This is a genomic window from Solibacillus sp. FSL K6-4121, assembly GCF_038002585.1.
Taxonomy (GTDB): domain Bacteria; phylum Bacillota; class Bacilli; order Bacillales_A; family Planococcaceae; genus Solibacillus; species Solibacillus faecavium.
Genome location: NZ_JBBOCS010000001.1, coordinates 343,932 through 401,602, shown reverse-complemented (window position 1 = coordinate 401,602; position 57,671 = coordinate 343,932). Strand labels below are relative to the sequence as shown.

Below are 57,671 nucleotides of genomic sequence, written 5' to 3'. Positions count from 1 at the left end.
AAGCAGATCAGGCACTTCAGGAAATATTAAGTAGCTTCACGTCATGGGAGGAAGCCATTCAAAAGGTAACATGGATTGTACTGGGTGATAGTGGTCAATCTTTCGTGGGTAAAGATAAAGACAGTTCTTTAATTAATTTAAATCAATTGTTGAAGAATTATACGCTTTGGGAAGGGAAAAAGAATGATGGGCAACTTGCAATCGCAGTTAATGAACGGATGGCATACATTTATGTAAATGATCCACAGGTTCAAATATCAGAAGTTGTGAGGCATTTAAAAGGTGAAGAACGTATTGACTTTATTGCATGGAAAGATGAGCAAATAAACTATGTTGTAAAACCAGTAAGTGAAGAGGAATTAACATTTTCACCAAATGGCAAGTATGTTGATGACTATGGGCAATCGTGGCAAATTGCCGGGAATGCTTCCACCTTAAATTTGAGGCTGACTAATGAAGGGCAAATTCATTATCAAGATTACCCAGATGCTCTGGCAAGGCTTCATGGCGCGCTTCATTCACAAGAGGGACGTGTCATTATCGTCGATGCCAAGCCTACCTATGAGTTCATAGAAGAGCATAGTCACGATCATGCGGGTGGTGGTGCACATGGTTCTCTTCATAAAGTAGATTCAATCGTTCCAATGATTGTTGCAGGCACAAATGATTTTCCTCCATCCAATCGCCTTGTCGATGTGAAAAAGTGGATTCTTCAATTATTAGGTGATACTTAACAATGTTCTATTTCGATCCCTTTTAACTTTATTATTAATCCTACAAAAGAGATGAATAAAAAACGGCTTATCCATTAATAGAATAAGTCGTTTTTTATTGTATTCATCTTATGTGAATCAGTGCTTTATTGGCGGGGCTGTATTTAATTCATTTTTTAAAGAAACATGCAACTCAAGGTCACGATTTATAGAGGCGAAAAAAACAGAGCTTATATCGTTAACTCCTTGATCGGATAATTGTTGTATTAACCATGTTTCATTTACATTCACTTCTTCTAATATTTCGGAATAGATTGTTCCTTCTATAATAACTGGAAAGGCCATAGAGGATTTTGATGTTCTGATATTCATATCCTCTCTTGTCACGGAGTTTTTTTCCGGCTTTTTTAATAAACTTAAAGATCCATTCGCTTCAATAATGGCTGTTTCAACTTCATTAATATCAAATACATTTTTTTCTCTAAGCATTTGAAGGATATTATCAATAGAGTAGCGGATGTTTTTTAGATTATTATCAATAAATTTCCCGTTTTGAATAACTACGGTCGGTTCAAGCGTTAATAATCTACCTATTTTCCGATTGGAAATTTTCCATTTTGCAACAACCCTTTGAAATAGCCCGATAAATATAATTGCTACAAAAGTCGGGGCGTGTTCTATACTAGGGTCAGCAATATCAGCTCCTACTATTGCACCAAGTATAATAACGATTAAAAAATCAAATACCGGAATTTCCCCGATTGCTCGTTTTCCCATAAATAGGGTAGTAAACAACAGCAAAGGTAAAATAGTTAGTATTCTTACAAGAACAATGAGAATATCTTTCATAAATTCAAGCATCTTTACACCACTTTCCCCAAGCTCTTCATTTCAAAAAAGCTCTACTATACAATCAACTTTTCCATTTAAACTGATTAATATTACTTCTTTTTAAATTCTTTAATCCAGTTCAATACTTACGATGATTTTTGCAAAGTTGCAAGTTACCAAAGTTACTCATTTATCTCATATACTAACTGAGGATATTATTTTAAAACTTGCTTATATTAATGGAAAAGGGAGGTGCGATAATGACCCAGATACAAAATAAACTGGAACAAATGAAACTTGAAATAGCAGCGGAGTTTGGCATTGATAATTACGATTTAATCGATAAAGGTGAACTGCCTTCTAGAGTGAACGGAAAAATTGGCGGTGAAATGACTAAAAGACTTATTGAATTAGGAAAAATGCAATTAGTTCAAATGACGCAACGAGAATTAGTACCTATAGAAATAAAAAGGGAAGATGTTATGAAAAAGCAGCTTATGCTTCCTTGGCCAGAGGAGTACCACGGAGATTTACTGCCGATCCCTGGACATTATGATTCCCCAAAGAGTAACTTTTATAATTAATTGGCAAGAAAATTGGTATATGAAAAATGCTTAGATATGAACTAAGCATTTTTCGTTTTTTTACATGGATAAAAAAAGTGCATTTACAAATAATATTTTGAGACAGTACTCGAAATTTTATTATAAATTGGAGGAAAACATGGGGAAATTAGATGGTAAAGTAGCGATAATAACAGGAGCAGCACAAGGTATGGGTGCCATGCACGTTCGAAAATTTGTGGAGGAAGGTGCAAAAGTAGCAATTACTGACCTTAACTTTGGCGGCGCGAAAAAACTAGCGGATGAAGTAGGAGAAAATGTAATCGCTCTTAAATTAGATGTGGCTAGTGAAGAAAATTGGGTAGAGGTTGTAGCAAAAACTGAAGAAACATTCGGTCCTATAAACGTGTTAGTTAACAATGCAGGAATTGGGATTTTCAAAACATTGGAAGAACTAACTGTAAAAGATTTTGAATTAACATTTAAAGTAGATGAGCTTGGCGTATTTTTAGGAATGCAAAAAGTACTTCCTTCTATGAAAAAAGCTGGAGTAGGCTCTATTGTGAATATCTCATCTGTAGATGGATTGGTAAGTGCGCCTACCGCTATTGCCTATAGTGCTTCTAAGCATGCTGTAACCGGTATGACGAAAGGTGCTGCTGCAGAGCTTGGCCAATATAACATCCGTGTAAACTCTGTACACCCGGGAATTATTAAAACACCTATGGCCGATCAACCAGATGTGGAAGAATATCTTAAGCAACTTGAAAAAGATATTCCTTTAAGAAGAAGAGCAGAAGTAGTAGAAGTTTCTAATTTAGTTGTATACCTTGCATCTGATGATTCCAGCTATTCGACAGGAAGTCAATTTGTAGTAGATGGTGGTATGATTTCTGATTTATAAATAAAATTTATCCGCGCAATTTCTATTACAGAAATTGTGCTTCTTTTTATGCTTTTTAAGGGAAGGAACAATATTAAGATTTTTAATAGTTTTATCTTAAGATTTACAGGCTATGATAAATGAAGGAGTTTAGGAGGAATGAATATCTTATGAAAAAAATCATAAACATAGCATATTGGATTGTATTATTATTCTATGCTTATTTATTAATAGAGACGGTATTTTTTGCGCGGGATGCTAAAAGAAGCGTTAATTTAGTTCCTTTTGATATGATTACAGACAAAGGACTTACATTAAATGTCTGGGGGAATGTTCTTATGTTTATTCCTTTAGGTCTCTATGCTGCAAACTTTTTGAAACAATTCAACTTTTGGAAAGCACTATGGGTAGTTATTGGTGCAAGTTTTGGAATTGAAGTATTGCAATACATTTTTAAGCGCGGAGTTAGTGATATAGATGATTTGTTGTTAAATACAATGGGCGGATTAATTGGTATTGTTATTTATCTACTATTTAAAACGATGTTCAAATCGAAAGATCGGGTGCATAGTGCAATCTCAGCATTATCACTTGTGATTGGGATACCGGTATTTTTGTTAGTTGCAATTTTATTTTTGTATAACTGAAAAATGATGTATCTAAATTTACAAAGGGAGTGAACCGATGTCAAAAATTATTATTATAGAAGATACGGAAAAGATAAGAGAGGAACTTAAAACGTTCTTAGTCAGACATGGATATGAAGTAGTGGCTTTAACTAACTTCGAAAATATTCTTCAAGATACGTTAAAGGAAGAACCGAATCTAATCCTTTTAGATATAAACTTGCCTGTTACAGATGGATATTATATTTGCAGAGAAATAAGAAAGGAATCTGCTGTACCTATAATCGTAGTGACGAGTAGGGATAACGAGATGGATGAGCTAATGAGTATGAATTTAGGAGCGGATGATTTCATCACAAAACCATATAATACCCAAATCCTTCTTGCGAGAATTGAAAATATATTGAGAAGAGTTCATGGAGTTACTAATCAAGATACCATTACGTATAACGACCTGAAGTTAAACTTATTAAATGGCTCGGTTACGTATAACGACCAGACAGCAGAATTAACAAAAAATGAATTTAAAATCCTCTCCTGCTTAATTAAAAATAAAGGGAAAATTGTTTCAAGAGATGATTTAATGGATTTTATGTGGAATGCGGATATTTTTGTGGATGATAATAATCTATCCGTTAACGTTACGAGATTAAGAAAAAAACTTGAAGGATTAGGGATGAAGGAAAATATAGAAACTAGACGCGGATTAGGTTATATACTGCCATGAATTTAAAAAACTACTTAAAAGAAAGAATGCTGTTTTTACTTAATAATTTAATTCTATTTGTCATAATAGGCGGTATTATGTTACTCGTTAATAGCAACTGGAATCTAATATTACTGACTTTCTGCATTTGGTTTTTCCCTGTCCTTACTTATATGATAATCGAATTTATGAAACAGAAAGCTTTTTATAATGAGTTAACCAGCATAATGGATAATTTGGATAAAAAGTTTCTGCTTCCTGAAATTATGAATGAGCCTGAAAGCCTGGAAGGTAAGCTTTTATATGATATATTGCAACAGACAAATAAGGATATGCATGAGCATGTAAAGAGATATAGAGTCCGGGAAAATGAATATAGAGAATATATAGAAACATGGGTACATGAGATAAAGACCCCGATTGCATCGACCCGGTTAATAATAGAAAATAATCAAAATAGCATTACCCGCAATATTAAAGAAGAATTAAAAAAGGTGGAAGAATATATAGAACAAGTTCTTTTTTATTCCAGAAGTAATAATGTCAGCAAGGATTATATCATCAAAGAGGTGTCTTTAGCTGACCTTACCAGAAAGGTGATAAAGAGGAATTCGAGAGACTTTATTAGTAAAGGTATTGCCATTGATATGGAAGCGGTAGAAGGTACGGTGTACAGTGATGCAAAGTGGCTTGAATTTATATTGAATCAACTAATCGGAAATGCCACTAAGTATATTAAGGAACGTGATGGAAAAGTAACCATCAGTACATTTAAAAATGAAAATAATATTGTACTTACCATAGAAGATAATGGTATCGGTATTATAGATAAGGATTTAAATAAAGTGTTCGAAAAGGGGTTTACAGGAGAGAATGGCCGAAAGTATGGACAGTCTACTGGGATTGGTCTTTACTTATGTAAAAAACTTTCAGAGCAGCTTGGTTTAGGACTTACCTTAACTTCTAAAACAGGTGAAGGAACAAAGGTTAGCATTGTCTTTCCAATTGGAAGTGTAAATTTACTGCATTGAATCATTTTAAAAACGGATGTCCGACTTATTAGTCAGGCATCCGTTTTTTTATTTTCAATCTTGCAAAAATGTAACTTTATTAAAAGATAAACCGATATGTAGCGCTAAGTAACCTTGTTATGATAATGACAAGAAGTGAACAGGAGGAAATTAAAATGAATAAATTGGTTATTGCAGTAGTAGCGATCATTGCTGTTTTATTGGTAGGGGCTTATAACGGGTATAATTACTATAATGGTCCAAAAATTGTAGATGGTGTTATTTCAGGAAATGTCGATGGAAAAGGTAAACCAATAGATTTTACAAACGAATTTTCAGTTGGAGATACAGTATATTTCTCTGCAGAAGTGAACCGGTTTTGGATAAAAGAAGCAAAGGTCGTATGGTATAAAGATCAAGTTAAAACATCAAATAGATTACATGTTGAAGAAAATATAGTTTTAAATGATGCAGGATATTTCACTGCTAAGCTAACGATTCCCGACGATGCCAAAGAAGGCCGTTACATGGTAACGATATTTGTAAAGGGTAGCAAAATTAGTGAAACTACCGCTGAATTTTACGTGAAAAAATAGAGTGCTTTATGAATCAGGAGCTTGGAGGGAAAGTAATGAACAGTATATTAACCGTTGATAAAATAGAAAAATATTATGGGCATAAAGGGAATGTAACAAAAGCTATCGACAATATTAGCTTTCAAGTAGATAAGGGGGAGTTTGTAGGAATTATGGGTCCGTCAGGTAGTGGTAAGACGACCCTTTTAAATTGTATTTCTACTATTGATACGATCACAACAGGCCATATTAATATCAATAATAAGGATATTACAGTTCTTAAGCGAAAAGCTTTGGAAAATTTCAGACGTGATGAGTTAGGTTTCATCTTTCAGGATTTCAACTTGCTGGATACATTGACTGCCTACGAAAATATCGCATTAGCACTTACAATACAAAATAGAGGGACTAGAGAAATTGATCGATTGATTAAAAATGTTGCTAAGAAACTTGAAATTTCTGAGCTATTAAACAACTATCCATTTCAATTGTCGGGAGGGCAAAAGCAACGAGTAGCATCGGCAAGAGCATTAGTTACAGAGCCTTCACTCATTTTGGCTGATGAACCAACAGGGGCTCTGGATTCTAAATCTGCAAGACTGCTGTTGGATACATTTGAAAAGCTTAACAAAGAATTTCAGTCTACGATTCTTATGGTTACCCACGATGCCTTTACAGCTAGTTATGCTCACCGGATTCTATTTATAAAAGATGGCCGAATCTTTAATGAACTAGTACGAGGAGAGGATACGAGAAAGGAATTCTTCAATAAGATTATTGAAGTTGTAACTTTACTTGGAGGTGATGCGGGGAATGTTTTATAAAATTGCCTTAAACAATGTAAAAAGAAGCTTAAAGGATTATTCCATCTATTTTCTAACATTAACCATTGCCGTCTGTATATTTTACAGTTTCAATTCTTTTGAAGAGCAGACTGCTATGCTTGAAATGGGCAAAAGTACTTCGGAATACATGTTAACCTTTAATAAATTAATGGCTGGAACATCTATATTTGTTTCCTTTATTCTTGGTGGATTGATTACGTATGCCAACAATTTCTTAATTAAAAAGAGAAAAAAGGAATTGGGTATATATATGACCCTGGGAATGTCCAAAGGTAAGATTTCGAGAATCTTAATTTTTGAAACTTTATTAATCGGTCTCGTATCCCTTGCTGTCGGAATTGCCCTTGGAATTATTGTCTCACAAGGCTTGTCGGTAATTACTGCCCAACTGTTGGCCGTAGAGATGAGCAAATATAAATTTATTGTTTCAATTGGAGCAGTGATTAAATCTGTTGTTTATTTTGGTATAATTTATCTTCTTGTCATGATTTTCAACCAAGTGACCATATCCAAGTACAAATTGATTGATATGCTAAATGCAGCTAAGAAAAATGAAGTAGTAAAGCTAAAGAATGCATCCGTCTCGATATTTTTCTTTTTTGTATCTTTGATTGTCCTGGGTGTTGCATATGTATTAATTCTCAAAAATGGTGTGAATTCTGAAGGGTTTTTATTGATTGCATCCCTTTTGTTGGGTGTTATTGGAACAATGTTGTTCTTTTTCAGTCTCTCTAATTTCATGATCCATATTGTACAAAAGAACAAGAAACTGTATTTGAAAGATTTGAATATCTTTATTTTAAGACAGATCAATAACAAAATTAACACGAACTTTGTCTCGATGTCTGTAATATGTCTGATGCTTTTTTTAACGATTACGCTTTTATTTACTATGTTCAGCTTTAAAAGCACCACTGATAAAATGGCGGAAGGAAATACTTCTTTTGATGCCTCATCGGTGCTCATTGCAAATCTAGAAAATCAAGAAGAAAACGTGAATGACATAGAGACATTTTTAGAAAGAATTAACTTCTCGTTTGAAGCCGATGAAAAACATACTTTTTTTAGTGAGTATAAATTGACACTTACTTTAGAAAACTTGTTATCCAATTATTTAACCCAACAGGAAGAGCTAGATTTTCAGGAGAACTTAAAGATGGGTGCTTTATCCGCTGTTAAATTATCGGATTATAATTCAATTTTACAACTTAACGGACAGAAGCCTAAGGAATTAAAGGACAATGAAGTTTTAGTTGTATCAAATTATAGTCAGATGAATCAGGCGTTGAATAAATTTATGGATAATGAAAATATCATCAACATAGAGGGCAAAGACTATAACATTAAAAATGGTGCTCCAATTGAAGAAAATATTTTTACTACTTCATTTGATCTGTCCTTCTTTTATCTTATCGTTCCAGATGATTTTTCCGGAGAGTTAATTTTAAATAAAACAGGCTTCAATGTAATGTTTGGTAGTGATCCTAAAAAGTCAGAGGAAAAATATACAAACCTAATTAATAGTTTTTGGAATAATAGTACCGTAGATGGCACTAGTTATATAGTGCGTGGGGATACAAGAGACATGGTATATACAAGAACCCATGGTTTATCAGCTACAATTGTTTTTCTTGGTATTTATTTAGGGCTCATCTTTTTAATATCCAGTGCTGCAGTTATGGCATTGCAACAGTTATCTGATGCTAGCGACAGCTTGGAACGCTATCAATCTTTACGGAGAATTGGCGTTACAGAAAAATTAATTAACAAAGCGATTTTAATTCAAAACCTGATTTATTTTGCGATACCTTTAGGGTTAGCTATTATTCATTCCATTGTCGGAATTAGTGTGGTTAACGAAGTTTTCAAAACTTACAGCCAGAGCTTAATAGGGAGTTCTATGTTCGTCATTGTCTCTGTGCTTCTTGTAATATACGGCGGATACTTTTATGCAACGTATATTGGCTTTAAAAATATTGTGAAAAATAGAAATTAAGAATGTTGCTTGAATAAGTTATGAAGATTTGAATAAAGCGATGGTCCACCTTATCTGAAAAAGATGAGAGGGGCCTTTTTTGTAGATATGCTAAAGATAAAGACGACTAAATAATAAAAAAGCAGGGGATCTAGCCACCCTGCTCTAATTCAAAATTAAATTTCAGCTTCACTATAATAATCCGATAATTGACTGCTCAAGTGTTCCAATTGAATGATTTGTGAATGAGGAAATCCATCATATTTCGTCTTATCGGAACACATCCAGCATGAACAATGTATTTTCCCTTTTGCGAAATATCCAGTAAAGCGGGAGTGCCATCCAATTTGTTTTGCAATTTTTGTTTTACGTTGAATGACTCTGTTTCGATGATGCCGATAATAGGCTCGACTACGATTTTTTTGATGTGGTTTCATTGACCAACAACTCCTTGGGTTAAGGCTCAGCCTGTAAAAGTCCCCCAAAGACTAAAATGGACCATTACAGGCTGAGTATGTGGACAATGAAGGTATTGAAAAGATTCAAGTTAATCACCCCAGGAAAATGTATTACTTTATTATAATCAATTATAACAAATAAGATTTGCAATAGGATTCAAAGCTAAATTCCAAACTTACTCAAAATAAACGAATATCCTTCAGCAAGTTCACGTAGCTGGTTGAAACGACCAGATGCACCAAAGTGACCAGCACCCATGTTTGTTTTTAAAACAAGGGTATTGTCATCTGTTTTTAATTCACGGAGACGGGCTACCCATTTGGCTGGCTCCCAGTAACCGACGCGCGGGTCATTTAATCCTGTCGTGATATACATATGTGGGTAAGGCTTTGCTTCTACATTGTCGTATGGACTGTAAGATTTCATATAGTAATAATCATCTTCATTTTGCGGATTACCCCATTCATCCCACTCCAAAGTCGTTAATGGAATTGAATCGTCAAGCATGGTAGTGACAATATCGACAAACGGTACTTCCGGAACAATGACTTTAAAACGATCTCCTGCCATATTAGCTACAGCACCGACTAACAAACCACCAGCACTCCCGCCGCGAGCTGCAATAAGTTCAGTTGTTGTAACACCTTGATCGATTAAATAATTCGCTGCATCAATAAAGTCCGTAAAACTGTTGCGCTTCTTCTGCATTTTCCCGTCAAAATACCAAGTGCGTCCAAGTTCTGAGCCACCACGCACTTGCGCGGTTGCGATTATTACCCCTTTATCAAGTACAGGCAGACGATAAGCACTGAAAAATGGATCACTACTATATCCGTATGAGCCGTAAGCATTTAAAATAAGCGGTGCTGGACCGTTTTCGAGCGCATTCTTTTTATAATGAAGAAGTATGGGAACACTTATCCCGTCAGCTGCTGTTGCCCAAACCTGTTGCTGAACGTATTGATTTCGATCGTACTCGCCTGTAACGGGTGCCACTTGTAATACTTCCTTTTCCCCCGATTCAATATCAATACGAATTGTCGTTTTTGGCGTCAAAAATGATTCGTATTGAACTAAAACCTCAGAAGCTTCGTAGTCCTGGTCTGGAACTAACGAGACCGAATAGATGTCTTCTTCCCATTTTAACTGAACAAGAGAGTCACCTTCGATACGCCAAACTTGCTCTAAACCATTTTCACGACCTGTTACATAAACATGGTGTTTAAATGGATAAATATTTTCAATAAATCGCTCTTCATCGTACGGTACAACAGTTGTACGCTGACTGAAGTTATTCAACGAACAGCGGAGTAGGGTGAAGTTCAATGCATTTTCATTCGTTAATAGTAAAAGCTCATTTTCCCAATGCTCTACATCGTATTCAATTCCTTCGCGTCGTGCCTGAAATAATTGTGGAGGCAATAAGGGGCTATCTGCATCAATAATTTGTACTTCTGATGTCGTCGTTGATTGAGAAACAATGAAAATAAAGCGTGTACTTTTTGATTTGTTAATAAATAAATTAAATGTTACGTTGGATTCTTCAAATAAAAGTACGTCAGACGTATTTTTAGTACCTATTTCATGACGCCAAACTTGATATGGTCGTTGTAATTCGTTTAGTCTTACATAAAAAATGTATTGTCCACAGTTACTCCATTCAACACTACTGTAAATATAGACGTTAGGGATTGTATCTTCTAACAAACTACCTGTGTGCAAATCTTTCACATATAATGTATAGCTATCTGTGCCGTCACGATTTTCTAAATAAGCAACATAGCGATGATCTTTTGTGTAACGCTGAACAGTAATGCTTAAATAGTCATCTCCTTTAGCAAGGGTATTTTCATCGATTGTAATTTCTTCCTCGGAAAATGCTAATGCCTCCCGACTTTCAGCACGTTTACGAGCGAAAATCGGATATTGCTTTTCCTTTTCTGAACGGTAGTAATAAAAGTAAGGTCCTTTTTGAACGGGTATCTGACTTTCCGAAGACGGAATGCGTGCAATCATAGCTTCGTAAAGCTCGGTTGCTAAACCTTCCAACGGTTTCATGACCTCATCATAATACATGTTTTCCTGCTCTAAATAATCAATTACTTCTGGATTAGATTTATCCTTCATCCAATAATATTCATCATGCCGAACGTCTCCATGCAGCTCAAACGTATGAGGCATTTGCTTTGCAATTAATTTATTCATCTATAATTCTCCCCCTTGATATAACTCAATAACTTCGATAAATTTTTGGATAATCCTCTAAAAAGCTACAATTTTCTTGTTTGCAGGAAGACTATAAACAAATTAAAAAGAAATTTGGGAATTTAAATACTTAATAATAATTTACTATTTCATAATGTTACATAATAAACTAAAATTTAGTTAATATGTATTTTTCCTGTATATAACTTCCGCGTTTCGACTTCCATTAACTTCAAAGATTTTCACTTCTTAAGAATATTTTGCAAAGATTAAAATGCCAGAGAAGTAGTAATTAGAAAGGAGGCGATTATTCTCCGGGATGAATAATATTTGTTTTAAAAAAATTTAATATAAAGGAAGGATTAAAAGATGCAATTAAACCGAAGTTTATTTATTAGTTTTTTAAGTGTTGTAATATTATTTTCCTTAGCTGTACCCCGTTTTTCGGCACAAGCCTCTTTTCTATATGAATTGAGTGAGGTGAGGACCTTGTCAGGCAACGGAACAGCTGATCTTAAGAATGGAGATTTAAAAGATGCCAGATTCGATACTCCTTCGAAATTTATAAAATTGCGAAATGGCAGCATAGCAATTGCGGATACAAACAATCATGTTATTCGCCAGATAAACGATAAAAAAGTAACAACATTGGCTGGTTCTCCATTTTTGATTGATGGAGATATTGCGTTTCAAGGTAGCTTTCTTGATGGGAAAAAATTAGAAGCGGCATTTAACGAACCTGCTGGATTAGCTATTGCAAATGACGGGTCTATCTTAATTGCGGATTCAGCTAATCATTCAATTAGAAAAATAAGTAATGATGGCAAAGTAACAACAATGGCTGGTAATGGTGTATTTGGATTAGAAGACGGAAATGTAAAAAATGCACGTTTTAACACACCACTTGATATTGCTATAGATTCAAAAGGGAATATTTATGTAGCGGATGCTTTAAATCATGTGATACGTAAGATTTCAAAAGGCGGAATTGTTAGTACGGTTACTAAACCTTCTGATCGTATTGTAGAGTATACTCAAGGATTACCTGATTTTGGAGGGGATTTTGCTGACGGTACTATTCAGGACGCCATGTTTAATGAACCAAGTGCATTACTACTAGATCATAAGGACAATTTATATGTTGCAGATCGTGGTAATCAGCGGATACGTTATATTGATTTCAGGAAGAACACTGTAACAACTGTAGCAGGTTCAGGCGAGCTACTGACGAATGAGTATTATGTAGAGGGAGGAAATACTGATGGTCTCGCTACAAAAGCGCAATTCTCCTCACCTGAAGGAATGGCATTAATAGATAAATCAACATTACTAATTGCAGATCGAAAAAATCATACAATTAGGCAATTAAAAGATGGAGTTGTCTCAACTATTACCGGTACTGCTGAACAATTTGGAAACAAAGATGGGCTTTTACAATCGGCTTTATTTAACGAACCAGTGGATGTATTAGTGCAAGATGACGGCTCATTATTAATACTGGAGGCGGGGAATAACCAAATTCGGAAATTAGCTACTTATGATGTATTTTTATCACAAAAGTATTCAAAAAAAGCAGAAGTTTGGTTAAATGGGAAGTTGCTTGAGACAACTGTTGAATTTATTCAATCAGAACCCCTAATTCCTTTAAACACAATTGGAGAAGAATTAGATTTAGCTGTTAATTATGAAAAAAAATCCGGGAAAATTACTCTTTCAAATGAAAAGACAACATTTGTACTTTATGAAAATAAGAAGACTGCACAAAAAGAAGAATTAGGTAAGAAAGCAAGTTATCAATTAAATGTACCTGCAAAAGTAATTAATAATAAAGTTTATATTCCGGTTAGCTTTATATCAGAAAACCTAGAGCTACATGTTATTTGGGATGAATCATTAAAAAATCTCGTAATTAGAAGTTATACTTTTGATTAGAAGGAGTGATAATTTTGTATAAAGCAATAATAAGCTTTGTCGCAACTGTAATGTTTTTAACAGTCGCTTTCCTTCCAACTACAACATATGCTGCTGATACATCAAGAGGAGCGGAAATCAGCTCGTATATGGGGACAGTTGAAGTGAAAAAAGCAGGAGGAAAAAAATCAATCATCGCCTTTGAAAATATGAAATTGAATCAAGGTGATGAAATCATAACCGGTGCTGACTCCTCAGCTATTCTTCAATTCTCTAATAATGGTGAAAGCGATGATCAGTTAATATTAGAAGCCAATTCGACGATTGTGCTGTCCAAAGTATCAAATAAAGAGAGCACTGTAACGAAGGTGAAACTAAAGCGAGGCAAAGCGTGGGTAGATGTATCTTCAATTAATAATAATGAAGATGTGTTCCAACTAGAAACTCCTGAGGGAATCTTAAATGTACGGGGAACAAATTTCTTTGTGGCTGTCGATCCTAATACAGGTCAGTCAGTTATTGGATTGTTTTCGGGAATAGTTAATTATAATTCCACAGAAGATAGATCCCAAGGGACAAATAATATATACCCTGCTCAAATTTATTATTTAGATTCGCAAAATGAAGAGAATGTAGGGAATATGTCTAATCAGACTTTAGAAGAGATGCTGAAAAATGCACCATCCGAAATAGTTCAAGTAATTGTGGCAAATTTAAGTAAAATAAATGAAGAAAATAAAATGTTGATAGATAAAATAAATCAGCAATCAGTGACAGGTTTAAGTCCTGACGTTTTAACAAATATAAATAGAATAGCCTTTGCATTATTAAACGAATTGTATAAAACAGGTAAGATTTCAGAAGAAGCTTATAAACTTAAATTGGAGGAAATAAGTAAGAGCAGTTCTACAGGTGGAGATATACCATCCTCATCCCTTCAAATCTCAAGTGCAGATAAAATTTTGGAATTGAACCAAAATAAACGGGAAGAAAGATTAAATGAAAGTAATAATCAATTATCAAAATTAGAAGAACTGAAAAGACAACAAGAAGAGTTAAAGAAAAAGAATGAAGAATTGAAAAAAGAGCGAGAGGCGCAAACTTTACAAAAATATAAAGAAAGCTTATCTAAAGAAGAGCAGGAGAAATTGCTGAAACGGCAAGCTGATTTAGAGGCGGCAAGAAAAACACCGACACCAAGTCCAACACCAGATTCAACACCGACACCAAGTCCAACACCGACACCAAATCCAACACCAGATCCAGAGCCGACACCAAACCCAGATCCAACACCAGAGCCGACACCAGACCCAGAGCCGACACCAAACCCAGATCCAACACCAGAGCCAGATCCAGACCCAGATCCAGACCCAGATTCAACACCAGATCCAGAGCCGACACCAAATCCAGATCCAACACCAGACCCATCGCCTGACCCAAATGAGTGGTTTTATAATATTGAAAATCCACTCTATTTTAAGGTGACTGTTGATTCAGAACAATTTTATAAAGAGGATTTTATTAGTCAAGATAAAGATAATAAATTACTGTTTGAAACGACAATGGCAATTCCATTCGGTAATGGAGATCGAGTAACATTTTTTACTAATAGTGATTTATTAGAAATTAGAGGCATTATATTGGAAAGTGATTTCCCTTACGAAGCTGGGGAACCAGATTATACGATTCCAATCGAGAAAGTCGATTCAGATAATTTAACATTTATAATCACTCTAGCTGAAAAGGGGAATTCAGATCGAACTGTAGAATTGACGTTTAAAATCCTTGCTGAATTAAGAGAATATCAAAGTCCCGAAGATATTATTACCTCCTTCAAAGAAATTAAATAAGACTAGTTCCAATTATAGTGAGTATATATACTCCTAGAGGTGAATTAGTTATGAATAAAGAACGGATTCCTTAATGGGGGTTCGTTCTTTTTGTTCAAAAAAACAATTTGAAAGCCCTTTAAGTATTTTATTGATTCTCATTCTATTCTGCTTTTATTTTATTTCAATAATTTTTAAATACCTCTGATGGATACTCTAAGGCTTTTGGTTCAAAATAAACAAGAGAGGGTATAAATGAATTTGACCTTTAATGGGAATATCCCGTTTAAAATAATAACCAGCTCAGTGGGGAGGTAAAAAATGAATGTCCTAGATTGCATCGTTATAGGCGGTGGACCTTCGGGGTTAAGTGCAAGTTTGATTTTAGGTAGAGCTAGAAGAAAAATTATGTTGTTTGATGATGATACAAATAGGAATACAATGACGCAAGAATCGCATGGATTTATTACTCGAGATGGTATAAAGCCTCAAGAGTTTAAAGAACTGGGTTTAAAAGAACTGGAGAAATATCCTTCTGTCTCGTTCGCTCATGCAACCGTTACTGAAATAATTAAGGATAAAGGTAATGAGAGATTTTTTGTCAAAGCATCCAATGGACAGGAGTATGTTACTGAAAAGATTATATTAGCTACTGGTATTCAAGAAGTATTTTCTATTCAAGGGATAAGGGAATTTTACGGGAAGAGCTTATTTAGTTGTCCGTATTGTGATGGCTGGGAGCAAAGAGATAAGCCATTGATTGTCATTGCAGAAAAAGAAAAGCATGCACTCCATCTGACTAAAGTTATATATAATTGGTCGGAGGATTTAGTTGTTTTAACGAATGGAATAACACTCTCTCCAGAAGGTACTGCAGATTTACAAAGACGCAATATCAAAATAATATCTGACCCAATAAAGAATTTAATAGGGGAAGATGGTTATTTACAGAAAATCGAGTTTGATACTGGGGAAACGATTTTAAGGTCAGGTGGATTTGTGGCACCAATTTATTATCGCACGAATCAATTCGCTGAAAAACTTGGGTGTGAGTTGGATGAAGACGGAAAAGTTAAAACAGATGGCGTTGGCAGAACAAGTGAGAAGAACATATATATTGCGGGAGAAACTGAAAGAAACAGACCTTCCTCGCTAATGATTTCAGCAGCAAAGGGTAATAAAGCTGCAGTTTCTGTAAATACGGACCTTACGATGGAACGTTTTTAAATGTTAAAAAATAAATGGCGCTATCCAAAATACATTGGATAGCGCCTTATTTTTGACGGTTCTATTATGGGTTAGTTGACCAAAGTCCAGCATGCTTTAATACAACACGTGGATGAAGCTTTAATTGTGCAACCATTAAGTCAGCTAAATCTTCTGCTTGCATAACTTTTTCTGGGTTGCCGTCTGTTAAGTTCAGCTCAACCGCCATGTCAGTTGCAACCGTACTTGGTGTTAAAGTTGTAACGCGAATATTTTTCTTACGTACTTCAAGCATTAATGACTCACTTAATCCGATTACTGCAGCCTTAGAAGCTGAGTATGCACTTGTAACCGGTGCCCCTTTTTGACCAGCTGTGGATGAGATATTGATGATATCGCCTGTATTGCGCTCAATCATTTCAGGTAATACTGCACGTGTTGTATAGTATACACCTTTTACGTTAACATCGATGATATTTGTCCATTCTTCAGGTGTTAAGTCCATGAAACCGCCGAATTTTGAAATACCAGCATTATTTACTAAAATATCGATGGCTCCAAGTTCGCTTCGAATTGACTCAACTGCTGTAGTTATAGAGTCTAAATCTGCCACATTTGCCGAAGCAATAGCTACCTTAACGTCATATTGTTTAAGTTCCTCTGCCACTTGCTGTAAATTTTCAAGTGAACGTCCGACAAGACCTACGTGAATTCCTTCTTTAGCAAAAGCGATTGCTGTTGCTTTTCCAATTCCACGCCCTGCTCCGGTGATTAATGCCACTTTTCCTGTAATTGTTTGCATTTTTTTTGCTCCTTTAAATAAGATTGATTTATTATAGCGAAATAAAGAAATCGATATCCTCAAACTGGATCGTGCTTTTTCACCAAAAATAAATCAAGTATTATTCTAAAACTAACTTTATTCTACTCATGGTTTTTCGTATTGTAAAGGATACGAGCATGCTAATTTTCTTCGTTCTTCCAAGGAGGATTTGTATGGTGGGAAAAATTGTTATATATTTTGGAAACTGTATATGGAATAAAGAATGACAGGAAGGTACAAAGCATAGTAGGTATATCAGTAAAATGTTCCATAAGACTATTCCACAAAAAAATTCCACCTTTAGTGTGATTTTATAATGTTGCCTGGCTTTTCGATAGTTGCGTTGACATCAACTTGTATATCACTCTTCATGAAATAATGCTGACCCTCTTCCCATTCCTCTTTAATGGATTTCCAAAGCGGATAATGCTTTTCATATAAATAAGTGTTTAATCCGATAACGTCTGTATATAACTGATTCTGTAAAATAGAGATGGTATGTTCCGTTATTTCTTTAATTTCTTTTTCTAAAGTATTTTTTAGCTTTTCGTAATTTTCTTCCTTCATAACATCAAGTTGGCCATACTGTTCAGCAACTCCGCTAGCAACGTCGATTTTAATATTGAATTTTAATGGCATTTTCTTATCTTTCAGGGATATTTTACTTTGGATGTTTAAGATTTCGAAGGTGACATCGTGATCATCAAGTTTTGTGTTAATCGTCCCTGTCTGATTTTTGGATTGAATAAAATTTACTCCTTTTGCTTCATCTCCAATTAAATTACCAACAACTTTATTCTTAATACCGCTGTATACCGAAACTCCATCATAATTAACTGTCGTTGAATTTACCTGACTAATAAAAGGAATAATAAAACTTCGATTCATTAACAAATAGGATTGAACATTTCCCACAGTTAAAGGTTGGGCAATATCTAAGGTCGACTTATTTTCCAAAACTTTGGATAAATATTTACTTGGTACTTTCTCGTTTTCAGGGAGAATTGATAAATAATCGCTTGATTGCTCCTCCGTAATGGCGATTTTAACGCTCCGTAACATTTCCTTTTCTCGAAGGAAAATATCCATCAGATCAGCAAATAAATACTCTTCTTTTGCAAGGGCTTCCGAAAAAAGGACAATATTTAAATGTGTCACGTTTGTCCTACTTCCAGCCTGTTTTATCATATCGCGGTTCATTTCAATAATGGTGTCACCAGTTTGTGATAGGTTACGAAATGAAGTGGCGTTTGAATTGTTAGTGTTTTGTTGTGAGCTAAAGGTAGAAGGGTTTAAAAGCTGTTGTGTTAATTTGAATTTATTATTTTCATTTTGTTCATAATCCTCATCTTTTTCATAATTTAAAACTCTTTCATCGGTTTGTAATGAAGATTCATTTTGATTTTGTTTTATGCGTTCTTGCCCTGATGAAGGTTTATTATTTTGCTGCTGTGAGTTTTGCTGCTGTTGACCTTTTGAGTCCCTAGCAGCCACACTTTCTTCTGAGGGAGCTGGTTTATTATTAGCTAGGTCTATCGCAATCCCTGTTACAAAACTACGATCTTCTACTTCAAGATTATCCCAGCAACCGGCTGTAAGTGGGAGACAGCAAATTAAAAATATTAGTTTATTATAAGGGATCATGGGTTCTCCTACCTCTTATTAATAGCATAGTTCCTAGTAGAAATATGACGAATACCATATAAATTATCTCTAAATAAGCCATATATTTTGCAATGTTATTAATTTGAATAAAGTTTTTAGGTATCATGGCTAAAAAGAAAATGATGGGTGACAAAATAAAAATAATCGTTTGTTTGGCTAATTTAGGAATTAGCTGGTTAATGAGCATTACTGCAATATCAAATGCCATTAAGCAGGTTGTAAATACAATAATTGTCCAGATGATAAATAAAATCGAATCAAAGCGTTCGAAGAAAATTCCTGGAATCGATATTATTTTTGAAAGCTCGAATACAGGGTAATAAAGATTTTTGACCGTTGCATTCCCAAAGACGCCAACACAAATAATAAAAATAATGATATAAAAGGTAAATGGAAATAAAATGCCTAAAACAGTCATTTTAGCTGCTTTTTCAGGTTTTTTTATAAGAGAAATATAAAATATTACAATACCAAATCCTAGAAATGCGTTCAAACTGGATATTGTTCCAGACTGAAGTCCTTTAAAATCGGTTTGAAACACAGGAAGTAAATTTTCAAGCTTAATAGCCCACATCGGAGCAATAATTAATAAAATTAACCCGCCGACAACAAAAGGGAAAAAGAGAATGTTTAATTTGAAAATGGCCACCCTCGAGCCAGATACTGCATATATAACGACAAGGATAAACGCTAAACAGACAACTTCCAATGGGGTACGATCAAAAAAGTACTCCTGAGACAAGGTAGCCATTTCCCTCATTTGAAACGAAGAGATAATAATATATTGAAAAACAAAAATAAAGCATAGTATGACTGCCACTGGCTTTGATACTAAATAGGAGGCAAAAGAGAAAAAGGGTTCATTTGGGAAGGATACCGCTATTTTTGCTAAAATCCATCCTAAAAGAAGCGCGATCAACCCTCCAAATAAAATTGCTATCCAGCCATCCGATGATACAGTATGTTCGGTTATATACCGAGGCAAAAATAGAATTGTAATACTAATCGTATTCGAAGCAACAGCAAACATAATGTCTTTATCTTGAATCGATTCATTGTTTTTATAAAGTTTCATTACTTCACTGATCCTCCGTCTTTCTTTTTCCTATTCGATTTCAGGAATGGCTGAAATGAGCGTTTTGACAATACTGTAATCGGAGCCCTTACGACAATATTTTCAAGGGTCCATAAGTTGCCTGGAGAAAATGATTGTGTATATGGAATACCAATACTTTTTAAGTTGGCAAGATGAACATAAATCATAATAAACACTAAAATAATTCCGTATAGTCCTAAAATTGCGGCAGCAAATATAGTAGCGAGACGAACTATTCGCAAGCCAATCGCAAAGCTGTAATTGGGTATTGTGAATGCACAAATGGCTGTTAGAGAAATAACTATAACCATGATGGGAGTTACAATCCCCGCCATAACGGCAAGTTGACCAATAACTATACCGCCTACAATCCCAATTGTCTGACTGATTTTATAGGGGAGTCTTGTTCCAGCCTCCTGCAATACTTCATAAAAAAAGACGAGGATTAAAGCTTCAATTAAGGACGGAAATGGAATCCCTTCCCTAGCGGCAGTTATCGTAAATAATAGCTGAGCCGGAATTAATTCTGGATGGTATGAAATTAATGCAACATATAGGGCTGGTAAAAATATAGTCATGTAGAAAGAGAATAAGCGCAATAATCGTAGTAATGAACTTATTAACCAACGTTGGTTATAGTCTTCTATTGACTTTAATGAATCCCCGAAAGTGATAGGCATTAAGAGAGCAAAGGGTGACCCTTCAACAATAATGGCTATTTTACCTCTCAATATATTGAAAGCCACCCTATCCGGTCTTTCTGTATCTAAAATTTGTGGAAAGGGTGACAGAAGATTATCTTCAATCCACTGTTCAATAAATCCAGAATCCGGTGCGAAATCAATATCAATTGTTTTAACGCGACGCAAAACTTCCTGTAAAAGGTCTTCTCTTACAATCCCATCAATATAACAAATGGCAATTTTCTGGTTGGAATGTGTGCCAACTTCCATCATATCGACTCGAAGATTGGGGTCTTTGATTTCCTGGCGAATGAGCGAGAGGTTAATTTTAAAATTCTCTATAAACCCTACTCTGGACCCTCGAATAACGGATTCAGATTGCGGCTCCTCAAGGGCACGATATTCCATTCCGCTCGTTCCGATAAGTGCGGCTTCACTTACACCTTCCAGTAAGAAAACTGTATCGCCGGCTAAAAGCGTTTTAATTACCTGCTTCATTTCCTTTGATCTGTTGATCTCAGCAATGGCAATTATTTCTTCATAGACATGATCAAACAAATTCGAGTGAATATGTTTTCTGTTTAATTCAAGAATTTTTAATATATTTTTATTTAATAAATCCTCGTTTATAAGCCCTTTTATATAAATTAAAGCAAAAGGATGGTTCAACCGGCCAATTCTGCTTTTTCGGATAATAAGATCTGCAGAATTTCCAAGTATTTTTTTTATTACTGCAATATTTTCATCTAATTGGCCATCGAGATATTGGCGACTATTGTTTTTTTCATTTGAAGATTGGACCATTTTCTTAACTCCTGTTCAAATGATGTAATAAGTTTATTGTTTTATTTTTTCCAAATAATATGCAATTCATACTTTAATTCGATGTATTATTGAACCTTTATAACGTTGGTATAGAGGCACGTAAATGTATGAATTTGACATTCGACATACCTGTTGATAGTATGGAGGAACAAACAAAATAGCATATATTGCGGGGGGACTCTTTTGAGTTGAGAAGGTTAAAACCTGACTCTTTGAACCTGTCAGTTAAAACTGGCGTAGGGAAGCGATTCATTATATTTATAAGCAATAATTTGAATTGTGCTTTCCCATTTATTTAGGGAGAGCACTTTTTTGTTTTTTATGCTAAGTGAATTTCTACCTGTAAGACCCGTCTTGTGAATCTATTCGTTCATATGAAGAATGATTATAGAAAGGTGATGGAAATGGCTACTAAGCAGGAGATACAAAATGAAATTATCCAGGCTGTAGAAACAGTAAAAAAGGCGAATCCGATGGCAGGTTCCATTACAAACACTGTCACGATTAATTTCGTTGCAAATGCACAGCTTGCTGTTGGAGGTTCTGCCGCTATGGTGTATTTACCGGATGAAGCAGAATTTATGGCTAAAGCGGGGGGAGCAACCTATATAAATGTGGGTACGCTATTACCTATTTATCAAGAGACATTACCTCATGTAGCAAAGGTATTGCATGAAACAGGAAAACCATGGGTGTTGGACCCTGTCGCTGTAGGCATTGGTTCACTAAGGACAGAGCTACTACAGGAATTTAAGGCATTTAAACCGACCATTATTAGAGGAAATGCATCAGAAATTATAGCATTGGCAGGTTTATGGGCATTAGATGGAGGAGCAGAGGAATCAAGGGTACGAGGTGTGGATGCTACAGATTCTGTACACGAGGCTAAAAGAGCAGCGATTGCTCTTGCAAAGTGGACGGGTGGTGCGGTTGCTGTATCAGGAGAAACGGATTTAATAACAGACGGCTCTATTATAGCTATCTCTTATGGGGGCTCTCATTTTATGGAGAGAATTACGGGGGCAGGCTGCTCGTTAGGTGGAGTTGCCGCTGTGTATGCAACAGCAACTACTCCGTTTATTGCAGCCATTACTGCTAGTGCAGTATACAATGTAGCTGGAAAACGCGCTGAGTTAAAAGTAGATGGTCCAGGAAGTTTCCAAGCGCAGTTTTTGGATGAATTATATAAAGCAACAGCAGAAGAAATTGCAAACAACTCATTTGATTTGGAGGAGATTAATTTATGAATACATTAGTAGCAGTAGCAATTGCGCCTTTTGGTGTAGGGGATGAATTGGGACAGGAAATCGCCGAGGTTGTGAAAGTCATTCGAGATTCGGGGTTACCGAGTCGAACTACATCAATGTTTACAGAAATTGAGGGAGAATGGGATGAAGTGATGAAAGTAGTAAAAGAAGCGACTTTTATACTTGCAGAAAAAGGAATTCGAACAGAAGTGGTGTTAAAAGCTGATATCCGTCCGGGATATACGAATACGATCAATACAAAAATAGATAAAATAAATGATATTTTAGGAGGGTAATATGGGTAATATCAAAAAGCTTGATATTTCAGCCTATTTAGTTATAGGTCCTGAAAATACAAAAGGCCGTCCAGTCGCAACGATTATTAAAGAGGCAGTAAGTGCGGGCTTTACTTGCATCCAAATACGTTCCAAAGTTGCTTCTGCAAGAGAATTGATTCAATTAACACGTCAAGCAGCAGAGGTCATTGAAGAGGCTGGAAAATCCGATGAGGTTGCACTCCTAGTAAATGACCGTCTTGATGTTGTTTTAGCGGCTAGATCACAAGGGATTAAAGTAGATGGCATTCATGTAGGACAAACAGATATCCCAGTGAGCGTTTGTCGCGAATATTTAGGGGAAGACCTCATTATCGGTTTATCTGCTCGAGCTGATCAATTATTTGACTATATTAAAACAGAGGATGTCTCTCAACTTGATTATTTTGGCGTAGGACCGTTGCATGAGACCTCAACAAAACCTGATTGCGGAATTGGGGAAGACGGAAAAGTGATTACGAGAAGTATTGCTGATATTACGAAAGTTGCTGAGCTTAGTTCGATTCCCGTAGTCGTAGGCGGGGGTGTAAAACTCGCGGATATTCCTACCTTAGCAAAAACTGGTGTAGACGGTTTCTTTGTCGTTTCAGCTGTAACGGAGGCTGAAAATCCAAAGCAAGCAGCAACAAATTTAGTGAACGCCTGGAATAATTATAAGTCTGTTAATTAAAACTTTTAAATTGAAACCCCATTACCTCAAGAGTAGGTAATGGGGTTTTGCTCTTTTCCAGATATATCTTTCTGTTAGGGAGCAAGTTCTTTTTTAAAAGGAATAAAAACAGTTCTGTTGAATAATTACAAAGAGAAATAAAGCGCTTCGTGTAATGAGTAAGCGTTTTAACTACATAGAATTAATAAAAATTTCTAGTTTAAAGGAGGAATAAAATATTGAGATTATCCGAACTTAATCCAATCTTCTATTATTTACGAATTGAACAGAAAAGGCTTTTTCGGTCTATCGAAAATCTAATAGAAAGAAAGCGATTTGCAACGTATAAAGAGTTGATAACTACATTCCCTTTTACATGTAAAAAACACCAATCATTGCTAAGAAGGAAATTAGGAGACAGTGATCCTAACTTACAGGAGAATAAAATAATTAATTTGAAAATTGCTACGAGTGCAATCGATGGTGTAATTATTAAGCCTGGAGAAACCTTCTCGTTTTGGCATTTAGTAGGGAAAACGACAAAAGCAAAAGGCTACATTGAAGGAATGCAGCTCTCAATGGGAGAAGTGAAGACAGGTGTTGGAGGGGGGATTTGTCAGCTTGCTAATTTACTGTATTGGATGACGCTACATACACCTCTAATTATTAAAGAAAGGCATCATCATAGTTTCGACCCATTTCCTGATTCGGGAAGAACGCTTCCATTTGGGAGTGGTGCAAGTGTTTTTTACAATTATGTAGATTTACGCATTTATAATCCGACAACTAAACCTTTTCAAATAAAAGTTTGGGTAACAGATAAACTTTTAAAAGGAGCAATTTTTGCGAATGAAGAAATGCCTTACACTTACCATATTGAGGAAAGAAACCATCAATTTTTAAAAAAAGACGGGAAAAACTATCGTCAAAATGAGATTTGGCGAAAGACAATCGACAAAGTAACGGGACAATTGATTAAAACAGAATTGCTAATGAAAAATTATTCAGAGGTAAAGTATCCTATACCCACCGATCCTGAATTGCCGTGAAATGTAATTATTATAAATGACCTGAAAATCCGAGGATGATTTCTCGGATTTTTATAATATTAATCAACGAAATAATTGGTCAATCCAGGTCCAATTATTCTATTTAAAAATACATATACTGCAATATCTAGGTTTAGTCGGTAGGAATGTACAACCTCCATATCGGCATAAAAAGTTACTATCTCGTAATTTGTTATAGCTTACCTTACTAATGAACAGTAGGTGGATAAAAATGATAAACCATAGTAATTCTAACAACCAAAACAACGCTAAAAAACAAAAGATCTCTTTGGATAAATGGGATAAATTGATGTTCCGCAACAAAAGTAGGAAGCGGAATACTTCGAAGGGCATTAGATGGAATAACAACTCCAATGAATCAAATATTACTACTATTGCAGGGAACTGGATTGAAGCTGTTGGGACAATTGTATCTGCAATCGGGAGTACGCCCTCTACTTTTTTTACTCAGCAAACACTAAATGATTTTAATATAATTGGTAATATTCTAGAAGCTGGAGGAAGCGCAATTGTTGCAGAGGCTGAAAACACCTTACTGGATAGGGTAGGTGGTCAACTATCGTCAATAGGAAACTTAGCTGTTGTGGCAGGAATATTCTCTAAGAATGAACAGTCAGGTCAACTATTAGAACAGCAAGGTAACCTGCTCCAAGTGGTTGGAGTTGGAATTACAATTAATACTGAAGGGAAATTAACTCTTTTACAAACTATAGCGAATACAGGAAATATAATTCAGCTAATTGGAAATGTAATTGAAGTCTTTGCTGATAACGATACAAGTGAAGGAGAAGTAATGAATGCAGTTGGCGCTTGGATACAGGCGGTGGGAGCTGTCATTACAGCATTGGCATCCGATTAAGCATTTAAGCAAGTACTCTATCGAGAAGAAACCTTTGAATTAGTTACTTTAATTTTCAGAACATTCACTGGATAATTCATCCTCTTAGTGTATATTTAAGTTAAATAAAAAATAAATACACATCAAAATAGGTATGTAATTTGGAAGGGGTATACAATGAAAAGGATAATTTTATCGACTGAGAGTGGAGCGGATTTACCGAAAGATCTAGTTGAGAAACATCAAATTCAAGTAGTACCGATGCATGTCATTATGGAGGGGAAAGATTATTTAGATGGTCAGTTATCTGTAGAAGAAGTTTTTGATTTTCATAGTCGTACAAAAAAAATTCCTTCCACAGCAGCAACAAATATACATGAATATGAGGATTTGTTTACTAAAATTAGAACAGAATATCCTGACAGCATCATCATTCATATTGGTTATACGTCTAAAGCATCGGCATCATTTCAAAGTGCATTAATTGCAGCGGAGAATTTTGATAATCTTTTTTTAGTTGATACTTTAAATGTAACTGGTGGATTAGGTGCTATAGTTATGTATGCAGCTTCATTGCTCGAGGAGGAACCTTCCATTGACCATGTCCGTTTAATAGAGAAAATAGAATCCGTAGTTCCTAAGACAAGACTCGCTTTCCTGCCTGGAAGTTTGGATTTTCTAAAAGCGGGCGGTAGGGTAAGTAACCTAGCCTATATAGGAGGAGCTTTATTAAAAATTAAGCCATGCATCGAATTAAAGGAAGGGAAGCTTGTTTCAACAAGAAAATATCGAGGGAAAATGAATATCGTTGCCGAAAAGCTTTTACGAGACTATTTAAACGAATATGATATTGATAGAAAACAGCTATACTTGATTTATTCTATTGGGCTTGATGAAAGTATTAAAAAGCAGATGGAAGAACTCGCGAAGGAATTTGGTTTTGAACATGTAACATGGATGCAAGCTGGTGCAATGATCTCTACACATGCAGGGCCAGGAGGCTTTGGGATAGCAGGGATAGAAAAATAAAATTTAATCCGAATGGGAAAAGACATTAAAAGTTGTGCTAAAATTTTACTTTTAGCACAACTTTCTTTGTAACCGTTTTCTTTAATTGGGGCTTAGTTTTAAGGTTAGCGACTTATGTTGGAAAGGACATTTGCCTTGAATAGGTATAATATCATCACCAATAAATGATTGCTTCCACTCATTATGAGTTGGGTCACCGTAATGACCGATATCCGGATGTTTAGGTAGCTGATCCCAAACCTCTACACGTTTCCGAACCTTTTCACGAGACATGATTCCGCCTTTTTCAGTTCCTTCTAACCCTTCGAAAATTTTCCGAGGTTGAAATCCAAGAACCATTGCATTTCCTAAATGACGTGTTTTCCGCTTTTTATATGCAGGTGCATTTCCGAATACAAAAATTGGCTCTCCGGCAAAATGAAAATCCCACAAATAATGTTCAGGGTCACGAGGACTATCTACTGGCCATTCCACTTCATCTTCTTTATGCAAGTATTGTAGTATATCCCAAAATTGCTTTCGGTAATCTTCAAGAGAGCCCTCTTGCTCAAATGGTTCCACAAAGACAAACAGTCCGTGTCTTTTGTAGTTTGGTAGCTTAAATAAATCAAGGAAATGTCCGACTGCGGCAGGAAGATTGCTCCAGTCATCCTGATTAATATAGGCATAGCGAAGCTCACCTTTGAGCTCACCACTCATGCCGAAAAAACATGGAAACGTTTTATCTGTTACCGTGTTATGAAAGGTTTCGTATTCTTTATAAAGCCATTTTGGCAAGTCGGTTCTAGTTTGGAAATCTTCCTTTGTTAATAAAGTATGCCCTTTCGTAATCATACAAACCCCTCCGTTATCATTATCCAATTATTACTATATAGCCAATCATTACCCCATCCTAAAATTCTTGAAACAATGGCAACTAAATAGATTAAAAATTCAGAAATGTTTACCGAATGTAAATGAAGGAAATGAAAATAATAAGTGAGAGTTGAATCAAGAATCTGGAGGATGTCTTAATGGGTGATACAATTACAAAACGAGATCAAATAAATTGTAAAAATGAATACGGAACATTAAAAAAAGTAGTTTTATGTGAACCGCAATACATGGAGATTAGAGAAGTAATTAATAATGTCCAAAAACAATATAAACATGAGAATATTGACCAGGAACTAGCTATTGCACAACATCGTAATTTTGAACAAACTTTAAAAACTGCGGGTGTGGAAGTGATTAAACTAAAACCTAGTAAAGATCACCCTGAGCAAGTCTTTACACGAGATATTGGCTTTACATTAGGAAATCGTTTATTTATTTCCGAAATGGCGAATCCGATTCGTCAAGGTGAAGAGAAAGTATTAGCCCACTGGATGAACAAGCATAATATTGCATATAAAAAGCTCTCAACTGATTCGATAGAAGGCGGCGATGTCATTGTCGACGGCCAACACGTCTTCATTGGAATCAGTCACCGAACGTGTAAAAGTGCAATTCAATCTTTACAGAAAGAATTGCCTGAATTTAAAATACTGCCAATTCAATTCAACCCAAAATATTTACATTTAGATTGTGTATTCAATATTCTTTCCTCAGAAGAAGCATTAATTTATCCAGATGCGTTCGACCCGAAAACTGTAGAATTTTTAGCGAATATGTACAATTTAATTGAAGTAAGTGAAAGCGAGCAGTTTACAATGGGCACAAATGTATTATCTATTGGTCAGAAGCGGGTATTAAGTTTACCAATGAATCGAGACGTTAATTATCAGATGAGACAGCATGGTTATGATGTATTGGAAGTAGATTTTTCAGAAATCATCAAGTCAGGCGGCTCATTCCGATGTTGTTCAATGCCTATTGTCCGGCTTTAAGAGGCAAATTGGTACCTCGTTTCGTAATATATGTTATTTGATCATTACTCATTCTTTATACAAACGAATCCTTGTTAAAGGGTTCGTTTTTTTCTTTTTTGCAAATAATGGTAAATTATAGTATATAAATATTTATACGTATTTAAGGAAGAGGTTTTTTAATGATCATTTGGCTAAACGGTGCCTTTGGTGCTGGAAAAACACAAACCGCATATGAATTGAAACACAGAATTCCCAACTCCATTATTTATGATCCAGAGCAAATCGGCTTTTATATAAACAAAAACATGCCGAAACATCTGACGACAGGGGACTTTCAAGATCATGAAATTTGGAGAGAGTTTAATTTTAAAATGATAAAGTACATATCTAATCAATTTAATGGAACAATTATAATTCCAATGACAATCACTAATCCCCAATATTATGAAGAAATTATAGAGCGCTTAAAAATGGAAGGGGTTGAAGTGCATCATTTTGTATTATGTGCAACAAAGGAAACACTCAAGCAAAGGCTAAAGAGCCGATTTGAAAAGAAAAATTCTTGGCCAGAGCAGCAAATCGACCGCTGTATGGAAGGATTTAAACACCCAATTTTTGATGGACTAATTGATACAAATAGCCTTGCACTTGAACAAGTGGCAGAATTGATTGCAAAAAAGCTAAATATTCGTTTGCTTAATGAGAGACGGAGCAGTTTTAAAAAAAGGGTAGACCGCTTTGTAATGAGGATTATGAAGACATAATATAAAACAAAGGCAGCCGATTTTAAGACCGGCTGCTTTAGCGTTACGTGAAATACTCAAGTTTTGCATTCGGAAAGAACTTTTCCATATAACTGTATAACTGCTCTTTCATTTCATCTTCTTCGTCTTTTTGATAAATATATTTACCAATTCCATACTTACCCCATTTAACACGTCTTGTAGATTCATCCAGCTGTAATTTAGTTTTTGGATAATTTTTCTCAATAACATTTTTTGCTTTCTTAGTGAATCTGTGCTGAATAAATTCAAACGTTATATCATCACGAGCATCCTTCGGTAATTCTGCATCAAGACGCTCAAACATATGATAGTATCCTTCTTGCCATCCATCATGAAGGTAAATTGGTGCTACGATAAAACCAAGCGGATAACCAGCCCTTGCGACTTTACCGGCAGCTTCAATACGCTTTACTAGGGGAGAAGTACCAGGTTCAAAATTTTTAATGACATAGTCGGCATTTATGCTAAATCGGAATCTTGTATGCCCGTTATGTTTTGCATCAAGTAAATGATCAACATGATGAAATTTAGTCACAAACCGTAATCTGCCTAACTCTGTTTGCCCAAAATGTTCAATTGCTTTTTTTAAGGAGTGGGTTAAGTGGTCGATCCCTACAATATCAGAGGTACAAGCAGCTTCAAAACGCGTAATCTCAGGAGCGCGTTCTTCTATATAATGATCAGCGGCTTCAAATATTTCATCGACATTCACATATATTCGAATATACGGTTTACTCCCCATAGTCGTTTGCAAATAGCAGTAATGACAATGTCCCATACACCCTGTTGCAAGAGGGATGGCATATTCAGCCGATGGTTTAGACGTGTCAAACTTCAGAGTTTTACGAATGCCTACAACGAGGGTAGATTTTGCAATTCGGTATTTTTGTAAATCATTGTCTCCAGGAAGGTCTCGAATCTGATTATGTGAAGTAGTATAACGAATTTCAATACCTAACCCTTCAAATTTTTCTTTCAGCTCTTTTCCAAGAGGATAATCTAAAGCATTCGGTTCAAAATAAACAAGCTGGGGCATAAACGGTTTATTCATGATTATCCTCAGTGATGATAATCTGCATTAAGCACAATGCATCGGTAAGATTAAGCATCCTATCACCTTCTTTTCTTTTTAGGATTAGTTTGTCTAAAGGTCGACTAATTTATGAAAGGAAATATTGCAGTCCTTTTGAAAAGGGTGAAGGTAGTATTCAGATTGAGTTATGAATTTTCCTTCTGCTTAAGAAAATCAATGACTACTTCTACATATTCTTTCTTTGGATAAGTATAATATAATTCGCTCGCTGCGCGGATTGAATCGCCAAAAAAGAATCGTTCATATTGCATTTGCCTCGTACCGAATGAGCTCATTGTTAAATCCCAAGCTAAACGAAATATTTTTACACGTTCCTCTGCTGTTTTAGTAGCACCTTGAAGATATTGATCTAAATCTGCTCTTATATCAGAATGGAATGCTTTTTCGGTAGGTAACGTAATCATGCCGCTTGCACCTATGAGTTGAATTATTTCGATGTAGCGAGGGTAAAGTTTAGAAAAAATATTACCGGCAATTTTCAATGGGAAAATTGCTGGGCGTAAATAGCCCCAATCATCTTGTACTGCATTATTCTCCGATTTTTCCAAAAGGGCTTTCATCGTTTCTAACCCAACGATAATTTCTGACAGCTTTTCTTGAATATGTTGATATTCACGGACTTTAATTGTATCTACAAGAAGCTCCGCAATGCCTAGTATAAATTCTGTTTTGACAATCTGCCTTATCGTCACCTGATATTTAGCGAAGTGATGAAACGAACTTTCCATGAGGAACTTACCGGCAATTTCAAAGTTATTATAAAAAAATACTCGCTCCCACGGAACTAATACATTATCAAAAACTATAAGGGAATCGATCTCTTCGAACCGGGAGCTTAGCGGATGATCAAAGGGGGAATCCCCTCCAACAAATGTATCTCGGCAAATAAATTTAACACCTTTCGTATTGGAAGGAATGGCAAAAGCAAAAGCTTCATCTTCTGCGAATACAGCCTTACCGGCCCCAAATACTAACACTTCATCGGTCAAACCACCTTGTGTGGCCAATAATCGTGCACCCTTTATTACAAGGCCCTGTTCATTTTCTTCTACAACCTTCGCGGAAATTGGCTCATTTGTCCGTTCGAAATAACTTTGAGACCGATTTACTTGTGGTGTAATAAATGTATGCGTAAGTGATAAATCATTTTCTCTGACTAATTCAAAAAAAGCCTGAATATTTTCAGGGAAACAGTTTTCCTGTCCCTCCAATATTTTTGCTGAGGAGGCAAAGCTCATTAAAACAGAATTCAAATAGTCAGGGCTTCTTCCTAAAACACCATAAGTATGTCTAGCCCAATGTTCAATCATTTTCCTTCTTTTTAACAAATCGTCTTTTGTTTTTGGCTGTAAAAAAGAGAGCCCAAGAGGTTCACCTGATTTCGGCGAAATAAAAGTCATTTCATCTTTTATTTTAGGATCATGCTGTAGGTCATAAAGAGAAGCTTTCGTTTTAATAAGACCTTTGAAAGCGGGGTGTTCAGAAAGTAACCCTTCCACCTTTTCCCCATCAAACCAAACTTCATTATTTAACTGATTTAGTCGATTAATATAAAATTCTCCATGTATAGCACCCATGTATTCACTCCTTAAATTTCATGGAAATATAGAGCTAGGTCACTTGCTGTAAAGCAACAATTTAAAATTCTTTATATACGCAACATATGTCAATGATGTAAATGGTGTCACTATAGGACGTAAACAGCTGATATTATAAAAAATAGATGGACTAAGAAGTGCTCGCAGCTACCTCTAAGTCCATCTATTTAACGTGTATTTTTATGTGTAATTATAACTTGAATTTTGAAACAGAATCCGATAACTTTTCGACTTGTTCATTTAAATGAGTGGCATGACTTGTTACTTCGGTAGTGGCCGATGTTTGTTCTTCAATCGAACTTGCAATTTCTTGTGTTTCAGCTGTTACCTCTGTTGTCATTTCATGGACTACTAACATGGAAGATAGCACAACATTTTTTTGCTGTTGCATTGTCGATACATCTTCCATTGTTCTAGTAATGGATTCTTTCATATTTTCCAAAGTATCGGACAGCTGTTTAATTGCATTATTAACAGTATCAACAGCTACTTTTTGATTATCGCTAATTTCATTTGTTTGCTGCATTACTTGAACAAGTTGCTCTGTATCTTCCAATATACTTTTAATAATTTCCTGAATATTTGTAGTTGCTGCTTTTGAATTCTCGGCTAATTTTCTTACCTCATCAGCCACAACAGCAAACCCCTTACCGTGTTCGCCTGCTCTAGCAGCTTCAATAGATGCATTTAGTGCAAGTAAATTTGTTTGTTCTGTAATTTGAGCAATTAATTTTGTTACTTGTGAAATTGATTTTGTTTTATCATCCAGATTGCTTGCAACAACCGTTACTTCCTGGAATGCTCTTTCTAAATTTGTATATGTTTCTTCTAACTGATCAACTTTATGAATAGTTGTATTTGCTTCAATGAGCGCTTCAGCTGCATCATCTGCCACTTGTTTTGATTGTAATTCAATTGTCTCAATACCCTCTGCTAATACATGGAGAGCATTAGAACCATCTTGCATTTTTTCAGCCTGTTTACTACTACTCATAGCAATTTCTTCAATACTAGTAGAAACATTATATAATGCTTGTTCATTTTCTTGAGCGATAATTGCTAAACTATTTGATGAATTACGAATTGCATTAGTATTTTCATTTACTTGAAGGACTAAACGATGAACACCATCCAGCATTTGATTGTAATGGTTTGCCAGATCAGCAATTTCATCATTTGAATTCGTTTCAAAGCGGGAGATAAAATCACCACTTGCTGTTCTTTCAAATACTTTTTTTAAATTACTAAAAATCTGAATTAGTTTAATTGACATGAAATAAGCGAATAAACAACCAATGATTAATCCAATAATAAGTGATATCCAACCGTTAATTGTAAACTCCTTTAATTTTTCAGCAAAATTATCTTTATCTATAACAGAGACAATCTTCCAATTGTTTTTTTCTATTGTCTGTATTTCACCCGAATAATCAACACCAGCCCAATTAAATTGTTCAATTTGATTATTTGTATTTGAATCATTTAAAAGCCAGCTAAATTCCGTAGCTAATTCACGAGGATTTAATAAATCCGAAACCCCCTCAATTTTACCGGAGTTATCAGCATTAATATTTTTTCCGTCTCCATCTTCAATAAATGAAGAAACGATAAGACCATTTGGATCAACAATCATCAATTGGGAAGAGGTACCTTCTTCAATACTTTCTCGTATTGAACCAATCGTTGAGAAGTCAATATCAAAGCCGACTGCACCAACTAACTTTCCATTATTAAATATGGGAGCAATAACCGAAGTCATTAATTGATTTACGCCAGTGTCCAAATAGATATCCATCCACTGTAGGTTCGGATGACTGTTTAACTTTGCGAATGTTTGAGAGTCACGAACATCCCAATCGTATGTAATTTCCGGTGTCACGTGTAACTTGCCAGTTTTAAAGTCCATGAAATAAACCGCTAAATAATCACTATTCTGTTCTTGAAGCGTTTTTGTTATTTTGTCAATTTGGGTATAATCTTTTTCTTCATTTGTTAAGATTGCCTCTACCACCTGACTAAATTGTAGAATAGCGGATTCATAATTCAATAAGCCTAAAGATACTTGATTAACTGCATTCTTTGCATTATCAGAAGAGGTTTGATGATTTTCCTCCTCCAGAATGTTACGCACGTTCCACTGACTAAAAACTACAGTTATGCCGACTGCTAAAACGATAGCAAAAGATATATAAATCATCCACTTCGCTTTTAATGTAAGATTTTTAAAAAAATTCACTTGTTTCACGTCTTTCTTTTGACTAAATATTTACTTTTACACCGAAAAGTAGAAAGTTTATCCGAATAAAAGTATATATACGTGTAGGACTAATGTCTATAGAAATTACTGCATCGAGGGCAAAATGCATTATAATTACAATTTTCTAAATAATATTACTATTTAATGGGTATACTGTGTATGATAATTAATAAATTACTTTTTATGGCTGAAGAATTGATATTTGACGGTTGCAAATATTGTTTGAGGAAAGAAATTAGAGGTTGTCTCTTTATATAGTAATTACAGGATGAATGAAGGCTTTTAGAGCTTTGTTGTAAAAAATAAAAAGTCTTATAGAAAATAAATATTTTATTTTAACCTAACTTAAAATACGTTGTCAACAAATAAATTGTATTTTTGTTTAAGAAATGTTATAATAGACTTACAATTGTGGTATTTCGAATTCTGCTGTAAATGCAGAGAGAATTTGGAATACGTTTTTTAATAGTCTTTTTCAAAATTAAGGTAAAAATTCAAACAATTGTGTGTGGTTTATTAGAAGTTATTTAATTTAATAATAAATTTACCTGTAAAAATGTGAAGGAGGACTATAATAATGAATTTAATTAATAAGAAAGTTACCCATAAGCTGTTTGGTATGGGAAGTGTTGTTAAACATAATGATTCAAGTATTGAAATCCATTTTGAAACGGAAAAGAAAAAATTTGTTTTCCCTGATGTATTTGAAAAACACCTGAAACTTCATGATAAAGGTGATGCGAGTTCACTTGAAAAAATTATTGAAAAAAGAGAGCTAGAGCGAAGAGAGGAAGAATGGCAAAAGGAAGAAGAATTAAAACTTTTGCGAAAAAATCAAGATCTTCGCCAACAACATGAAAAACTTATGAAAAACCATAAACTTCATCCCGAATCCCAGATGGTTTTTTGGTGTGATGAAGAAGAGCAAAGTACGGCATTTACAGAGTGGAAAGTTTTCTCTGGCGTTGCTAAAAGTGGAGTTAACAAGGGGAAACCAAACAAACCAATACGATTGTTTGAAAATAGTGCAGTCTTATTAACTGCAGTAGATCCTGACTCGTCAGAAAAAGAAAGACGTATTTTAGGTGTTTACATGGTGAAGGAAGATTTTATCGGAAAGCTTAGCCAAGATGGTAATATTCCTGCCCATTCAAAGTTCAGATTAAAACTTACAGAAGAGGAAGCGAATAAAATGCTCTTCTGGAATTACTATGTAAATGAAAAGTTTACTCATAAAATGACTTGGAATACAGGTAAACACCGTTACTTTAATAACCTTTGGATGGCACAAATTTTACGCGACATAGTATCGCTTAAAACTGATCCACAGGAACAAGAGCTGGCACAACAATTTTTTGATTACTTCTGTAAAATCAACAAAATATCAGCTCAAGAGTTACCAAATCCAAATGGTGCATTAAAGCGTATTTAATTTTTTGTTCCATTTTAAAAAGAGAGGTTGCAACCTGCAATCTCTCTTTTTGCGCATTCAAAACTAAATGGATGAATCCCAAATACTTTCCATCAATCAAAAATATAACGAATTACATCTATTGCTTGGTCAACAGTTTCTACGGTTACATTTGCTTTATTGGAAAGTTCCTTTAAAGGGTGAATCAATGACTCTGGTCGAATAATAATAGTTGGCTTGTTCATAGCAATAGCCGTACTTGCATCCATTGCGGTATTCCACTGTTTATACTTTTCGCCGAATAAGGCAATGACGATATCCGCTTTTTGCATTAATACTTGTGTTCTGAAATTATTAATATCCGATGCTGCATTATCTTTATGGAAGTTAGAAGGCTGCTCCCCTAAAATTTCTTCTCCAATATTATCAGAACGATCATGGTTTGTTTGTGGAGCTACGAAGCGTAGTGGGAGATTATTTTCCTTTGCCTTTTGTGCAACTTCTTCCCGCCAATTGTCATGAATCTGTCCTGCAAGATATACTGTCAGTTCCATTCCTATCCCTCCTATTATTTTCACTATAAACTAATACTACCTAAAGTAATGGAGATTTTAAAGGAAACTAATTGTAAGGATGAAGTAGGACGAAGATATGTTATGGTGGAAAGTAAGAATAATAAAAGCAAATAAGGAGATTTGAAATGAATATTGGTATAGTTGGGGCGGGTGCAATCGCTCATTTTTTATTAAATGAAATTAACCAAAAGGACCATAATGATTTACGAATTAAAAGTGTATTCGTAAAGGATAAGAGAAAGTACGAAACAGTTGCATCGCAATTCGAGGTTGAATTATTTACGGATCTCACTGATTTTCTAAGTTCGGGTATTGACGTTGTAGTAGAAGCGGCGAATATAAATGCTGTGAAAGATCTAGTACCAGACATTATAACTCAAAAAGATGTTGTGGTAATCAGCGTCGGTGCATTTGCAGATATGGAACTAGTAACCAAAGTCAGTCATCTTGCACACAAGTATAATAATGATATTCATTTACCTTCAGGAGCAATTGGGGGCTTGGACATTTTACAAAATGCACATGCCCTCGGTAAAGTTACTTATGTTTCACTCACTACTCGTAAGCCAGCAAGTTCGTTAATTACTGAGGAAATTGAGGAAGCTCAAGTCGTATTCGAAGGGAAAGCAGCAGAAGCAATCGAGCGATTTCCTAAAAATATGAATGTTTCCATTGTCCTTGCACTGGCCGGGATTGGTATGGAAAATACTAAGGTAACTTTAATTGCGGATCCACATATTGAAAAAAACATTCATCATGTTGAAATAACGGGAGAGTTTGGGGAAGCAACATTTACGATTAAAAATAATCCATTGCCGGAAAATCCAAAAACGAGCTATTTAGCTGCTATGAGTATTTTAGGAACGCTAAAGAGGTTGAATGAGAAGATTAGAATAGGTGGATAGTGTTTTAAACGTGAAATGTTGTCCTTAATCTTTAGATATATAGGCAATATTGTAGAAGGAAACGTTTGAAAAGTATAAAATAAAAAAGTGTTTTTGAGGCTTACGATAGTTTCAAAGTAACTGATGACTATTATGCTCAATTAATGAGCTTAACTTAAGGGATGAGTAAAGCAAAATCCCATTTTGAGAGGACTTGAAATAGTATGAAAGAAAATTTTTGGAACGATTTACCGAAACCGTTTTTCGTTCTTGCACCTATGGAAGACGTGACGGATACTGTTTTTCGCCATGTTGTAGCGAAAGCAGGCAGACCGGATGTATTTTTCACAGAGTTTACAAATTCGGATAGCTACTGTCATCCGGACGGAGAAAAAAGTGTAAGAGGTCGTTTACATTTTACGGAAGATGAACAGCCCCTTGTTGCACATATTTGGGGAGACAACCCCGAATTTTTCCGTCAAATGAGTATAGGTATGGCCGAAAAAGGATTTAAAGGTATAGATTTAAATATGGGATGCCCTGTACCAAACGTTGCACAAAGAGGGAAAGGAAGCGGTCTAATTCTTCGTCCCGATATCGCGGCAGAGTTGATTGAGGCAGCAAAAGCTGGTGGATTACCTGTCAGTGTTAAGACTCGTCTTGGCTATAAAGATGTTGAAGAATGGAAGGAATGGCTGACACATATTTTAAAACAGGATATCGCTAACCTATCGATTCATTTGCGTACGAGAAAAGAAATGAGTGCGGTTGATGCTCACTGGGAGCTGATTCCGGAAATAAAAAAACTAAGAGATGAAATTGCGCCACAAACATTATTGACAATCAATGGTGATATTCCAGATCGTCAAGTTGGTTTAGAACTCGCTGAAAAATACGGTATTGATGGGGTAATGATTGGGCGCGGTATTTTCAAAAATCCTTTTGCTTTTGAAAAAGAGCCGAAAGAGCATAGCCCTGAGGAATACCTTGATCTTTTAAAGCTTCAACTTGATTTACAGGATAAATATGCGGAAATGCTGCCACGTTCCATGTCAGGTTTACACCGCTTTTTCAAAATTTATGTTAAAGGCTTCCGTGGTGCAGGTGAGTTAAGAAATCAATTAATGAACACAAAGTCAACGGATGAAGTACGTGAACTGCTGAATAACTTTGAAATAAACAAAGTCGAAGAATAAGATCAAAATTAAACTCCTATGGACCTTAACCAGCCCACAGGAGTTTAATTTTGTTTAATTACCAATTTATAGTAGTGTTATTCACAATAATACTGTATGATACATAGTATATAATAATACTGTATGACATACATTATTATGGAGTGAGGTGTATTAGTGAGCAATTTATTGAATTCCTTAAAAATAGAGCTTAGAAGAGGGACTTTGACATTAGCGGTCCTTAGTCAATTAAGAACCCCACAGTATGGATATTCATTAGTTCAATCATTGGAAGGAGCCGGAATTTCCATTGATCAAAGTACTTTGTACCCTTTACTACGTAGATTGGAAAAGCAAGAACTCGTTTCAAGCAGTTGGGACACATCAGAGAGTAGACCTCGAAAATATTATGTTTTAAGTGAATTTGGTTTAGAGATCTTTTTAGAATTGAAAAAAGAGTGGATTAATAATTCTAAGGAACTGTATTCCTTATTAGGAGAGGGAGATGACGATGAAAACGAATTTAATTGAAGTTTATATTCAAGAAGTCACTAGAAGGCTGCCTGAAAAAATGCGTTCAGATATTGCACTTGAATTACGCTCAACAATTGAGGATATGCTTCCTAACCATCATACCGAGGAGGATGTTAAAGATGTGCTTAATCAGTTAGGTAATCCAGCGGTATTGGCAAACGGGTATAAGGATCAGCCGATGCATTTAATAGGTCCACGCTATTTTGATGTTTATATGTCATTATTAAAAATGATTGTACCAATAGCTGCAGTCGTTTCATTAATAACAATTATCACAAAATATTTCATTGGTTTTAGTGGTGAAGAGGCGATATTAAATAGCATTTTATCCCTTGTCGGAGAAGGTATCTGGACGTTGATTCAAGTAGGAATCCAAGTCTTTTTCTGGCTAACTATCACTTTTGCTTTATTAGAAAGATTTGATAAAGATAAGGAACAGCTGCCATTAACTTCAGGTTTAGAAAAATGGACCGCGGAAGATTTAAAAAATGTTGCATATATATCTAAGCAGAAAACGATATCGAAGTTAGAGATTTTCGGGAGTTTAATGTGGACGGCTATTTGGGTGACCCTTTACTTTTATGCTAATCAGATTATAGGAGTATATGAAGGGGATGGCGGTCGATTAGAATTTGTTATTCCAGCATTAAATCAGGATGTTTTACAACAATATGGGTTAGTCGTTCTTATTATTGCTGGTTTGGAGATTGCATTTGCTCTTTATAAGTTATTGAAGGGACAATGGACGAAAAGAATGGCTATTGGAAATACAGTACTTGAAGTAATTTCAACGATTGTTTTCATTAATATTTTAATAAAACCTAATTTTTTGAGCGAAGAATTCGTTGTTTATATAACTAATCTGTTTACGATTACGAAAGAGCAATTCAATGTGTGGCTAATAGGGGGGACAATTATTATTTTAATAATTACTGCCGCTATTAGTATTTATGATGGTTTCAAAAAAGCAAAAGTACAATAAATATTTTCAAATAGTATATTAAAAAAGAACGAATTCCCTTTTCAGAACTCGTTCTTTTTTGTTTATATAGGGTGAATTAATATTCCTTTTGCGTAGAATATTTTGCAATGTTATATAACAATGCTATTTAAAATGTAAAAATTTATATAATACGAGGTCATTTCTACAATCTTTATTATTTTTTATTTTCATATTATTTTAAATACTATTGCTTTTTTTATTTATCTAAGTAAAAATGGTAAAGGAAATAGTAATATTGAAAACAAAGTATTGTTATTTTAAAACAAAATTTAGGAGGAAATGAGATGTTTTCAACAACTTGGAATCGGTTATGGGAAATGCATGACCAAGTAAAAGATATGTTTACTTTTTTCATAAAACCAAATTCTTCTAAAATTGCTTCGGACGGAAATTACAAAAAAACAGGTAATGCAGGTTCGGGTAATGGAGGTGGAGGAGGTTATACTCCCCGCAGTTATACAACAGCGCAAATAGTAGGTCTTATATTAGGACCGTTATTGTTTATTTTAACGTTGCTGTTTTTTAATCCTGAGGGTCTTACACCAGAAGCTAAAGGAGTCTTGGCAAGTACCATTTGGATTGCAACTTGGTGGATTACTGAAGCAATCCCAATCCCCGCTACTGCATTATTACCTCTTGTATTGTTTCCTTTAACAAATAGTTTAGATATAAAGGTAACTTCATCTTCTTATGGAGATGAAACAATTTTCCTGTTTATGGGTGGATTTATAATTGCGCTTGCAATGGAAAAGTGGAACTTACATAAACGTATTGCCATCTCAATAATTTCAATGGTCGGTACAAATATGGACCGAATTGTACTTGGGTTTATGATTGCAACAGGATTTTTATCAATGTGGATTTCAAATTCCGCGACTGCAATGATGATGATTCCAATTGGACTTGCCATCATTAATCAAGTGGCAGACGGATTAAAAAATGACCCTACTGTCAATATTGATACTTCCCCTCAACGTTTTGCATTTGGTAAAGCATTGATGCTCGGGATTGCCTATTCAGCATCCCTTGGGGGAATTGCAACATTAATAGGAACGCCGCCTAATACATTGCTAGCAGGTGCAATCAATAAAATGTATGGTATTGAATTATCTTTTGCTGGATGGATGCTGTTCGGAGTACCATTTGCATGGTTTTTCATCATCTTTACATGGCTTTATCTTGTAAAAATTGCATTCCCATCTAAAATAAAAACTTTACCAGGTGGAAGAGCGGTAATTGACAAAGAAAAAAGTGATTTAGGTAAAGCATCTTTTGAAGAAAAGGCTGTCTTCGTAGTCTTTATATTGGCTGCATTTTCTTGGATTACTCGATCATTCTTCCTAAGTGATTTTATTCCCGGTCTATCTGATGGAATCATCGCAATATTTTTCGCTATCGTTTTATTCGCGATCCCTTCTGTGAATCGTAAAGGTGATCGTATAATGGATTGGCAAACAGCTGTAAAATTACCATGGGGTATTTTACTGTTATTTGGAGGCGGTCTTGCAATTGCTTCCGGGTTTGTAGGAACGGGTTTATCGGAATGGATCGGGTCACAGCTTATGGGACTTGAAGGTGTAAGTGTTATCGTGTTAATCTTCCTGGTTGCAGCACTTGTTCTTGCTTTAACTGAGATTACTTCGAATACTGCCACTGCATCTATGATGTATCCAATTATGGCATCACTTGCTGTAGCATTGGGCGTTCACCCTTATGCATTAATGATTGCAGCTGGTGTAGCGGCATCGTGTGCATTTATGCTTCCGGTAGCCACACCGCCAAATGCAGCAGTATTTGGTTCAGGATATATTAAAATTACAGATATGATGAAGGCAGGCTTTGCTCTAAATATCTTCGGTGTCATATTGATTACATTGTCCATTTACTTCTTACTCCCTATTTTGTGGGACATCGATTTAAATACAGTACCAGAAGTGTTCAAAGTAATGAAATAAATATAAAAAGGTGAAATCGCATCATTGGGTTTCACCTTTTTTACATTAAAAATGTATTTACCAAACTGGAGACCATGATTTTAAAAATTGAATAGTCCTTTCTTTTCCGATGCTAATTAATTTATTTTTTGTTTTTTCATCTAAATCAAATTGGGTCGTACTATAATCTTCAACCGGAATAAAGATAATATTTTTCTCATGTCTACGGGCGATATAACGGTTATCATGGGCATTTTGCATTGTAGTAAATAGCGCTTCAAATAATTGAATGGCATTGTTAATTTCATGTGGTGCTCTATCTTCACTTGCACTGCTTAGCTTCATCCCAAGAACCGGCCGCTTTTTGTGACCATTATCATAAATCCATAGCGGGAAATTACTCAAAACTCCTCCATCAACAATAACAGATTCACTTTTCCCGTTTTTTAAATAAACCGGTTCAAAGAAAAAAGGAAGACCGCAACTCATCCGTAATGCACGTGAAATGGGAAATGTGCTGCCATCTATATTGTAGTGATGCAGATCATCAGGTAACACAATCATCTTTCCGTTAGTTAAATCGGAAGCAACGAGTTTTAATGAATCTTTTGGTAAGTCACTAAACGTATAAATCCCTTTTGTCGCTAGTTTTTCGAGAAACCAATTTTCCAAAGCTTTTCCTTTATATAAACCGAATCTTTTATATAAGTTGAGCCACTTTAAAAACGGAAATTCTTTCGTCATTTTTGGAGGATCCAGCAACACTTTTAGATTTAGTTCATCAAAAATTTTTTCAAGTTCTTGTGCATTAAATCCTGCTGCGATAAATGTTGCTAAAATAGCACCCGCGCTCGTACCAGCTACCCTTTCAAACTTTATCCCTTTTTCTTCTAGTGCCTGAATCGCACCTACGTATGCAAATCCTTTAATACCACCACCGGAAAATACCCCGTCAACAATCATTTACTCTCCCTTTCCTGTCGAATTGATAATTATAGAACGATGCTTCAATTGATGATTTATAACACATTATATGATGATAAAACGAAAGTGGGTTTTAACAGGTAAGGAAAGTATAATTGAGTTTCAAGTTTTTATGAAAATGAAAAGGTTGTTCGAAAATCTACTTCGAACAACCTTAATTATAATGAGTTATAGCTGTTGAATAAAAATCACTTGATCATATCCGCATTCATTGCAAGTTAATAAGTGTGGACAAATTTCATTTGCTGCAGTATATGGATAGCCATCACCCATTTTAACGGTTTCTTCATCATTGTAATGTCCGTATGGATCTAAATAATCAGATACCTTTCCTTCATCATTTAATAGAATATGGCATGTTCGACAATATTTCTCCACTTCATGTAAACCATTGCATAACGGACAGACTGCCATGTGCACCCTCCTTTTTGGATCATTCCTATTTATGTAATATGGCACTTTTTAGTTCAATAATAAACATGTAGCAACTATTTATAGTTACTAACTTTTATCCATATGAAAAGAAGCTAGGCGAATGCTCAATTTATTAAAAAATATTTATTATAAATAGGCGTTCACCACCTATCTTTTCACTCCATATGCTATATAAAAAAGAAATGAGGAAGAGTATGGGAATTGAATTAACAGCTCTCCACTGGATTTATGTAGCATTTATTGCCCTTATTATCATTTTCATGGTGAAGCGGCTCGACACTTCACTAATTAGTATTTTAGGAATATTCGTTATCGCATTTGTTGCAACAGGAGACTTTATTTCTTCTATTAGTGGGGTTTTTAACAGCTTTATTTATGCGATTACAGAACTTTTATCTACTATTTTAATTATTTCTATTATCGTGGCGATGAGTCGGGTGCTTACAAAAACAGGTATTAATGAAGTAATGATCGCGCCGTTTACAAAAATTATAAAAAATCCGACACTCGGGTTTTGGACAATAGGTATATTAATGATGATCATTTCATGGTTTTTCTGGCCTTCGCCTGCTGTTGCCTTACTCGGAGCAGTACTGTTACCGGTAGCAATCCGAGCTGGACTTCCAGCACTTGGAGTGGCAATGGCAATGAACTTATTCGGGCATGGTATCGCGCTGTCTAGTGATTTCATTATTCAAGGTGCACCGAAATTAACTGCGGATGCTGCAGGGATTCCGGTAGGGGATGTAATTACGGCGAGTATACCGCTTGTTATAACAATGGGTGTCGTGACGACTGCAGTGGCGTTCTATCTTTTAAAACGGGATATGAAGCGAGGAACTATTCCATTAGTAGGAACGTATGATAACAGCACAGAACAGGAAAAACCCGATGATTTATTATCGATGACACAAAAAAAATTCTTTGCCCTTTTAATTCCAGTTGCTTTTTTACTCGATGTTGTGGCAATGTCTCTTTTTAATCTGCAAGGTGGAGATGCAACTGCTTTAGTAGGAGGGACTTCCGTATTTATCTTGCTCCTTCTTTGTGTTGTAGCTTATAGGAAGAAAGGGCTCGATCAAACGACGGACTATTTTATTAAAGGGTTTCAGTTTGGATTTAAAGTATTTGGTCCGGTAATCCCGATTGCGGCGTTTTTCTATTTAGGGGATGCAGGATTTCTTACAATTATAGGAGATCACTTACCTGAATCTTCACATGGTATTGTCAATGATTTAGGTATGGGGTTAGCGGCAATTGTCCCATTAACTACAGAAATAGCTGCTGTTACTCTGACAGGGGTAGGGGCAATTACGGGGCTAGATGGTTCAGGTTTTTCGGGGATTTCACTTGTAGGGTCAATCGGAAGTTTATTTGGTACGGCGATTGGTGAAGGAACTGCAACTTTGACGGCACTTGGACAAATTGCGGCTATTTGGGTAGGTGGCGGTACACTTGTTCCTTGGGCACTTATTCCTGCAGCCGCAATTTGTAACGTTAGCCCATTTGAGCTTGCTCGCCGAAATCTTGTACCTGTAGTAGTGGGGTTAATCGTTACGACAATTGTGGCGATGTTTATCATTTAATTTACCTGAAGTTTATGAAAACGTACCTTGGAGTAACGCCTAAATGAAGTAAAGAATAAACTATATGAAATTAGTAAAGAAGGATGGTATATTTTGAATTTTAGTGAGCAGCCTGTTAATCCAGCTGATCCAAATACAATACCTAAATTTATAGATAAATTAGTAAAACCGCCTACTGCAAGACCGAGAGCAAATAAAAATTATCCGGCAAATTCCTATTATGAAATACAAATGCTAAAGTCAAAGCATCGATTCCACAAAAACTTTCCTTTTACCGAGGTGTGGGGATATGATGGCACTGTTCCGGGGCCGACTATTGAAGCAAAAAAAGACTATACGACATACGTGAAATATTTGAATCGACTTCCGGAAAAACATTTCTTGCCGATTGACTATAGTTTGCATGGCGTAAACAACTCCGCAGAAGTACGGACCGTAGTTCATTTGCATGGAGCAAATGTTGCTTCTGCAAGTGACGGTCACCCTGAAGCATGGTATACGAAAAATTACGCTGCTACAGGTCCAGCCTTTAAACAGGAAGTACATGAATATACAAACCACCAGCCTGGTACGACATTGTGGTATCATGACCATGCAATGGGGCTTACTCGATTAAATGTCGTTGCGGGTCTTGCTGGTTTTTATTTACTTCGTGATTCATCGGAAGAACGTTTACAACTGCCAAAGGGGAATTACGAAATTCCTTTACTCATTCAAGATAAATCATTCAATGAAGATGGTTCTATTTTTTACCCTACAGAACTAGATCCACCATTTCCCCTTCCCGTTCCTGACCAGCTTCCATTGCCAAACCCGACTGTCACGTTAGGCTATGTTGGTAATACGATACTAGTTAATGGAAAGGTATGGCCAATATTAAATGTTGAGCCGAGAAAGTATCGCTTCCGCATATTGAATGGCTCAAACCGGAGAAGCTATAACTTGCGTCTCTCCAATGATGAGAAAATAAGCCAAATCGGAACAGATGGTGGGTTTTTAGCTGCCACTGTAAATATTGATTCAGTTGAATTAACTCCAGCAGAACGGGTAGATGTCATTATAGATTTTAGCGATTTTGCCAATGAAGAGATAATTTTAATGAATGATGACGAGGAATTTGCTGATGAACATACGAATGTTATTATGAAGTTTACTGTAAACTTGCCATTAAAGGGTGAGGATACAAGTCAAATCCCGACATTATTAGAACCTGCAATGGAATTGCATGAGCACCATGCACATACGGTCCGGGATCTTCCTTTAACAAGTACGTTAGACCGTTATGGCAGACTTATGCTGTTATTGGGCGATAAAATGTATCATGATCCCGCTACTGAAAAACCATCTTTAGATAGCATTGAAGTTTGGAATTTGATTAACACTACACCAGTCCATCACCCGATTCATGTTCATCTAGTACAATTTAAAATACTTGAACGTAGACCTTTTAATGTAGATCTGTATGTAGCCGAGGGGAAATTGCAATTTACAGGCCCTCCGGAAGAACCGCATGATTATGAACGAGGCTGGAAAGATACTGTAAAAGCGGATATAGGAAAAGTAACAAAAATTATTATGCACTGGAAGGAACATACGGGGGATTATATATGGCATTGTCATTTTTTAGAGCATGAAGATCATGATATGATGCGCCCGATTCGTGTCATTAAAGATGCACATCCCGTAACACCTCCTCATAGTAACGAACATTAAAACAAAAGGATGGTATGTAGTTCATACCATCCTTTAAATATTGTTTCTAATTTTATTAGAATACTAAACTTTTTCCACCGTCATTCTCCCAGCGATTAATATCCAATTGCTCATCAGAACATCTCATGATATACATCATCCTTTTTAAGTATTTTCATTGCGGGAAGCTTTGTTAAAGAGTGGCGATTTCAATAGTGCCAGTTTTGATATGCATAAGGCGTTTGTTGGCTATGGAGCGCACATTGTGAGCAATGATACTGGGGATATAAATATTGAGGGGAGATTTGTTGCGTCTCTTTGGAGCAATCGGAATAGGATCCAATAAAGGTATTTGGCTTCACAGGACTGATGGCTTGATTCCATTCAGTTTCATTAATGCAATATGTTTGAGATAAAATATTTGGTGGAGTTAATTTTAATAAATCAGAACCCAATATTACTTCAGGAGTCGGTGCATTAAAAATTGCTAAAAGATGCGTGTCATCAACAGTGGCTACTTCATAATGCCACCAACCTTGTGGAACATTCGCCACTTGTCCAGGTGTCAGCGGATAATGAAGAAGTTGTTTTGTGAAAGGATTTAAGATAGATACGGTAACAGCACCAGAAATACAATAAATGAGCTCTGCTGCGTTTTGATGATAATGCGGTTCAATTATATTATCGGCACTTAAATATATATCCAGTAAGGACACATTATCCAAGGTATTTAACTGTTTTACCCCTAATACGTTTATAAAATTTCGATGGTCTTTTTTAAATAATGTGCTTTTATTTATGTCAAAAGCAAATTGAGTAGATGGAGATGTGTAATCTATAGATGACGCCATTCTTTCTTCACCTCGTATATAAGTTTAAAACTGGCTTTCTAGTTATATTATGCTTATTTGCCTCTTTTGGTGTACTTAAAAAGGTGCCTAAAAAGCCATATGCCTCTCACTAGAAATGAGAGGCATACAAGTTATATTAAATTTTAATTATTAACAGCCATCCTACTTAGAGGACTTGATTCATCAATAATATCGGTTAAATCAAAAACAGAAATCGGAAACATAGGCAAGCCTACGTAATAGGGGGTAATTTCGTATAGCTGGAAATAGATTACTAGTGTTTTATCCGCTATATAAAAATCCTGGTTTGGTTGAATACCGTTAAAATCATCCAGAAGGGGAATATCCCGCTCGTGAATTTGAATATTTACAAGACTGGAAATCCGTTTGATATAGTCACTGCCAGGGATGAATAAATCTTCTAACTTACAAATCTTCTGTTTTTCTAAATCAAAGTTCAATGATTTGATATAGGTCATTCCGTGAGCAGCCTTTTGATGATACGTATAATTGGAAAGTGATAAGCTTAATATTTGTCGTTGATTATTTTTTATTTCATAAAGACCTTGCATTTCCTCCACTGTTGTCGGCATATCTCCAACTTGAACAGAAATCAACTTTTTCACTTGCTCTTTAATTGCCTCGTTCATTTTGTTTTCCCAAAAATTATTCTCAGTAAAAAATACATACGGATAATACACTACCTGGTTCTTGCCACAATCCAAACGAAGTGTACTTATAGGCAAAGGACCTACTTGTAGAATGTTTGCACTCCCTTTATGCTTTTTTTTAACCTGAAAAATCACAACCGATATATTGTTATTTATATGTAAAGGTAAATACTTTATGAAAATGTCTGCAACTAAAAAGATATTACATTAATTACAATCATAAAATGAGTCAAGAAAAGGGTTTTACGCAATTTATTAAATAAAACCATTAGGAGTAGAGGCTGCTGGATAAACAAAATAGTAAGTACAGATGGATTGTATTTGCTTCGGTATTGCTTACGTATTTGCTTATGGCAAGTCAAAGAACTGCACCAGGATTGATTACGGACCAGTTAATGAACGATTTTAATATTACCGCTACGACAATCGGATTTATTACAGGTGTACAATTTTTTGTTTATACAAGTCTACAGATTCCGATGGGGATTTTAGCGGATCGCTTTGGACCGAATTTCTTTCTTATATTGGGTGCAGTTATAACGGGTGTTGGAACGATTTTTTACAGTGTGGGAACACATGAATATGTACTGTTTCTATCACGTATTTTAACTGGACTAGGCGATGCTACGATTTGGGTAAATATGATGCTTATACTAGGGCAATGGTTTCATAAAAAAGAATTTGTTCGGTTAGTAGGCTTTGCCGGTATGACAGGTAGTTTAGGTTTTTTGTTAGCTACTGTTCCATTTTCTGCATGGATACAGCTACTTGGCTGGAGAGGGGCTTTTTTCTCGTTAGGAGCTATCGTTTGCTTATGTGGCTTGCTTCTTTATGTTGTTCTTATAAAAAATACAAAACAAACATTTATAAAACCGGTCGTTGAAAAAGAACAAATACTTCGTGAAAAAACAGGAGTAATCGTAAAAAGGGTTTTTTCAAATCGTCAGGCATGGGCTTTATTTTTCTGCCATTTTGGAGTGGTTGGCGGTTATGTTGGTTTTATTAGTTCATGGGCAGTACCTTTTGGTATGGATATGTATGGAATGACTCGTTCTGAGGCAAGTCAGCTAATTATGGTCGGTCTTGTCGGAGCAATTTTAGGCGCACCTTTAATGAGCTGGATTGCAAGCATGTTCGATACTATTAAAAAACCTTATATTACCATTCATCTAATCGTCTTATCAAGCTGGATTACTTTTTTATTATTTAAAGGATATCCATCGATTTGGTGGGTGATTATACTTTTCTTTCTAATCGGTTTTGGATACGGGGCAAGTGCATTAACGTTTGCAGCAGTTCGTCGCTCTTTCCCGCTTGAAGAATCAGGGATTGTATCGGGCTTTGCAAATACAGGCGGTTTCTTAAGCGCTGTGTTATTACCTATTTTTTTAGGGGTTATATTGGATTATGTTCAAAGTAGTTCAGGCGTATTGCAAAACGCCTATTACTATGGCTTTATTATTCCAGTTGTATTTTCTGTAATTGGTTTAGCCGGAATGTTTTTCTTTAAGGAAATGGAAGCTTCTGATTAATGTATTACTAATTGATATCCTCTCGTTTACATAAACCACATTTCCCCGCACATCCTAAAGAAGGAGGAGGTGGATTTATGCAGGAGAAAAAATATACAGAAGCAGGTACCGATATAGAAGAAGTAAAGCGCTTAAATGCTGCATCCGGTCTTTCCTATAATGATACACTTGCCATACTTGCTCAGAAGAAAGATGTTCATACGGTAGACGAAGTTCCACTTAAGCCATTAAATGAAAATTTGGAAGTAGATAGTAATGCATATAAGTTAAATGAAGTACCTGGGCTAGATCGTAATAGTCCGCATTAACAATTTAAAAAGGGAAGCTGTCAATTGACAGCTTCCAAAAATCTTAGGAGTGTTTAGATGCATCCTTTTTAGAAATGAATGTTTGACAGCATGTTTCGCTTGAGCTTTTCGCTTTCTCTCTTTTATGGAGGTCAAAATCAGAAGCAAACTCGGTATTCTCATTCTTACTGGCTTTATCCATATTAATTTCTATTTTTTCAGCTCCACAAAAATTTCCCTCCGCATGGAAAAAACAGTTGGATACAGTACATTTCACCTCTAATGTTGGCATAAATATCCTCCTTATTAATTTTTTTGAAAAAGTATAAAAAGAGTATTAACTATAATATCCTTTTATATTCCTCAATATTTAATTTGTCCAATTGCACTTCTTTTATGTTCTAGTAAATAAGCTACAATTAGCCAATTCTTTTTTGTGAATGAAAAACTGTATTTAAATAGAAAAAATTGCTAAAATTAAAGAAATACATGTTTTTATGAGGAGCGATGGGGATGGCGGTTACAAAAGCATTATTTGAACAATCTCGAATAACACCGGAAGCTGAAGCTATTGTGTTTCAAGATGAATCCTGGACTTATAAAGAGCTTTATGAAAAATCATTAAAAATTGCACATTACCTTGTAAAAAAAGGCTTTGAAAAAGATGATATTGTTGCACAGTTTACGCTTAATTCCAATCTGTTTATGGCGATTTATTACGGTGTACAACTTGCAGGGCTTACGGTTATGCCTGTTAATACAAAGCTGGCTTCACCTGAAGTGGAGTATATTTTTAAACATTCAAAAGCAAAAGTACTCATTTATGATGAAAAATTACAAGGGACAATTGATTTTCCTCTGAATGGATTTGACGAAGTATTAACATTAGAAAAAATACGAGCAATTATTAACACACCTATGGAAACAGGAGAGTTACCAACATTCGATTTGGACGAGACATCTGTTGTTATGTACACATCGGGTACTACGGGAAAACCTAAAGGTGTAATGCTGAGTCACCGTAATGTATTGGAAACAGCAGAAATCTGGTCGGAGTCTATGGAAATGAATGAAAAGGATCGCATGTTTATATGCACACCTTTATTCCATTGTGCGGGTAGTCATGTTTTTGCTGTACCGACAATTTTAAAGGGTGGAACAGTTATAATTGATGAGGCATTTTCCCCTGAGAAAACTTTAAAAAAACTGGTAGAAACACAGACTACGATTTTCTTCGGTGTTCCGGCAATGTATACAATTTTATTAAATAAGCCAGAGCTTGCTGCCTATAATTTTGAGCATTTACGATTGTTCTGTTACGGAGCAGCTCCGATGCCGTATGAATTAGTGAAGCGTTTGAAGGATACATTCCCAAATGTAAAAGTACAAAACTTATACGGTCAAACCGAGAATACACCTGCAGCAAGCTCATTATTAGATGAAGCGGCACTTATTAAAATTGGATCAGTAGGTAAGCCGCTTGCACGTACACAAATTCAATTACTTGATTCGAATGGTGAAATTGTACCTATCGGTGAGGTGGGGGAAATTTGTGTGAAGGGACCCCAAGTCATGAAGGGCTACTTGTTTGCACCGGAAGAAACAGCGAACGCAATTCGAAATGGCTGGCTTCATTCAGGGGATTTAGGTCGATTTGATGAGGAAGGCTATTTATATATTGTGGATCGTAAAAAGGATATGATTATTCGCGGTGGTGAAAATATCTATCCGATTGAAGTGGAGGAAGTGCTCTATCAGATTCCAGAAATTTTAGAAGCAGCAATCGTTGGCGTTCCGCATGATGTATATGGTGAAGTACCGAAAGCATATGTCGTGATAAAGCCTGGTAAAGAATTGACTGAGCAACAAGTCCTTGAATATTGTGCTACTCAACTGGCTAAATATAAAATACCTTACGAAGTAGATTTTATAGGGGAATTACCACGGAATGCTTCTGGAAAAGTGTTAAAGCATACGTTGCGCCCGAAGCAAACGACTTAGAAGCGGTATTCTATTAAAGTGGCAGCAGGATGACTTAATTTTTAGCTTACCTACCGATTTAGCGAATGTGCGCCAGCTATTCAGGAAACGATGATCGTCCAACTAACAAACATACCTCTCTGTCTGTTATAATAATCGTTAGCAAAACATGATGGAGGCAATTATGGATAATAATGATATTTTAATCCGTGTACGTTATGCACTGGATTTGAAAAATAGAGAAATGATTGAAATATTTAAGTTAGGCGGCTTAACGATTACACCAGAAGAAATGCCGAAAATTTTAACGAAGTCTTTGGAAAAAGAGGCTGAAGTACCAGTTGATTACGATCAAATGAAGGTAAACAATAAAAATTTAGAGGCCTTTTTCAATGGTCTAATTACGTTTAAGCGCGGTCCTATGCCCAAAAAAGAAGGACAAGCAGCACCAGTACAAGAAAAGGCGGATCATGTAAACAATATGGTCTTAAAGAAACTAAAGGTAGCGTGCCAGCTTACAACCGAGGATATGCTCGATATTCTGGATGAAGGCGGCATCGCGGTTTCGAAAGGCGAACTAGGTGCAATTATGCGTAAACCAGGTCACCGAAATTATAAAGAGTGTGGGGACAACTTTGCCCGCAAGTTTTTAAAAGGTTTATCCATTCGAAATCGAGGATAAAATTATAAACTGTTTAGAAGGTGAATACTTTCTAGGCAGTTTTTCATTTGTAGAGGAAAATGGAATTATGAGATAAAACGTCAACTATCTATTTATGTTTGAAGTTTGATACAATGAAATGTATTGCTTTACTTCTGAGTGCAGACAGTCAAAAACATAAGTAAGAAGGTTAAGGCAGATATAATTAATATGAGGAATGGTGAACGAGCGTTGAAAACTTTTAAGAAAGTATATATCGAAATTACAAGTGTTTGCAATTTAGCTTGTAGCTTTTGTCCACCTACAGAGAGAGCAAAAGGGTTAATAAAGGTAGAACAATTTGCTCATATTCTTGACGAAATTAGTGGCTATACAAAATATATTTATTTGCACGTTAAAGGGGAGCCTTTATTGCATCCGCGCATTGGTCAATTACTTGATATTGCCCATGAAAAAGGCTTTAAAGTCAATATTACAACAAATGGAACTTTGATTAAAAAGAACCGCGATAAACTATTAGGTAAGCCAGCACTTAGACAAATTAATTTTTCTCTTCATAGCTTCGATGGACATGAAGGTTCTGAAAATCGAGAAAAATATTTAAGTGATATTTTGGAGTTTGTGCGAGATGTCCGAGAGCATAATGTCATTATTTCCTACCGATTATGGAATTTACAGCGCAATAATGTTTCGGAACTGGCAAACCGCAGAAACCGTGAGACACTCGAAATATTAGAAAATGAATATGGGTTAGATTTTGAGATTCAAGAGCGTGTAGAAATGGGCAAAGGTTTAAAAATAGCAAAAAATATTTATCTAAACCAAGATCATGAATTCCGCTGGCCAAGCTTGCTTGAAAAAGCGGATGAAGGAAAAGGATTCTGCCATGCCTTGCGTACACATGCAGCTATTTTAGTGGATGGCTCTGTCGTTCCTTGCTGTCTAGATGGGGAAGGTGTCATCAATTTAGGAAATGTCCATAATCAGCAATTTGGGGACATTATTAGCACTGAACGTGCACAAAATTTAGTAGATGGCTTTTCTCGTCGTGAAGCTATTGAAGAGCTATGTAAAAAATGCGGTTTCCGCCAAAAGTTTGGCATGGAGTCGGAGTTACCTGACATATAAAATACTAATTTTAAACCTTCTGACATATAAACGGATATAGTATAATTATAGTATTAAATTTACGGATTTAACAAAAAAATAGGTCGTAAGCGAGGGGATTATACTATGTTTGGTAGAAGTAAAATTGATAATTATATTTATTTTAGTCAACAATCCGATTCAGATATTAGAGCAAATGAACGACTGAAAGAGAAATTGGACTTTCTGGCACTAAGTCATGTACGCCGTAATTCAGTAACGCTATTAAAAAAAATCTATAATGAAAATCGCGATGAAATTTTGGATAATTTTTATAATAGGTTACTGGCAATACCCGAGTTTTCTAAAATAATTTTGGAGAATTCGAGTGTTGAACGGTTAAAGGTTACTTTTGATCGCCATTTTTCTAGTCTGTTTCAGGACGAACTAGATCTGGAGTACGTATTTAAACGTCGACAAATCGCTTATGTACACGCAAGAATCGGAGTTCTACCAAACTGGATGATTTCAGCCTATACATTAATTAACCAGTTGATCATCCCCTTAATTGCCAAACAATGTGGACGGGATTATCAAAAAATGCTCGATACATTGTTGGCATACGATAGTCTCGTAACATTGGACATACAAATCATAGTTGAAACTTATATCGAAATTCAAGGCGGTTCAGTTGTAAATGGTTTAGGTGAAATTATTACTTATAATACACAGCTTGACCAAATAAAAGAGCTCATTCAATTTCAGGACGTGCAGCACAATGATGTGAAATTGGTGAGTGATTTGATGTTGGAGTTGGATGCCAGTATAGAAGAAATTGCAGCTTCTGTAGGGGATATCTCGATCCATACACAAGCGTCTTTGACGGAATTGAATAGTGATTTAGCAGCTTTACAACAAGTATCTGCGATTTTGCAAAATACAGACGAAGGGCAACAGGCAGTTCGTCAAAATGTTGCTAATTTAGTTGATCGGGTAAACAGTGTTTCAAAAGTTATGTCCCTCATTCAAGGCATCGCTGATCAGACAAATTTATTGGCACTTAATGCCTCTATTGAAGCCGCACGTGCAGGAGAAGCAGGAAAAGGATTTGCTGTAGTAGCAGAGGAAGTACGTAAATTAGCAGATGATACAAAACGTTCTGTTCAATCGATTGATACTGATATTAAAGCGTTATTACATATTACGGCCAATATTGATGAATTAACGAAACGCTCCACAGATGAATTACACGTCGGTGTATCGGATGTTATTCACATTACGAAAACGTTATCGGAGTTAAACTCAACTTTGCAAACACAAGGGCTACGTTTTGAGGAAATTTCCTCTACAACACGCCATCAAGCAAAATCTGCCTCAGAAATTGCCGATCGCAACCGTAACATTACGGAAAGTACCGTTCAAAGTAAAAAAATTGCTTTTGATACAGGGGCTGCAATTTACACTTTAAGTAAAATGATTGATGAATATCGTTCGGAGACCATTTCTAAAAACCTTATTCTTGCCCAAGAAGACATTATTGAAATCGCCATTACAGATCATTTATTATGGCGCTGGAAAATTTATAATTTATTATTAGGTTTTGAAGAAATGAGTAACTTAAAATTAGATTCACCACGTGATTCTAATTTAGGTCAATGGTATTACGGTAAAGGGAAAGAACTATTAGGTGAAGAAAAAGTCTTCCTTGAATTGGAAGAACCCTTCTTAAAAGTTTATGATATTGCTAAAAAAGCAGTAAAGGCATACACAGTTGGTGACAAACAAGCGGCTGAAATCCTTTTGGAGGAGTTAACGGTAACATCCAATATTGTAATTGGGAAACTAAATCACTTACAGCAAATTCTAATCGAAGCAAAAGCTCCTTATGTAAGATCATAATATGTATTTACGACGGGTTGTTCAAAGTTAAATTTGAACAACCCGTTTTCTTTGCATTTTACGTTGCTCTATTGTGCCTGCATAAATGTAACAGTCATCTCTTGACTGTCGTATAAGCACCATTCCTTATTTTCAACTACTGGACCGACATTAATCTGATAACGCTTATGTCTAACTGATAATGGAATATTATACGGTACGGGTTGCCTCTTTCCATTGTTGTATATAGCAGCCTCATGACTATGCCCAAAAAATAGTAGCGGCGTTTCAATATGGGGGAATGTTGGACTAAATGTATTATCCCATTCTATTTGGTGTCCATGAATTAGCGTTGCATGTTCAATTTCAAGGGCATTTTTATATTGCAGAAAACGTTGATCCCCCGTTACAAGTGCAATACGTTCTTCCTGGTTACCGATGATTGAAGGAAATGTTAACAAGCTCATAAACTTATCATCTATAATCGCCGCATCCTTTAGCTTTGCATGACGAACCATTTTAGCCTTTTTCTTGCCGATTTTACACTCAAATAAATCACCTAAGCCAATAATCTCTGCATTGGGTGCTACTTGGTGAATGTGTTTTAACACCTTTTTTGTATTTTTATAATGCGAATGTAAGTCGCTCAAAATTGCATATTTCATAAAGAATCACCACCGTATAATTAAATTTCTACAATATTATAGCAATAGTCAATTTATCGATAAAATAAAACATTTATTTCCTATTATTTTCAGAAAATTTAAATAAAATATTGACGACTAGGACATAAAGGTTTTATTATGAAGTTAAATTTCATATATTTTACATTATAGAAGAAGTTTTACAACATTTTGTTTGAGGGTAGGTCGTAAACTTGGAAAATAGTATTGAAAGAATACGTTCGGGAATGGAATTGCTGAAACCTGCTGAAAGAAATGTAGCTTTATATATTTTAAGTCACTTAGATGATGTTATTAGAATGCCGATTGCAGTGCTGGCAGAAAAGGCTAAAACAAGTGAAGCAACAATAGTGAGAATGTGCAGGGCATTAAACTTTTCCGGATTCAAAGATTTAAAACTAAGTATTGCTACAGCACCTACTTTGGAAATTTCACGCAATCACAACTTTGAATTAGAAAAAGAGTCATCGATACTCCAAATGATACAGACGATTGAAATGCATAATATCGATGCAATCCAAAGAACGCTAATGATTAATGGTGAAAGGGAATTGGAAAAAATTATTCATCAAATAAATAACGCAAGAAAGATTGTTTTTATTGGAATTGGAGCTTCAGCGATTGTTGCGCAAGATTTCGAGCATAAGCTGAAGCGGATAAATAAAAACTGTGAAACGATTTTCGATAGTCATGGGCAGCTTATTGCTGCAACACATGCAACGAACGAGGATGTTATATTCGCAATCTCGTACTCAGGTGAAACGAAGGAAATTATTAACGCCGTAACAGTTGCAAAAGAGAATCAAGCAACGATTATTACAATGACACATAACAAGCGGAACACAATACAAAGCTTTGCAGATTATGCACTTTACGTTGTTTCTAATGAAGCGGATATACGTAGCTCGGCAACCGCATCACGTATCGCCCAACTGACATTAATTGATATTTTATATACAGGAATTGCCACACTAAACTATGATAATTCGATTATTGCGTTAAATCGCACACTCGAGGTAATTAAAGGTTTTTCTCGTTAATATTTGGTGCTGACTATATTCATATAGTTAACATAATGAAAATGAAGGGGTGTAATGTATGTTTGTTATCAAAAAGAGAAAGCAGACTTGGTTTTTAGTAACATTAATGAGTTTAATGTTATTGCTCGTTGCGTGTTCGAATGACGAGGAATCAAACAGCGACACTGAAGGAAACAGCAATACTGAACAATCTACGACTCCATCTGATAGTACTTCTACAGAAAGTACAGGGGATGGTTTGTCAGGCACACTGGAAATTCAATATTTTGTCGGAGGATATGGTGATGGATGGTGGAAGCAAGTTATAGGGGATTTCCAAAAACAGCACCCGGATTTAGAAATTGTTGAACATGCAGGTCCAAATATTAATACAGAGATGAACACACGCTGGATTTCGGAAACACCACCTGATGTTGTATACATCGATGGTGCAGGAGCTAGTGAAACACAAATGATCGCTGAAGGTCAGTTAATGGATATTAGTGAATTTGCAAAAGGTATTAAACTTGAAAATGGTACAGCGCTATTAGATAGCTTTATCTCGCCGGCAGAAGAAGTAGATGGCGGGAAAATCTATAGTTTACCATTAGTATTCGATACTTGGGGAAC

General features: G+C 35.5%; 54 protein-coding genes and 1 riboswitch (2 of these 55 cut by a window edge). Of the genes, 36 read left to right on the top strand and 18 right to left on the bottom strand.

Annotation, left to right across the window (positions count from 1 at the left end; all coding sequences use genetic code 11):
* A protein-coding gene (locus tag MHH95_RS02125; RefSeq protein ID WP_340726270.1) for an alkaline phosphatase family protein crosses the window boundary here: on the top strand, nucleotides 1-734 show its 3' portion. The gene continues 835 nt to the left of window position 1, outside the view; the window shows 734 of its 1,569 coding nt (coding positions 836-1,569); its start codon lies off the left edge, out of view; it ends in the stop codon at nucleotides 732-734.
* A 117-nt stretch (nucleotides 735-851) separates the two neighbouring features.
* Here the strand turns inward: MHH95_RS02125 and MHH95_RS02120 are convergent, their stop codons facing one another.
* The gene (locus tag MHH95_RS02120) at nucleotides 852-1,574 is read right to left on the bottom strand and encodes a DUF421 domain-containing protein (RefSeq protein WP_340726269.1); all 723 of its coding nucleotides are present in this window, start codon (nucleotides 1,572-1,574) and stop codon (nucleotides 852-854) included.
* Nucleotides 1,575-1,804: 230 nt separating this feature from the next.
* On the opposite strand from MHH95_RS02120, the gene MHH95_RS02115 reads away from it, so the two are divergent.
* The 8 genes from MHH95_RS02115 (at nucleotide 1,805) to MHH95_RS02080 (ending at nucleotide 8,748) form a co-directional block, all read left to right on the top strand.
* Entirely contained in the window at nucleotides 1,805-2,128 is a 324-nt protein-coding gene (locus MHH95_RS02115; RefSeq protein ID WP_340726268.1) for an alpha/beta-type small acid-soluble spore protein, read from the top strand.
* A gap of 139 nt (nucleotides 2,129-2,267) precedes the next feature.
* Nucleotides 2,268-3,011 (top strand): SDR family NAD(P)-dependent oxidoreductase, encoded by a 744-nt coding sequence (locus tag MHH95_RS02110; RefSeq protein WP_340726267.1) that lies wholly within the window; start codon nucleotides 2,268-2,270, stop codon nucleotides 3,009-3,011.
* A 149-nt stretch (nucleotides 3,012-3,160) separates the two neighbouring features.
* The gene (locus MHH95_RS02105; RefSeq protein WP_340726266.1) at nucleotides 3,161-3,637 is read left to right on the top strand and encodes a VanZ family protein; all 477 of its coding nucleotides are present in this window, start codon (nucleotides 3,161-3,163) and stop codon (nucleotides 3,635-3,637) included.
* Between the two features lie 37 nt (nucleotides 3,638-3,674).
* Nucleotides 3,675-4,343: a response regulator transcription factor gene (locus MHH95_RS02100; protein WP_340726265.1), complete on the top strand. Its 669-nt coding sequence runs from the start codon at nucleotides 3,675-3,677 to the stop codon at nucleotides 4,341-4,343.
* Nucleotides 4,340-5,353, top strand: a complete 1,014-nt coding sequence (locus MHH95_RS02095) for a sensor histidine kinase (protein ID WP_340726264.1) — start codon at nucleotides 4,340-4,342, stop codon at nucleotides 5,351-5,353. Before MHH95_RS02100 ends, MHH95_RS02095 begins: the two co-directional genes overlap by 4 nt.
* 155 nt (nucleotides 5,354-5,508) lie before the next feature.
* The gene (locus MHH95_RS02090) at nucleotides 5,509-5,928 is read left to right on the top strand and encodes a hypothetical protein (protein WP_340726263.1); all 420 of its coding nucleotides are present in this window, start codon (nucleotides 5,509-5,511) and stop codon (nucleotides 5,926-5,928) included.
* Nucleotides 5,929-5,963: 35 nt separating this feature from the next.
* Entirely contained in the window at nucleotides 5,964-6,731 is a 768-nt protein-coding gene (locus MHH95_RS02085) for an ABC transporter ATP-binding protein (protein WP_340726262.1), read from the top strand.
* Nucleotides 6,721-8,748, top strand: a complete 2,028-nt coding sequence (locus MHH95_RS02080; RefSeq protein ID WP_340726261.1) for an FtsX-like permease family protein — start codon at nucleotides 6,721-6,723, stop codon at nucleotides 8,746-8,748. The genes MHH95_RS02085 and MHH95_RS02080 overlap by 11 nt, the downstream gene beginning before the upstream one ends.
* Before the next feature lie 155 nt (nucleotides 8,749-8,903).
* Here the strand turns inward: MHH95_RS02080 and MHH95_RS02075 are convergent, their stop codons facing one another.
* Complete coding sequence (locus MHH95_RS02075) at nucleotides 8,904-9,164, bottom strand: hypothetical protein (protein ID WP_340726260.1); 261 nt, start codon at nucleotides 9,162-9,164, stop codon at nucleotides 8,904-8,906.
* Nucleotides 9,165-9,348: 184 nt separating this feature from the next.
* Nucleotides 9,349-11,391: a S9 family peptidase gene (locus MHH95_RS02070; RefSeq protein ID WP_340726259.1), complete on the bottom strand. Its 2,043-nt coding sequence runs from the start codon at nucleotides 11,389-11,391 to the stop codon at nucleotides 9,349-9,351.
* Between the two features lie 369 nt (nucleotides 11,392-11,760).
* On the opposite strand from MHH95_RS02070, the gene MHH95_RS02065 reads away from it, so the two are divergent.
* From MHH95_RS02065 to MHH95_RS02055, 3 genes are all read left to right on the top strand, one after another.
* The gene (locus MHH95_RS02065; protein WP_340726258.1) at nucleotides 11,761-13,323 is read left to right on the top strand and encodes a stalk domain-containing protein; all 1,563 of its coding nucleotides are present in this window, start codon (nucleotides 11,761-11,763) and stop codon (nucleotides 13,321-13,323) included.
* A 14-nt stretch (nucleotides 13,324-13,337) separates the two neighbouring features.
* Entirely contained in the window at nucleotides 13,338-15,152 is a 1,815-nt protein-coding gene (locus MHH95_RS02060; protein WP_340726257.1) for a FecR family protein, read from the top strand.
* Nucleotides 15,153-15,452: 300 nt separating this feature from the next.
* Complete coding sequence (locus tag MHH95_RS02055) at nucleotides 15,453-16,358, top strand: NAD(P)/FAD-dependent oxidoreductase (RefSeq protein WP_340726256.1); 906 nt, start codon at nucleotides 15,453-15,455, stop codon at nucleotides 16,356-16,358.
* 64 nt (nucleotides 16,359-16,422) lie between these two features.
* Here MHH95_RS02055 and MHH95_RS02050 read toward each other — a convergent pair whose 3' ends face one another.
* From MHH95_RS02050 to MHH95_RS02035, 4 genes are all read right to left on the bottom strand, one after another.
* Complete coding sequence (locus MHH95_RS02050; protein ID WP_191700947.1) at nucleotides 16,423-17,139, bottom strand: 3-ketoacyl-ACP reductase; 717 nt, start codon at nucleotides 17,137-17,139, stop codon at nucleotides 16,423-16,425.
* Between the two features lie 321 nt (nucleotides 17,140-17,460).
* Complete coding sequence (locus MHH95_RS02045) at nucleotides 17,461-18,804, bottom strand: Ger(x)C family spore germination protein (RefSeq protein WP_340726255.1); 1,344 nt, start codon at nucleotides 18,802-18,804, stop codon at nucleotides 17,461-17,463.
* Nucleotides 18,791-19,900 carry a GerAB/ArcD/ProY family transporter gene (locus tag MHH95_RS02040; protein ID WP_340726254.1) on the bottom strand — a complete coding sequence of 370 codons (1,110 nt, stop codon included), beginning with the start codon at nucleotides 19,898-19,900 and terminating at the stop codon, nucleotides 18,791-18,793. Before MHH95_RS02040 ends, MHH95_RS02045 begins: the two co-directional genes overlap by 14 nt.
* Complete coding sequence (locus MHH95_RS02035; RefSeq protein ID WP_340726253.1) at nucleotides 19,900-21,408, bottom strand: spore germination protein; 1,509 nt, start codon at nucleotides 21,406-21,408, stop codon at nucleotides 19,900-19,902. Before MHH95_RS02035 ends, MHH95_RS02040 begins: the two co-directional genes overlap by 1 nt.
* 182 nt (nucleotides 21,409-21,590) lie before the next feature.
* Nucleotides 21,591-21,690, top strand: a riboswitch (TPP riboswitch).
* Nucleotides 21,691-21,833: 143 nt separating this feature from the next.
* On the opposite strand from MHH95_RS02035, the gene thiM reads away from it, so the two are divergent.
* The 6 genes from thiM to MHH95_RS02005 all read left to right on the top strand — a co-directional run bounded on the left by thiM (nucleotide 21,834) and on the right by MHH95_RS02005 (nucleotide 26,597).
* Nucleotides 21,834-22,676, top strand: a complete 843-nt coding sequence (gene thiM, locus MHH95_RS02030) for a hydroxyethylthiazole kinase (protein WP_340726252.1) — start codon at nucleotides 21,834-21,836, stop codon at nucleotides 22,674-22,676.
* Nucleotides 22,673-22,972 carry an MTH1187 family thiamine-binding protein gene (locus MHH95_RS02025; protein ID WP_340726251.1) on the top strand — a complete coding sequence of 100 codons (300 nt, stop codon included), beginning with the start codon at nucleotides 22,673-22,675 and terminating at the stop codon, nucleotides 22,970-22,972. The genes thiM and MHH95_RS02025 overlap by 4 nt, the downstream gene beginning before the upstream one ends.
* Nucleotide 22,973: 1 nt before the next feature.
* Complete coding sequence (locus MHH95_RS02020; protein WP_340726250.1) at nucleotides 22,974-23,681, top strand: thiamine phosphate synthase; 708 nt, start codon at nucleotides 22,974-22,976, stop codon at nucleotides 23,679-23,681.
* A gap of 218 nt (nucleotides 23,682-23,899) precedes the next feature.
* Nucleotides 23,900-24,709 (top strand): VanW family protein, encoded by an 810-nt coding sequence (locus tag MHH95_RS02015; protein WP_340726249.1) that lies wholly within the window; start codon nucleotides 23,900-23,902, stop codon nucleotides 24,707-24,709.
* Between the two features lie 232 nt (nucleotides 24,710-24,941).
* Nucleotides 24,942-25,589: a DUF6944 family repetitive protein gene (locus tag MHH95_RS02010; RefSeq protein WP_340726248.1), complete on the top strand. Its 648-nt coding sequence runs from the start codon at nucleotides 24,942-24,944 to the stop codon at nucleotides 25,587-25,589.
* 156 nt (nucleotides 25,590-25,745) lie between these two features.
* Nucleotides 25,746-26,597, top strand: a complete 852-nt coding sequence (locus MHH95_RS02005) for a DegV family protein (protein ID WP_340726247.1) — start codon at nucleotides 25,746-25,748, stop codon at nucleotides 26,595-26,597.
* Nucleotides 26,598-26,678: 81 nt separating this feature from the next.
* Here the strand turns inward: MHH95_RS02005 and MHH95_RS02000 are convergent, their stop codons facing one another.
* Nucleotides 26,679-27,431 (bottom strand): YqcI/YcgG family protein, encoded by a 753-nt coding sequence (locus MHH95_RS02000; RefSeq protein ID WP_340726246.1) that lies wholly within the window; start codon nucleotides 27,429-27,431, stop codon nucleotides 26,679-26,681.
* Between the two features lie 179 nt (nucleotides 27,432-27,610).
* Between MHH95_RS02000 and MHH95_RS01995 the strand changes: the two genes are divergently transcribed.
* Both MHH95_RS01995 and MHH95_RS01990 read left to right on the top strand, forming a co-directional pair.
* Nucleotides 27,611-28,465 (top strand): dimethylarginine dimethylaminohydrolase family protein, encoded by an 855-nt coding sequence (locus MHH95_RS01995; protein WP_340726245.1) that lies wholly within the window; start codon nucleotides 27,611-27,613, stop codon nucleotides 28,463-28,465.
* 161 nt (nucleotides 28,466-28,626) lie between these two features.
* The gene (locus tag MHH95_RS01990; protein WP_340726244.1) at nucleotides 28,627-29,211 is read left to right on the top strand and encodes an AAA family ATPase; all 585 of its coding nucleotides are present in this window, start codon (nucleotides 28,627-28,629) and stop codon (nucleotides 29,209-29,211) included.
* 43 nt (nucleotides 29,212-29,254) lie between these two features.
* Here the strand turns inward: MHH95_RS01990 and splB are convergent, their stop codons facing one another.
* The 3 genes from splB to MHH95_RS01975 form a co-directional block, all read right to left on the bottom strand.
* Nucleotides 29,255-30,283: a spore photoproduct lyase gene (gene splB, locus MHH95_RS01985; RefSeq protein ID WP_340726243.1), complete on the bottom strand. Its 1,029-nt coding sequence runs from the start codon at nucleotides 30,281-30,283 to the stop codon at nucleotides 29,255-29,257.
* 167 nt (nucleotides 30,284-30,450) lie between these two features.
* A complete protein-coding gene (gene hpaB / locus MHH95_RS01980) occupies nucleotides 30,451-31,902 on the bottom strand; it encodes a 4-hydroxyphenylacetate 3-monooxygenase, oxygenase component (protein ID WP_340726242.1) in 1,452 nt (483 codons plus the stop codon).
* A gap of 211 nt (nucleotides 31,903-32,113) precedes the next feature.
* Nucleotides 32,114-34,159, bottom strand: coding sequence for a methyl-accepting chemotaxis protein (locus MHH95_RS01975; protein ID WP_340726241.1), 2,046 nt, complete (start codon nucleotides 34,157-34,159; stop codon nucleotides 32,114-32,116).
* Nucleotides 34,160-34,757: 598 nt separating this feature from the next.
* Here MHH95_RS01975 and MHH95_RS01970 point away from each other — a divergent pair.
* Entirely contained in the window at nucleotides 34,758-35,612 is an 855-nt protein-coding gene (locus tag MHH95_RS01970; protein WP_340726240.1) for a malate synthase, read from the top strand.
* A gap of 92 nt (nucleotides 35,613-35,704) precedes the next feature.
* On the opposite strand, the gene MHH95_RS01965 is transcribed toward MHH95_RS01970, so the two are convergent.
* A complete protein-coding gene (locus MHH95_RS01965; RefSeq protein ID WP_339214206.1) occupies nucleotides 35,705-36,145 on the bottom strand; it encodes a YtoQ family protein in 441 nt (146 codons plus the stop codon).
* 146 nt (nucleotides 36,146-36,291) lie between these two features.
* Here MHH95_RS01965 and nadX point away from each other — a divergent pair, with 146 nt between their 5' ends.
* From nadX to MHH95_RS01940, 5 genes are all read left to right on the top strand, one after another.
* On the top strand, nucleotides 36,292-37,071 hold the full coding sequence (gene nadX / locus MHH95_RS01960; protein ID WP_340726239.1) for an aspartate dehydrogenase: 780 nt from the start codon (nucleotides 36,292-36,294) through the stop codon (nucleotides 37,069-37,071).
* 203 nt (nucleotides 37,072-37,274) lie between these two features.
* Nucleotides 37,275-38,246 carry a tRNA dihydrouridine synthase gene (locus MHH95_RS01955; protein ID WP_340726238.1) on the top strand — a complete coding sequence of 324 codons (972 nt, stop codon included), beginning with the start codon at nucleotides 37,275-37,277 and terminating at the stop codon, nucleotides 38,244-38,246.
* Between the two features lie 156 nt (nucleotides 38,247-38,402).
* The gene (locus tag MHH95_RS01950; RefSeq protein ID WP_340726237.1) at nucleotides 38,403-38,756 is read left to right on the top strand and encodes a PadR family transcriptional regulator; all 354 of its coding nucleotides are present in this window, start codon (nucleotides 38,403-38,405) and stop codon (nucleotides 38,754-38,756) included.
* Entirely contained in the window at nucleotides 38,737-39,741 is a 1,005-nt protein-coding gene (locus MHH95_RS01945; protein ID WP_340726236.1) for an HAAS signaling domain-containing protein, read from the top strand. Before MHH95_RS01950 ends, MHH95_RS01945 begins: the two co-directional genes overlap by 20 nt.
* A gap of 305 nt (nucleotides 39,742-40,046) precedes the next feature.
* Nucleotides 40,047-41,717 carry an SLC13 family permease gene (locus tag MHH95_RS01940; protein ID WP_340726235.1) on the top strand — a complete coding sequence of 557 codons (1,671 nt, stop codon included), beginning with the start codon at nucleotides 40,047-40,049 and terminating at the stop codon, nucleotides 41,715-41,717.
* Between the two features lie 57 nt (nucleotides 41,718-41,774).
* Here MHH95_RS01940 and MHH95_RS01935 read toward each other — a convergent pair whose 3' ends face one another.
* Complete coding sequence (locus MHH95_RS01935) at nucleotides 41,775-42,659, bottom strand: patatin-like phospholipase family protein (RefSeq protein ID WP_340726234.1); 885 nt, start codon at nucleotides 42,657-42,659, stop codon at nucleotides 41,775-41,777.
* 189 nt (nucleotides 42,660-42,848) lie between these two features.
* Nucleotides 42,849-43,094, bottom strand: a complete 246-nt coding sequence (locus MHH95_RS01930) for a hypothetical protein (RefSeq protein ID WP_340726233.1) — start codon at nucleotides 43,092-43,094, stop codon at nucleotides 42,849-42,851.
* A 215-nt stretch (nucleotides 43,095-43,309) separates the two neighbouring features.
* On the opposite strand from MHH95_RS01930, the gene MHH95_RS01925 reads away from it, so the two are divergent.
* Both MHH95_RS01925 and MHH95_RS01920 read left to right on the top strand, forming a co-directional pair.
* Complete coding sequence (locus MHH95_RS01925; RefSeq protein ID WP_340726232.1) at nucleotides 43,310-44,701, top strand: hypothetical protein; 1,392 nt, start codon at nucleotides 43,310-43,312, stop codon at nucleotides 44,699-44,701.
* A gap of 93 nt (nucleotides 44,702-44,794) precedes the next feature.
* Nucleotides 44,795-46,414 carry a multicopper oxidase family protein gene (locus MHH95_RS01920; RefSeq protein ID WP_340726231.1) on the top strand — a complete coding sequence of 540 codons (1,620 nt, stop codon included), beginning with the start codon at nucleotides 44,795-44,797 and terminating at the stop codon, nucleotides 46,412-46,414.
* A 188-nt stretch (nucleotides 46,415-46,602) separates the two neighbouring features.
* On the opposite strand, the gene MHH95_RS01915 is transcribed toward MHH95_RS01920, so the two are convergent.
* Complete coding sequence (locus tag MHH95_RS01915; protein ID WP_340726230.1) at nucleotides 46,603-47,244, bottom strand: cupin domain-containing protein; 642 nt, start codon at nucleotides 47,242-47,244, stop codon at nucleotides 46,603-46,605.
* Between the two features lie 143 nt (nucleotides 47,245-47,387).
* Complete coding sequence (locus MHH95_RS01910; RefSeq protein ID WP_340726229.1) at nucleotides 47,388-47,894, bottom strand: DUF3298 and DUF4163 domain-containing protein; 507 nt, start codon at nucleotides 47,892-47,894, stop codon at nucleotides 47,388-47,390.
* A 305-nt stretch (nucleotides 47,895-48,199) separates the two neighbouring features.
* On the opposite strand from MHH95_RS01910, the gene MHH95_RS01905 reads away from it, so the two are divergent.
* Together MHH95_RS01905 and MHH95_RS01900 are read left to right on the top strand one after the other, a co-directional pair.
* The gene (locus MHH95_RS01905) at nucleotides 48,200-49,447 is read left to right on the top strand and encodes an MFS transporter (RefSeq protein ID WP_340727289.1); all 1,248 of its coding nucleotides are present in this window, start codon (nucleotides 48,200-48,202) and stop codon (nucleotides 49,445-49,447) included.
* Nucleotides 49,448-49,524: 77 nt separating this feature from the next.
* Nucleotides 49,525-49,755 carry a hypothetical protein gene (locus tag MHH95_RS01900; RefSeq protein WP_340727323.1) on the top strand — a complete coding sequence of 77 codons (231 nt, stop codon included), beginning with the start codon at nucleotides 49,525-49,527 and terminating at the stop codon, nucleotides 49,753-49,755.
* A 43-nt stretch (nucleotides 49,756-49,798) separates the two neighbouring features.
* Here the strand turns inward: MHH95_RS01900 and MHH95_RS01895 are convergent, their stop codons facing one another.
* Nucleotides 49,799-50,026 (bottom strand): DUF1540 domain-containing protein, encoded by a 228-nt coding sequence (locus MHH95_RS01895; protein ID WP_340726228.1) that lies wholly within the window; start codon nucleotides 50,024-50,026, stop codon nucleotides 49,799-49,801.
* Nucleotides 50,027-50,247: 221 nt separating this feature from the next.
* Between MHH95_RS01895 and MHH95_RS01890 the strand changes: the two genes are divergently transcribed.
* From MHH95_RS01890 to MHH95_RS01875, 4 genes are all read left to right on the top strand, one after another.
* Complete coding sequence (locus MHH95_RS01890; RefSeq protein ID WP_340726227.1) at nucleotides 50,248-51,735, top strand: class I adenylate-forming enzyme family protein; 1,488 nt, start codon at nucleotides 50,248-50,250, stop codon at nucleotides 51,733-51,735.
* Between the two features lie 163 nt (nucleotides 51,736-51,898).
* Entirely contained in the window at nucleotides 51,899-52,396 is a 498-nt protein-coding gene (locus MHH95_RS01885; RefSeq protein WP_191700976.1) for a YehS family protein, read from the top strand.
* A gap of 210 nt (nucleotides 52,397-52,606) precedes the next feature.
* The gene (locus MHH95_RS01880; protein ID WP_340726226.1) at nucleotides 52,607-53,503 is read left to right on the top strand and encodes a radical SAM/SPASM domain-containing protein; all 897 of its coding nucleotides are present in this window, start codon (nucleotides 52,607-52,609) and stop codon (nucleotides 53,501-53,503) included.
* Nucleotides 53,504-53,608: 105 nt separating this feature from the next.
* Complete coding sequence (locus tag MHH95_RS01875; RefSeq protein WP_340726225.1) at nucleotides 53,609-55,360, top strand: methyl-accepting chemotaxis protein; 1,752 nt, start codon at nucleotides 53,609-53,611, stop codon at nucleotides 55,358-55,360.
* A gap of 68 nt (nucleotides 55,361-55,428) precedes the next feature.
* Here the strand turns inward: MHH95_RS01875 and MHH95_RS01870 are convergent, their stop codons facing one another.
* Nucleotides 55,429-56,004: a metallophosphoesterase family protein gene (locus MHH95_RS01870; RefSeq protein WP_340726224.1), complete on the bottom strand. Its 576-nt coding sequence runs from the start codon at nucleotides 56,002-56,004 to the stop codon at nucleotides 55,429-55,431.
* Nucleotides 56,005-56,216: 212 nt separating this feature from the next.
* Here MHH95_RS01870 and MHH95_RS01865 point away from each other — a divergent pair, with 212 nt between their 5' ends.
* Both MHH95_RS01865 and MHH95_RS01860 read left to right on the top strand, forming a co-directional pair.
* Complete coding sequence (locus tag MHH95_RS01865) at nucleotides 56,217-57,062, top strand: MurR/RpiR family transcriptional regulator (protein WP_340726223.1); 846 nt, start codon at nucleotides 56,217-56,219, stop codon at nucleotides 57,060-57,062.
* Nucleotides 57,063-57,120: 58 nt separating this feature from the next.
* A protein-coding gene (locus tag MHH95_RS01860) for an extracellular solute-binding protein (protein WP_340726222.1) crosses the window boundary here: on the top strand, nucleotides 57,121-57,671 show its start. Its footprint extends 853 nt past the window's final position; the window shows 551 of its 1,404 coding nt (coding positions 1-551); its start codon is at nucleotides 57,121-57,123; its stop codon lies off the right edge, out of view.

Coding starts and splice junctions, on each gene's coding strand:
- MHH95_RS01910 (WP_340726229.1), bottom strand. CDS start 47,894: ATGAACGAGGCAATTAAAGAGCAAGTGAAAAAGTTGATTTCTGTTCAA.
- MHH95_RS02100 (WP_340726265.1), top strand. CDS start 3,675: ATGTCAAAAATTATTATTATAGAAGATACGGAAAAGATAAGAGAGGAA.
- MHH95_RS01955 (WP_340726238.1), top strand. CDS start 37,275: ATGAAAGAAAATTTTTGGAACGATTTACCGAAACCGTTTTTCGTTCTT.
- MHH95_RS01945 (WP_340726236.1), top strand. CDS start 38,737: ATGAAAACGAATTTAATTGAAGTTTATATTCAAGAAGTCACTAGAAGG.
- MHH95_RS01990 (WP_340726244.1), top strand. CDS start 28,627: ATGATCATTTGGCTAAACGGTGCCTTTGGTGCTGGAAAAACACAAACC.
- MHH95_RS01870 (WP_340726224.1), bottom strand. CDS start 56,004: ATGAAATATGCAATTTTGAGCGACTTACATTCGCATTATAAAAATACA.
- MHH95_RS02040 (WP_340726254.1), bottom strand. CDS start 19,900: ATGAAACTTTATAAAAACAATGAATCGATTCAAGATAAAGACATTATG.
- MHH95_RS01895 (WP_340726228.1), bottom strand. CDS start 50,026: ATGCCAACATTAGAGGTGAAATGTACTGTATCCAACTGTTTTTTCCAT.
- MHH95_RS01900 (WP_340727323.1), top strand. CDS start 49,525: ATGCAGGAGAAAAAATATACAGAAGCAGGTACCGATATAGAAGAAGTA.
- MHH95_RS02065 (WP_340726258.1), top strand. CDS start 11,761: ATGCAATTAAACCGAAGTTTATTTATTAGTTTTTTAAGTGTTGTAATA.
- hpaB (WP_340726242.1), bottom strand. CDS start 31,902: ATGGGTGCTATACATGGAGAATTTTATATTAATCGACTAAATCAGTTA.
- MHH95_RS01935 (WP_340726234.1), bottom strand. CDS start 42,659: ATGATTGTTGACGGGGTATTTTCCGGTGGTGGTATTAAAGGATTTGCA.
- MHH95_RS02035 (WP_340726253.1), bottom strand. CDS start 21,408: ATGGTCCAATCTTCAAATGAAAAAAACAATAGTCGCCAATATCTCGAT.
- MHH95_RS01970 (WP_340726240.1), top strand. CDS start 34,758: ATGAATTTAATTAATAAGAAAGTTACCCATAAGCTGTTTGGTATGGGA.
- MHH95_RS02090 (WP_340726263.1), top strand. CDS start 5,509: ATGAATAAATTGGTTATTGCAGTAGTAGCGATCATTGCTGTTTTATTG.
- MHH95_RS02005 (WP_340726247.1), top strand. CDS start 25,746: ATGAAAAGGATAATTTTATCGACTGAGAGTGGAGCGGATTTACCGAAA.
- MHH95_RS02080 (WP_340726261.1), top strand. CDS start 6,721: ATGTTTTATAAAATTGCCTTAAACAATGTAAAAAGAAGCTTAAAGGAT.
- MHH95_RS02115 (WP_340726268.1), top strand. CDS start 1,805: ATGACCCAGATACAAAATAAACTGGAACAAATGAAACTTGAAATAGCA.
- MHH95_RS01995 (WP_340726245.1), top strand. CDS start 27,611: ATGGGTGATACAATTACAAAACGAGATCAAATAAATTGTAAAAATGAA.
- MHH95_RS01890 (WP_340726227.1), top strand. CDS start 50,248: ATGGCGGTTACAAAAGCATTATTTGAACAATCTCGAATAACACCGGAA.
- MHH95_RS01915 (WP_340726230.1), bottom strand. CDS start 47,244: ATGGCGTCATCTATAGATTACACATCTCCATCTACTCAATTTGCTTTT.
- MHH95_RS02045 (WP_340726255.1), bottom strand. CDS start 18,804: ATGATCCCTTATAATAAACTAATATTTTTAATTTGCTGTCTCCCACTT.
- MHH95_RS02105 (WP_340726266.1), top strand. CDS start 3,161: ATGAAAAAAATCATAAACATAGCATATTGGATTGTATTATTATTCTAT.
- MHH95_RS02070 (WP_340726259.1), bottom strand. CDS start 11,391: ATGAATAAATTAATTGCAAAGCAAATGCCTCATACGTTTGAGCTGCAT.
- MHH95_RS01940 (WP_340726235.1), top strand. CDS start 40,047: ATGTTTTCAACAACTTGGAATCGGTTATGGGAAATGCATGACCAAGTA.
- MHH95_RS02000 (WP_340726246.1), bottom strand. CDS start 27,431: ATGATTACGAAAGGGCATACTTTATTAACAAAGGAAGATTTCCAAACT.
- MHH95_RS01885 (WP_191700976.1), top strand. CDS start 51,899: ATGGATAATAATGATATTTTAATCCGTGTACGTTATGCACTGGATTTG.
- MHH95_RS01965 (WP_339214206.1), bottom strand. CDS start 36,145: ATGGAACTGACAGTATATCTTGCAGGACAGATTCATGACAATTGGCGG.
- MHH95_RS02055 (WP_340726256.1), top strand. CDS start 15,453: ATGAATGTCCTAGATTGCATCGTTATAGGCGGTGGACCTTCGGGGTTA.
- MHH95_RS01930 (WP_340726233.1), bottom strand. CDS start 43,094: ATGGCAGTCTGTCCGTTATGCAATGGTTTACATGAAGTGGAGAAATAT.
- MHH95_RS02020 (WP_340726250.1), top strand. CDS start 22,974: ATGGGTAATATCAAAAAGCTTGATATTTCAGCCTATTTAGTTATAGGT.
- MHH95_RS01925 (WP_340726232.1), top strand. CDS start 43,310: ATGGGAATTGAATTAACAGCTCTCCACTGGATTTATGTAGCATTTATT.
- MHH95_RS02095 (WP_340726264.1), top strand. CDS start 4,340: ATGAATTTAAAAAACTACTTAAAAGAAAGAATGCTGTTTTTACTTAAT.
- MHH95_RS01875 (WP_340726225.1), top strand. CDS start 53,609: ATGTTTGGTAGAAGTAAAATTGATAATTATATTTATTTTAGTCAACAA.
- MHH95_RS02025 (WP_340726251.1), top strand. CDS start 22,673: ATGAATACATTAGTAGCAGTAGCAATTGCGCCTTTTGGTGTAGGGGAT.
- splB (WP_340726243.1), bottom strand. CDS start 30,283: ATGAATAAACCGTTTATGCCCCAGCTTGTTTATTTTGAACCGAATGCT.
- MHH95_RS02010 (WP_340726248.1), top strand. CDS start 24,942: ATGATAAACCATAGTAATTCTAACAACCAAAACAACGCTAAAAAACAA.
- nadX (WP_340726239.1), top strand. CDS start 36,292: ATGAATATTGGTATAGTTGGGGCGGGTGCAATCGCTCATTTTTTATTA.
- MHH95_RS02110 (WP_340726267.1), top strand. CDS start 2,268: ATGGGGAAATTAGATGGTAAAGTAGCGATAATAACAGGAGCAGCACAA.
- MHH95_RS02050 (WP_191700947.1), bottom strand. CDS start 17,139: ATGCAAACAATTACAGGAAAAGTGGCATTAATCACCGGAGCAGGGCGT.
- MHH95_RS02075 (WP_340726260.1), bottom strand. CDS start 9,164: ATGAAACCACATCAAAAAAATCGTAGTCGAGCCTATTATCGGCATCAT.
- thiM (WP_340726252.1), top strand. CDS start 21,834: ATGGCTACTAAGCAGGAGATACAAAATGAAATTATCCAGGCTGTAGAA.
- MHH95_RS02085 (WP_340726262.1), top strand. CDS start 5,964: ATGAACAGTATATTAACCGTTGATAAAATAGAAAAATATTATGGGCAT.
- MHH95_RS02120 (WP_340726269.1), bottom strand. CDS start 1,574: ATGCTTGAATTTATGAAAGATATTCTCATTGTTCTTGTAAGAATACTA.